Consider the following 57,671-nt stretch of genomic DNA (forward strand, 5'->3'; position numbering starts at 1 on the left):
CCTTAGCTCAGCTGGATAGAGCGTTTGACTACGAATCAAAAGGCCGGGAGTTCGAATCTCTCAGGGCGCGCCATTATAACTTCATACTTTGCCGGCGTGGCGGAATGGCAGACGCGCTCGACTCAAAATCGAGTGGGAAACCGTGGAGGTTCGAGTCCTCTCGCCGGTATATATAACGGGATGTAGCTCAGCTTGGTAGAGCACCTGGTTTGGGACCAGGGGGTCGCATGTTCAAATCGTGTCATCCCGATCTCGAAAAAGTACTATCTATAATTAGATAGTGCTTTTTTATGTTTATTTTATTACGTTACGATATTACATGTGGAATACGATCACGATATGTGCTTAACATAACTTTTTATAATGCGTTCAGCTCTTGGTCCACGGTCCCTTGCTTCATGAAGATGCGGGTTCTTCTTCAGACGACAAGTTTTGCATAAAGCCTCGTTCTTTAGGTCACAATAGGTTTAAAAAGTGATAGAAGGGGTTCATGTGAACACGTTTAACATCAGAAAACAATTTAAGAGACGCTGGCGACGATGGAAACGAACGTTATGGATGACGGCGGCTCTGCTTGCAGTTACGATTTTGGCTTATAGCGGATTGTCTATCTCATCGGCGATTGAGCGTTTGCTGACGACTAATTTTAGTGAGGCAACCAGTGTGATGGGACCTGTTACGCAGGAAACAAGATCGGAACAGGAGATTCAGGCTTTAGTAGAGCAGCTTAATTCTGATCCGGATCATTTAACAAGTGTGGTGTTGAAAACACAGTACATCTGCGGAGTGGAGACAGAGCAGTTAGGTAAGATGGCTAGACCGCAGTTGAAGATGCTGTTGGCTCAACATCCGGAATGGGATGCTACCGTTGGAACATCAGATGAGTTGTACTTGAAGCAACGTGTAGATGACCTTTCACCCTTTTGTAAACAACAGGCTTATATTAGTATAGATGCTGTAGGGAACCTTAATTTATATGAGGGGAAGCCAGCAGAAGAGAAGGTCATTCGTACATTCTTTCAGTTGGATGTTGGGACGCTTGAGAGTTCTTTACCTGAAGGGGTGCTGGAGCAATTGCAACAGGGTATACGGATTCAAGACAAGGATGAGTATGATAGTGTAATCTCTACGTTCAGTGACTATGCCGTGGATGAAGACCATCATTTAATCCGCAATGGCGGGTAATCTAATCGTCCCCGCCTGAAATAGTAAGATGCTGAAGTACTCAAAAACTGGTAGACAACAGCAATAATTATGTGGTTTACGAAACCAGGCGATAGAATCCAAAATGCGTAGGTCTGGTGAAGGACATCGAAGAGATGTCCTTTTTGTCGTTTGAACCGAAATGCATGAAAATACGAATAAACATGAAAAGAAGCACGAATAAAGACGAGTAATGGGTTAGACAAAGTTTTTCCTGCCGCAGGGTCTATCTTTTGTTATAATGAAATGAAACGATACATATGTTCGCTTTTGTGAGGAGAGATGGTTTTGCGTTTTTTAGGAATTGACCCGGGGATAGCAATTGTTGGTTTTGGATTTGTGGATAAAATCGGCAGTAAGGTGGTACCCGTACAATATGGATGTATTCAGACGGAAGCTCATACCCCTGAAGAGGAACGTTTGCTTCACGTATATGAGGGTATGGTGCAATTAATTGATAAATACAAACCGGACGCAGTAGCGCTGGAGAAACTTTTTTTCAATCGGAACGTTACAACAGCGATGTCTGTCAGTCAGGCCAGAGGAGTCATGGTACTTGCTGCTGCACAGAAGGGTCTACCAATTGCAGAGTATACGCCAATGCAGATCAAGCAGGCTGTTGTTGGGTACGGTAAGGCAGAGAAGAAGCAAGTACAGGAGATGGTCAAAATGTTCTTGCGTCTTCAAGTTGTTCCTAAACCGGATGACGTAGCGGATGCATTGGCTGTAGCTGTGTGCCACGCGCACTCTTATACATTAAATTCCAAGTTGAATGAGGTATTGCGAAAATGATTGATTTTCTAAGAGGACAGTTCATTCATGTAGAGAATGATTATATTGTATTGGATGTTCATGGCGTGGGATATCGCGTATTTTGTCCGAATCCATTTGCATTTGCGAAGCAAGAAGGCGAAATTACGGTGTACACTCACCATCATGTGCGTGAAGATGCGATGTTGCTGTTTGGATTTGTGACACGGGATGAGCAGCGTTTGTTCCGCAAACTGATTGAAGTATCCGGTATTGGTCCCAAAGTGGCGCTGGGCATACTCGCTGGAGGTACACCAGAACATGTGGTTACGGCGATTTACCAAGAGAATTTAACGTTCTTGACCAAATTGCCGGGCATCGGCAAGAAGACTGCACAACGCATGATTCTGGATCTCAAGGATAAACTGGATAGTTTTGGCGCGGCAGCGTATGCAACAGGTTTGTTCGCTCCTCCATCGGAAGAGTCGGGAAGTGGTTCAGCCTGGGATGAGGCACGTGAAGGTCTTAAGGCACTTGGATATACTGACAGTGAGCTCGATAAAGTATGGCTCAAATTGAAAAAGGATGTTACTACAGCGGATTCTGTTGATGTGTTGATGAAAAAGGCGCTGCAAATGCTGTTTACGGGATAATACAATCTGCATAATATAATATAGCTGTAGCCTGCAAAAAAGGTAGGGATGAACATGGATGATCGGATCATATCCGCGAACCTGATGATGGAGGACCAAAATGTTGAGTTGAGTCTTCGTCCCCGGTATCTGAATGAATATATCGGGCAGAATCAGGTGAAGGAAAATTTAAAGATATATATTGAAGCTGCCAAATTCCGTAATGAGGCTTTGGATCACGTTTTGTTATACGGCCCACCTGGATTGGGTAAAACAACACTTGCCAATATTATTGCCAACGAATTGGGCGTTAATTTAAGAACTACGTCAGGCCCGGCCATTGAACGCCCGGGTGATCTTGCAGCATTGTTAACCAATCTGCAGGAAGGTGATGTGCTGTTTATCGATGAGATTCATCGTTTGCATCGTACGGTTGAAGAAGTCATGTACCCCGCCATGGAAGATTCGGCATTGGATATTATGATTGGTAAAGGTCCAAGTGCTCGTTCCGTTAGGCTGGATCTGCCACCATTCACTCTGATTGGTGCTACAACGCGCGCTGGCTTGCTGTCTGCGCCGCTTCGAGACCGGTTTGGTGTTATCAGTCGCTTGGAATTCTATACAGTTGATGAGCTAGCTTATATCGTCTCACGCTCTACCGAAATTTTGGGTGTGGAGATTGTGGGAGATGCTGCGGAAGAGATTGCACTGCGCTCCCGGGGGACACCGAGAATTGCAAACCGTTTGCTAAAACGAGTACGCGACTTTGCACAGGTGCGTGGGGACGGGATTATTACCCAGACACTGGCGGAAGAAGCACTGCAACGTCTCCAGATTGATCCACGTGGCTTGGATGAGATTGATCATAAGATGCTTAAATCGATGATCAACAGCTTCCGGGGAGGCCCGGTAGGGTTGGATACCATTGCTGCTACAATCGGTGAAGAAAGTCAGACGATCGAAGATGTCTATGAACCGTATCTACTTCAAATTGGTATGATTCAGCGTACACCTAGGGGGAGGATCGTAACAGATCTTGCCTATCATCATTTGGGTCTGCCTATTCCACCAAGGGACGGGAAATAATCGAGCCTGGTGAAAGTCCAAGATTTGACGTTTACCAATTGAAGGTTCACCATAAACATTGAAATATTACGTGTGTTAATCCGATATAAAGTGAAGGAAATGCATGGAGAGGAGTCTGAATGTGGGAAAAGCAATACGAACGAAGAAGTGGAGTCGTCGATTGAAGGTACTGGCGGCAGCTCTTTTGACAGTGGGTTGTCTGCAAGTGCCTGCATATGCAGCAGGAAATGATGGACAGACGATCCGGGTAGCCATGTTTGCGAATCTGGGCAGTACGTATAAATCAACTACACCACTTATCACGCTTGAATCGACAGGACAATGGAGTATCCAATCGGAGAGTGGCGCTAATGTAAGCCTCCCGGCAGGGCAAGTCCGTTTCAGTGCAGATGGATTCAGAGTGAAAGTGTTGGAAACAGCGGATTTCAAGGCAGCATCTGCAGCAGCAAAGTTGTTGCAGGCAACCGCGGATAAGCCATTGCTGTTTACAGCGTCTGTAAATGGAAATGCAATCTATCAGCTCTACACAGGCAACTATGCAACGGAGGCACTGGCTGGACAGGCTGTTACACGGGTACAAAAGGTAGCAGCAGGTCAATTGGCTGGTCAAAAGCCAGCGGTAACGGGAAGTAAACGACTGTCTGCTGGAACGTATGGTTCGATTCAGGAAGCAGAGGCAGCACAAGCCAGTCTTTTAGCAACAGGAGTTAGTGCTTATCCAGTCCTTCAATTGAATGGGGGAAGTCAAGCCTATGCGGTATGGTTGGGGGAAGCTTCAACGGATGCAGAATTGTCCACATTGAAGAAAAGTGTGGAAGCCAAAGCTCCAGGGGTAAGCCTTACACCTGTCAACAATAGCGCAGGACTCATCATTCGCCAAGATGCCGGATTAAGTACAGATGCACTCAAAACAGCTCCGCACTACACGATTGCAGGTACTGAAGCCAAAGCATTGGTTCAAGGAAACAGCAATGGTATCAAAGTAGTGGAGCGTTCCCAACGAACGTATCGTGGAGATATGGAAATCAGCATCGTGAGCGGTGATCTGGCGTTGGTCAATGTCGTTCCACTGGAACAATACCTGTACTCTGTCGTAGGGGCAGAGGTGTATTCTTCCTGGCCTGCTGAGGCTCTAAAAGTTCAAGCCGTAGCTGCTCGATCCTATGCGCTTCAACAAGGGGATCGTTTCAAAATTGCCAATGTCGTGGATACCACACTCAGCCAAGCCTATAACGGGATTGGTTCGGAGAACGATAAAGTAACCAGTGCAGTGGATGCAACGGCTGGAGAAGTGGTTAAGAGCGGTGGTAAAATCATCGAAGCTGTATTTTCCTCCAATGCGGGCGGTCAGACGGCTCATCCTTCTGAGGTATGGAACGGCGGAGCAGGTGTGTTCACCAATGTAATTAGCACGGGGGATACATCAGCCCAGGCAGGATTACATACGTGGTACCATGTGCTGCTCAGTTCAGGCGTTAGCGGGTACATTCGTGAGGATAACATCAAAGAATTAACGACCAAGACCAATGCGGGCCTGGCAAAAGTGACCGTAACGGCTCAGAATACCAATGTACGTCCCATTCCGTTAATTCAATCCAATGTGGAACCTGTAGCCAAAATGAATCCAGGCACCGAAGCTGTTGTACTGGCAAAAGTGGCTCAATCGAATGATTATGCCTGGGTGAGAGGACCTTTCACGTCTGCCCAGTTGGTTAAATCCCTTCAGGGTAAAACGACAGCGACTGTTCCTGCTTCAATCTCAACCTTGGAAGTAACCAAGCGTGGACCTTCTGGAAGAGCACTTGAAGTCACTGCCAACGGCCAAGCCATGACCGTGAAATATGCTGATACATACCGCTCTGCGCTCGGGGGGTTACCAAGCACTCTATTTGATATTGCAGGGACCGGAAGTTATACTGTATTAGGCGCTGACGGCAAAACAGCTAGTAAAACCGGCTCAAATGGTGCCTCTGTTTTGTCTTCTTCTGGCACAGGAACGTCATCCGGTAGTGCACTTGTAGTTATGAGTGGTGATGGTCAAGCGAGGGCAGTAACGCAGGGTCAGACATACATGTTCATCGGTCAGGGCAATGGTCACGGATTGGGCTTGTCCCAATGGGGAGCCAAAGGCATGGCAGATGAAGGGTATGATTACCAGGCAATATTGAAACACTATTATCAAAATGCGACTATTGTTAAGGAATGAAACTAAAATGAATGTGAACTTATATGATTTTGAATTGCCAGAGCAATTGATTGCACAGACGCCGTTGCTTGATCGCACGGCATCCCGGTTGCTCACTTTGAACAAAGATAGTGGTGAGATTAATCATCAAACGTTTCCTGATATTATCGATTTTCTGGAGTCAGGCGACACATTGATTCTGAATGACACCCGTGTTCTTCCAGCCCGTCTGTTTGGTACAAAGGAAGATACCGGAGCAAAAGCAGAAGTATTATTGCTTAAAAATGTCGAAGGCGACAAGTGGGAAGCACTGGTTAAGCCGGGGAAAAAGCTGAAAGCTGGTTCGGTGATCGTATTTGGAGATGAACTGAAGGCAATCATTGAAGAAGAGGGCGAGATGGGGGCACGCACACTTACGTTTACGTATGATGGAATCTTCCAGGAGATTCTGGACCGTCTGGGTGAGATGCCGTTGCCACCATATATCAAAGAGACATTGGATGACCGCGAACGATATCAGACCGTGTATGCCAAGCATGAAGGATCGGCGGCTGCACCTACAGCGGGATTACATTTTACAGATGAATTGTTGGATCAGATTCGTGCCAAGGGTGTTAATGTCGCTTTCATTACGCTTCACGTAGGACTGGGTACGTTCAGACCGATGTCGGTAGACGTCGTAGAAGATCATGTCATGCATGAGGAGTATTACTCCTTGTCACAAGAAACGGCAGAACTGATTAACCAGACCAAAGAGAATGGACATCGTGTGTTTGCGGTTGGCACAACGAGCTGCAGGACTTTGGAAACGGTAGGCAGCAAATTCGAGAATGGATTACTGCAAGCGAGCAGCGGATGGACCAGCATTTTTATCTATCCAGGATATTCCTTCAAAGTGATCGATGGGATGCTTACGAATTTTCATCTCCCGAAATCCACGTTGGTTATGTTGGTTAGTGCACTTGCAGGCAGGGAACATATTATGCAGGCATATGAGGAAGCCATCCAAGAGCAATACCGGTTCTTCAGCTTCGGCGATGCCATGTTGATATATTAGTATAACGATTAACTTTTAGAGGATGATTAAAACCAATGGCAGCAATTACGTATGAACATATTAAAACTTGTAAACAATCCGGTGCACGTCTGGGGCGTGTGCATACACCTCACGGTATCATTGAGACACCGACCTTTATGCCTGTAGGTACACAGGCAACTGTAAAAACAATGAGCCCAGAAGAATTGAAAGAAATGGATGCTCAGATCATTTTGAGTAATACCTATCATCTGTTTCTACGACCAGGACATGAAATCATTCGTGAAGCTGGCGGATTGCACAAGTTCATGAACTGGGATCGTCCCATTCTGACGGACAGCGGCGGATTCCAGGTGTTTTCTCTCAGCGAGATGCGCAAGATTACAGAAGAGGGCGTTAACTTCCGCTCCCACTTGAACGGAGATAAGAAGTTCCTTTCTCCAGAAGTGGCCATGGAAATTCAAAATGCACTTGGCTCCGATATTATGATGGCATTTGATGAATGTCCACCGTATCCGGCTGAATATGAATATGTCAAAAAATCACTCGAAAGAACGAGCCGCTGGGCAGAACGTTGCCTCGAAAGCCACGCTCGTCCGCATGACCAAGGTCTGTTTGCCATTGTACAGGGAGGCATGCATGAAGATCTTCGCCGTCAGAGCGCGGCAGATTTGACTTCCATGGATTTCCCGGGGTATGCTATTGGTGGACTGAGTGTTGGAGAACCGAAACATTTGATGTATGGTGTATTGGATTATACGTTACCTTTGTTGCCGTCCAATAAACCACGTTATTTGATGGGGGTAGGTTCGCCCGATGCGTTGATTGAGGGATCTATTCGTGGAGTGGACATGTTCGATTGTGTTCTGCCTACCCGGATTGCCCGTAACGGAACAACGATGACCAGCCAAGGACGTCTGGTAGTTCGCAATGCCAAGTTTGCAACTGATTTTGGGCCACTTGACCCAGAGTGTGATTGCTACACTTGTCGCAACTATTCCAGAGCTTACCTGCGTCATCTGATCAAAGCAGATGAAACATTTGGCCTGCGTTTGACAACGATCCATAATCTTCATTTCTTGCAGAATTTGATGCGTAACGTGCGTAAAGCCATTATGGAAGATCGTTTGCTTGATTTCCGGGATGAATTTTTCGATCAATATGGTCTTCATGACAATGACAAAGGTTTCTGATTGAGTTGTTGAGGGAACCGGCGTAACAAGCAATATCTGTATGTATAGTCGATAAGGGGGAGTTTGAATGTTTCAGGGAATGACTCTAGCAGGAACACCAGCAGGTGGTGGAATTGTATCTTTGATTGTACCTTTGGTACTCATGGTTGCAATCTTCTACTTCTTGATGATTCGTCCACAGAACAAAAAGCAAAAGCAACGGAACTCCATGCTGAGCCAATTGAAAAAGGGCGATAAAATTGTAACGATTGGTGGCCTTCACGGTACGATCGCTGAGATCACGGATGATGTGGTTGTGTTGCGCGTAAACGATGTAACTAAATTGACGTTTGATCGCAATGCAATCAGCACGGCTGTATCTCGTGACACGGCTGTTGAATAGTTACTGTAACATAAAATAACGAGGGAGCGTTTGTGGCGTATTCCCTAGCAGAGAACCGGATCTCCCTGGAGACTCGGTTCTCTTTTTTGTTTTATGAGGGAAGGTCAATGTTCTTCACCAGTCAGTTAGGAACGATGGGTATTAACACCGAACATGCCACCGAGAGCTGAAATGAAGAAAGCGCTAAGCAGTTGTAAACTATCTTTCCAATTAAACGAAGCATCCAGCGCAAGAAATCCAATCAACAACACGAGGAGTCCATATACAATTCCGGTAATCCCTCCGTAGTACCACCCTTTTTCTCCAGAGCGTTTGCCTGCGACAAAACCACCAACCAATAGCGACAACCCATGAACAACATAGGTATACAACGAGAGGTCCTGTTCCCGCATTCCGCTCATCCAGAGAAAAAGGGAGAGAATCAATGCTCCGATAAACATCCATACAAAAGCCTGACAGAGGCCTGACAGAATCGGATTGGACACTCGAAACGAAACCAAGCGGCGGATCAATTGCATGAAGCAACCCCCTTGTACAAGTTTGAAGTTAATACAGTGTATGGTCAAGCCTTCAGACTTATGAACTGATTTCCATTAAATGAACGGTTTATTTCTGCATGAGCCTGTAAGGTTCAGGTCAAAATAGGGATTGCACTACCAGCTAACTGTTAAAAACTCAGTTTCGAAGGAGGCCCCCTGTTGTGAACTTCCCAGATGTCGGATCACATATCTTTCGAACCATTCTCATGTACTTTCTGGTGTACTGTGCAATGAGAGTTATGGGTAAACGTGAGATTGGTAAGCTATCCATGTTTGATCTTGTCGTATCGATTATGCTTGCTGAAATGGCTTCTTTTGTCATTGAAGATGTTGATAAACCCCTATCCCATGGGATTGCCCCTATGCTTACTTTGATTATTGTACAGGTCGGGATGGCCTTTGTTGGTCTCAAAAGTAGGCGTCTTCGCCTGATGATCGATGGCAAACCTACTGTTTTGATCTCCAAAGGCGTTCTTCACCGAGATGAGATGCGGAAGCAACGATATAACCTGGATGATCTATTACAGCAACTCCGTGAACAGAATGTAGACAGTATCGGTGATGTTGATTTCGCTATTTTGGAGACGACGGGTAAGTTGACCGTTTTTCCCAAGGATGAGAACGCTTCTAACGAAAGCAATTCATCAGGCTCTAATTCGGAAGGGGTTTCTTCCAGTAAGTCCAAAGCAGAGAAAAATCAGATTGATGGATTCCCAAATATTAAATACGAAGGCCTGCCACTGCCCCTCATTATGGACGGAAAAGTACAGGATCAGAATCTGGAGATCATCCAGAAAACGAGATTTTGGCTGAAAAATCAAATTCAACAAAACGGAATTCTAGATTTCAAAGATGTATTTATATGCTCCATTGATCACAATGGTAAGATATATGTAAGCCCAAAAGATGATAAAAAATGAAATTCATTTGCCTGACCGACGCTTGAACCATGAACCTATCAGAGGAGCCCGGGACAGATCATGGAAGTCAATCATTTTGGTCCAGCCCATGACGATGAAATACACAATAAGCCCAGCAAAAGGAGCGAGAAGCATCCGGAGCCAGAATGGCAGTATCATCGCAGTCTCTTCGTACACGAGTAAGGTGGCTGCTCCCATAATAAACATTCCTGCACCCGTCTTGACCCAATCCATAAATTTGAAGCGGAACTGTAGCAAACTACGTACGCTTTGGGCATGTAACAGGGTAACTACAGTAGAATTCACACAGATGGCGATCACTGCACCGAAGATACCATATTCAGGCCGGGAAGCGAGCGTTAAAATTAACGTAATTTTGATAACAGCACCGATAAATGTATTCAGCAGTGCTTTACCAGGACGGTCAAGAGCTTGTAATGCAGCTTGAAGAGGAGCTTGAATATAAATGAACAAAGCAAAAGGAGCCATTAGTTTCAGCATGCTTCCAATCGATGCATCATTATACAGAACAAGACACATCGGTTCGGCAAGCACATACATAAACACAGAAAACGGAGCACCTGTTACGAGTGCCAAACGTAAGGCCTGATGCATCCTTTTGTGAATTAGTGCGCGATCTCCCTGCGCAGAAGCTTCGGACAGGGAAGGTACAAGTGATGTCGCAAGCGATGAAGTCAATGCCCCTGGTAGCAGCAGTAAAGGAATAATCATACCTTGTAGTGCACCATATTGTGCTGTAGCGATTCCTTTGGATATGCCTGCCAGAGCCAGACTCTGGGCAGTAACAATGGTTTCGGCCAGGTATGATAGAGAACCAACCAATCGGCCTGCTGTAACAGGAATGGAGATTGCAAGCAAACGCCGGATTAATCCAGGCTGTGGAGTACCATTTTCCACCAGAACTGAAGATGTTGGGTTTAAAGGTTTGGCTGAAGGTTTGGTTGTGAGATTGGACATGTTCTGTTGCATGACGAGAGGTAACTCTTTTTTCTGTCTGTTATACTTCCACAAGAGTACAAGCATACCGCCAAATTCTCCAACGAGCGCTCCCAGCATGGCACCAGCAGCAGCTTGGGCAATACCGTGGGGGAGGAGAAGCCAGGCAAACCAGATGACACAAACGATGCGAATGATCGTTTCAACAATGGATGAAATGGCAGTAGGCATCATGTTTTGCTTGCCCTGGAAGTACCCTCTGTAGACGGCGGATACGGCGATGATGGCAATCATGGGACTCATACTAACGAACGTATGATACACCCGCTCATCTGTGAGCACGTACTTGGTAACCCAGGGTGCGAATAGGATGCACAAAAACATGAATACTACACCCAACGTCAACGTAAAGCTTAAACTTACTTGCAGGATTCGCTGGGGGGAATAACGATTGGCGCCAGTGTCAGCTTCGGCTACGAGCTTGGCTACGGCCAGCGGAATACCACCCGTAATTAATGTCACCAGTACGATAAAAAAGGGATAGCTCAATTGGTAGATGCCAACACCTTCTGCACCGATGACTCGTGGCAGCGCAATGCGCGGGATGAACCCTAGTATTCGATTAATTATGCCTGCCGCGAGCAGGATCATGGCCCCCTGGATAAATGTCTGTTTCTTCAAGACTACCCCTCTTTCCCGGTTGAAAGTACAGGTTATCATCGTAAACGGGACAAAGCCGTTGTTCTTCATCCTATGCCAGTCCTTCATCTTCTCATGACAACTTGGACACGATTAACAAAAAGAACCATAACCAGCAAGAAGGAATATGATCAGGCGAAGTCGAATGATGTAATATTGATGCCGCATAAAGGCTTGGATGTACGAAGGGAGGCTCCCCGTTGGAAGAAATGAATGATGTGGAGTTGGAACAGTCAATAGAGATGCTCTGCCGTAGCAAGGCGGAAGAATTAAGGCTTGTCGGTTACGAATATGTCACCAGCAAAGATGTCTGGAATTGCGTCAGTCATAAATATGAAAAACAGGGCATTCCACCGCTTCACCAGCTGGTGAACGACATTTTGTCACTGAAAGCAACAAGCTTTATGAACTTTATGACCGTGTCTGCATACCGGGGGTCCTCTTTCTAGACGAAAGGGATCTTTTTTGTTGAAAATTGACTGCTTTTTACGGCATCGCTATAATGGGAATATTGAGAACGAAAGGGGATCTAGGAACGGCATGAAAAGAATTATCAGTTTCATTCTGGTCGTGCTTGTCACCACAGGGGTTATGGTGGGAACAAGCCCGGAACTGCTCAAAAATATACGCTTGGGCCTTGATTTAAAAGGAGGCTACGAGATCTTATATGAAGCAGAGCCGCTCGATGAGGGACAACAAGTCACCAAAGCATCACTGGTGCAGACGGCCAAGAGTCTTGAAAGCCGCGCCAATGCGCTCGGAACAAGCGAACCGGAGGTAACTACCGAAGGAAGCAACCGGATTCGTTTGAAGTTGGCAGGGGTTACGGATGAGGCTGAAGTTAGAGCCAAAATGAAAGAACCAGCCGTTTTGACCTTCCGTAGTAAAGCTGAGAACGACAAGGAAGGTGAATACACCAAAATTGAACTTCGCGGAAATGAATTTGTTGAGAATGCGGCGAAGGTTGTGTTCACTCAATTGAATGAGCCTATGATTGACATTCAAGTGAAAGACAAAGCCAAATTTTCCGAGATTACCAAACGTTTGATTGGACAACCTCTCGCTATTTATTTGGACGATGAGTTGCTCTCTGCTCCAACTGTTAGACAACAGTTGACAGATGGCTCCGCTCAGATTTCGGGTGCTTACACACGTGACGAAGCAAACCAGCTTCGTGACACCATTAACCTAGGTGCACTGCCACTGAAACTTACAGAGAAGTATTCACAAAGTGTTGGTGCAACACTCGGTAAGCTTTCTCTGGATCAGACCATTAAAGCGGGATTGATTGGTTCCGTTATTATTCTGGTGTTCATGATTGGGCTTTATCGCATTCCAGGTATTATTGCAAGTTTTGCCTTGATTACACATACGTGGCTGGTACTAGCAATCTTCTATTTAGGAGAATTCGTGCTGACGCTTCCAGGTATTGCGGCGTTTATCCTGGGTATAGGTATGGCGGTCGATGCCAATATCATCACGTACGAACGGATAAAAGAAGAAATGCGCAGTGGTAAGTCGATCTTGTCTTCCGTTAAAGCGGGAAGCAAGCATTCCTTCCGGACAATCATCGACTCCAACATCACAACCATTATTGCTGCTGCTGTTATGTTCTTCTTGGGTACAGGTGCGGTTAAAGGGTTTGCACTCGTGCTGATTTTTGACATTGTCACCAGTATTATCACGAATATTTTCTTCTCCCGCTTCCTGTTGACCCTGCTTGTACGGGGTAACGTGTTGAAGAAGCCTAAGTACTTCGGAGTGAAGGAGAGTGAAATTCGTGCGCTTTAATTGGAATTTTGATTATATTAAAGGCAGTAAGATTGCCTATATCTTCTCGATTATTCTGACGATTACGGGGATCATCAGCATTCTGGCTCTGGGTTTGAATTACGCGGTTGATTTCCGTGCCGGATCGAATGTGGATATTACCGTATCCAAAGCAATTACAACGGAGCAGATTAATCCGATCGTGAATGACTTAGGTGTTAATGAAGGTGATGTCCAGATTACGACTGGAGCGGACCGTGTTAACGTCCGTTTTTCGAATGAACTGGATGAAAATCAAGAGAGCAAATTTAAGCAAGAGTTCACCAAACTGGATCCATCAGCTTCCTATGAAGTAAATACGGTTGATCCTGAGATGGCCAAAGAGTTGGAACGCAACGCAATCTACGCGGTACTCATTGCGAGTATCGGTATCATGATCTATGTTGCAATCCGATTCGAGTGGCGCTTTGGTTTGGCTGCGGTTATCGCACTCTTCCATGACGCATTTGTCGTAATCAGTGTGTTCTCCATCTTCCGTTTGGAAGTGGACCTGACCTTTATTACTGCAGTACTGACCATTGTCGGGTTCTCGATCAACGATACCATCGTTATCTTTGACCGGATTCGTGAGAATCTGCGTTTTGCCAAAAAGACAACCAAAGCCGACTTGCGTGAGGTAGTCAATCGCAGTTTGGCTCAAACGATGACACGTTCCCTGAATACAACATTCACCGTGTTTGCAGCTTCCATCTGTTTGTTCATATTTGGTGGAGAATCCATTCGCATGTTCTCGCTTGCGATGGTTATCGGAACCTTGTTCGGCGCATATTCTTCAATCTATATCGCTGCTCCACTATGGCTGATGCTCAAAGGTAAACAAGTGGAAAAGCCAAAAACAGTAGCTAAAGAATCTAACTAAACATTTTATTGTGAAGCCGCGTCTGCCAGGCGCGGTTTTGCAACTTTATGTACAGAATTAAGGGGGAATATTCATGACCAGAGAACATATCCCATCTGCTCAGGCTGCCACATGGAGTGGTATTGCCGGCAATATGGGACTAGCGGTAATCAAAGCGGGAGTCGGTTATATGGCAAATAGCAAATCATTGCTCGCTGACGGCTTGTATTCTGCTTCTGAAGCTGGTTCTTCCCTGGCTGGTCTCTTTCCCTCAAAGTCTGTACGCGATAAGAGCAAGGCTCGCAGGGAACGGTTTAAAGAACATTCACGTGTTGCTAGACCCGGAATCTCAGTTTTGTTATCCGTGCTGATCCTCATGGGTGGATTACAGCTTGCCATCTCTGCATTGGGCAGCCTCTCCGGAAGTGAGCCGGAAGCACCCGGCAAGTCTGTACTTTTGGTGGCTGTTGCAGCGCTGGCGGTAAAAGAAGCGATTTTTCAATTTCAGTACAGATATTTCCGTAAACGAAACCAGTCTCAGGCGCTGGCCTATGCCCAGCAACATCGTCGTGCGCTCTATTGCTCTCTCACTGTGTTAATCGGCATTATAGGTTCAATGACAGGTGAAGAGACGGGTCTGAGCATGCTGCTCTACCTGGATCCCACAGCTGCGTTGATTGCTTCCTGCTTTGTGCTTCATAAGGGTTATCGAATGATTGTGGACACAGTGTACGGTTCACTTGTTCAGGAGCTGGAGCAGGAAGAAGCGGCCGATTTCAAAGAGACTGTACAGCGGGTATATGGCATCATTACCATTGAGCATTTGGTTGCACGTGAACAGGAACATGACGTTATGATTGAGCTGGTCATCAGTGTGAATCCGAGGATATCAATACTGGAAGCACAGGAGATTGCGAATCGGGCCAAGACACTGTTGCTAACCCGATTCAGTCATGTGAAAGAAGTACAGATTCAAGCGATACCTTATGATCCAGGATATCCTTATAAATCCAATCATGAACTGCCCGATCACGAAGCGACATTAATTCAATAGTGAAGCGCGGGTCCAGTAGATCAGGAAAGGAGCGTTATCATTGCTTTATTCGCAATACCGGTGGAATACACCGAATATCGATTTGGAGGCGGCTGCGGGACTCTCGCAGGCGCTTTCCGTTTCGCCCCTTGTTGGACGTTTGCTTGTGAGTCGAGGAGTGCACAATGAGAAGGAGGCCGAGCGTTTTTTGCATCCTGATCTCAATCAGATGCATGATCCTTATCTGCTACTCGGCATGAGTGAAGCTGTGCCTCGAATCAAGCTGGCTTTGGAGCGAGAAGAACACATTCTGATTTACGGGGATTATGACGCGGATGGCGTCTCCAGTACATCGCTGATGATCCATTTGATGCGTCATCTTGGTGCTTCGTACGATATATATATCCCTCATCGCTCCAATGAAGGATATGGGTTACACAACCATGCATTGGATTGGGCCCATCAACAAGGCGTTTCATTGATTATTACCGTGGATACCGGGATCAGTGCAGTTGAACAGATTGCCTATGCGGCAACACTGGGCATCGAAGTCATTGTGACAGATCATCACGAGCCACCTGAAATTTTGCCAGAAGCCTTTACTCTTATTAATCCAAAGCTTCCGGGATGTCCGTATCCTTTTAAAGGTTTGGCAGGAGCGGGAGTAGCCCTGAAACTCGCTCAGGCATTAATTGGGGAAGTACCCGGTGAATGGATGGAAATTGCCGCTATTGGCACGGTTGCCGACCTGATGCCTTTGGAAGGGGAGAACCGGGTTATTGTCAGTTATGGAATTGAATCCATGCGTGGTTCACGTCTTCCCGGTGTAAGTGCATTGATTGAAATCAGTGGTGTGGATCAGAGTCAGGTGACTTCGATAAATATTGCCTTTGCCATGGCACCGCGTATTAATGCCAGTGGACGTTTGGATCATGCTGGAAGAGCAGTGTCACTTCTCACTACCGAGAATCTGGATGAAGCTCATACGCTTGCCGGCCAGCTAGATCTATTGAATCGGGAGCGTCAACAAGTCGTAGAAGGCATATTACAAGAAGCAACGGCACAGTTGGAACAAAAGATAGAGCTTCGCTCGGGATCGGTTCCGGATGTAATCGTATTGGCTGGTGAAGGTTGGAATGTTGGAGTAGTTGGTATTGTGGCTTCCAAATTGCTGGACCGCTATTATCGCCCTACACTTATCCTCGGGATTGATCCAGAGAGTGGTGTCTGCAAAGGCTCTGCGCGCTCTATTGAGGGCTTGGATATCTATGAGGCGCTCACAGTCAATAAACACACCATGGACCATTACGGGGGCCATCCGGCTGCAGCAGGTATGACGCTGCATCGCAATCAACTGGAAGAACTTGAGGCTGGTCTGAATGAGTTTGCTGCAACCGTATTGACGGAAGCAGACTTTATACCTCAGCGTCTTGCAGATGATGAATGCAGAATCAGTGATGTTCCGTTGAAAGTGATCCAGGAGATCGACAGATTGCAGCCTTTCGGGATGAGCAATCCTTCGCCACGGTTTGTACTGAGAAGTGTGACTGTGAAGGAAACCAGAACGATGGGACGAGAGAAACGCCATCTGAAACTGGTTCTGGAGCAAGATGGACAGCAACTGGAAACAGTGGCTTTTGGCAAGGGAGCGTTAGCGGAGTTCCTTCTCCCGGGTTCCGTTATTGATGTGATGGGTGAGTTGTCCATTAATGAATGGAATGGGATGAGAAAACCTCAATTGATGCTTCAGGACATTCATGTTCCTCAGGTACAAGTGTTTGATATGCGTGGTCATGCCGAGCCATTGAATGCGATGAAGCATTTCTTGAGCTCCATTGAGGTGCATCTACGATATAAATCAGGTTCTGTTGGTGCTATAGTTCGGAAAGAAACAGATGTTTCCGAGGGAAATTCATTGTATGAACCTTGCCTTTGGGTATATGATAGAAAGGTCGGGTTATTTCCGTGTAATGCTGCTGCACAGCATTATGGACAGGAACAAGTCCGGACGTTATTTGTGTTTGATACGCCGGAAACCCCGGAACAACTTGATGCCATGCTGGCTTTGTTCAGTGGAGCTGAGAATATCATCCTTCTGCACGGATCAGGCAACCGCCGAGATCGCCTTCAGATGCCTTCCAGAGATCTCTTTAAGCGTATTTATATGCAGGTGTTGAAATGGAAAGCTGAACCCGTGGAGGAACAAGAGATTACTCCTATGCTCAGTCGTCAGTGTGGTTGTTCACCACGCATGATTACGATGATGTTGGATGTATTCGAAGAGTTATCCTTCATTACTCGTGATAACGGCAAAATTGCGTTTGTGGATAACCCGCCTAAACGCGAACTAACCGCTTCACGTCACTATCAGGCGCTCGAAAACATGGCCGAGATTGAACAGGTGATGCTGGATGCAGCCACACCGCAACTGACACAATGGATGATATCCCGGATGAAGGGCGTATCTTAGATGGAAGTTTGTGTATTTATTTTAGGAGGAGATTATTTTGGATTTTAAAGATTATATTCGTGTCATTCCTGACTTTCCACAACCGGGAATCAGCTTTAAGGACATTACGACATTGTTGAAGGATGGAGAAATGTACCGCAATGCGATCAATGAATTGAAAGTGATGGTTTCTGATCTCAAAATTGACGTCATTGCTGGACCTGAAGCACGTGGTTTCGTTGTGGGCGCCCCTCTGGCATACGCTCTTGGTGTCGGTTTTGCTCCGATCCGCAAAAGTGGAAAACTGCCTGGAGAGACGATTGAAGTCGGTTATGACCTCGAATATGGCAAGGATACACTTGCTATGCACACAGATGCGATTGAAAAAGGTCAAAATGTCCTGATCGCAGATGATCTGCTCGCAACGGGTGGAACAATTGCAACTTCCATCAACCTGATTGAACAATTAGGTGGGAACGTTGTTGGCGCTGCATTTCTGATCGAGCTGTCTGATCTGAATGGTCGTGCCAAATTGCCTGAGAAAATCGATGTGTTCACATTGATGAATTACTAAGTTGAAGTCTCCACATGTACCGCTGTGATGAAACATGAATTGTTTTTCCGTTTCCCGGGAAATAATATACAGCATCAATGATTATAAAAAAGCCTGTTCTATCCAACCGTTAAGGTTGGATAGAACAGGCTTTTTTGGTTCATATACGGTTGAAATTAATCAGGCGTTTTTTCAGTGATAGGCTGTTTTTGCGAATCGTCATTCAACCAACCCATTACTTCAAACAGTTTAAATAACAAGCTCATCAGGATTCCGACGATGGTTGCCAGTGCCATCCCTTTCAGATGAACGCCGTAGAAGACAACTTCTGTACCACTCAATCCGATGACTAGTACAAGTGTAGTAAGAAGTAGATTGGTCGGCTTGGCAAAGTCGACTTTCTGTTCAACCAGAATCCGCAGACCGGATGCTGCAATAACTCCGAACAGAAGCAGGGATACCCCACCCATAACAGGCACAGGAATGTTGGCGACAAGCGCCGAGAACGTTCCTGAGAAGGAGAGCACGATTGCGATAACCGCTGCTCCACCAATGACATATGTGGAGTATACGCGGGTCAGTGCCATAACACCGATGTTCTCACCGTAGGTTGTATTGGGAGTAGATCCTACAAACCCGGAAAGAATGGTGGAGACCCCGTTACCAAGCAGGGAACGATGAAGGCCTGGGTCCTTCGAAAGATCTTTGCCTACAATGCTGCTGGTTACAAGCAAGTGTCCAATATGTTCTACGATAACGACAAGCGCTACAGGTAAAATGGTGAAAATAACAGACCAGTCAAATGTAGGTGTGGTTACAGTTGGCAGTGAGATGAAATCAGCTTGTCCAATAGCTTGTTTGTCTACAAGACCCATAAAATTACCCAATACATAGCCGGATACTATTCCGATTAAAATATGAATGATTTTGGGGAATCCACGGAACGTTACGGCCCCAATGACAGTGATACCAAGCGTGGCCATGGATAAAATAATGGGTTTGGCCTGAGGAACCCAGTTAGGGTTAGCTACAGGATCAGAATTAATCAATCCGGCCATACCAGCTGCAACAGGTACAAGCTCAAGACCGATCAGTGCAACGATGGCACCCATAACCGCTGGTGGGAATACCACGTTGATCCATCCGGTACCCGCAAATTTAATAATGAGGGCCACGAGACAGAAAACAAGTCCTGTTATGATAAAAGCTCCAAGTGCCATGGAGTAGCCATTCTCTGGATGTTGTTTTAGTACCATTGTGACAGGTGCAATAAAGGCAAAGCTTGATCCGAGATATGCTGGAATTTTACCTTTACACATGAGTATGTACAACAGTGTGCCAATTCCGTTCATCAGCAGAATCATACTTGGATCGACACCGAATAGATTCGGTACAAGCACCGTACTGCCAAACATGGCGAACAAATGCTGAAGGCTAAGCAGTGAACCTGAGCCAAGTGGCATCTTTTGATTAACCTGAATTTCGCGTTGCAATGAATTTCATCTCCTTTTCCGAAACACAAACTTTCAATAGATTACAGAGTTTCTCTCAATTAAGCAATAACATTTTTGACGTAGCAGAGCGCTGGAATTTATATTTTCATGAATTTTCCTTCTATTTCGGCAAATAAGGGCAATAATACATAAGAAAATAAGAAATACATTCAATCCCTTGTGAGTCATAGGGAAACGGGTTGGAAGTAATACAGCTCACCAATATAAAAATTGGATAAGCGCTCTTATTCGTCAGCAGTTGACGGGAAACGGGCGAAGCGTCATAATTATAGGAAATTACTTTTACGGGGAACCTGTGTTGCAGCAATGTCACGGGTTCCATTTGGTATAGAAAGGACACGGAACAGATCAGAATGGGCATAGAGCAATTACTCGAGAAGGCCGGGGCATATATCAAAGAACCCGATCTGGTGCGCATACGAGAAGCTTACGAATTTGCTGATCAGGCCCACCATGGACAGACGCGAAAATCGGGAGAACCGTATATTCTGCATCCGCTTGCGGTTGCCGACATTGTTGTGAACATGCAGATGGATACCATCTCCATAATAGCAGCGCTTCTTCATGATGTAGTAGAGGATACTACGGTCTCACTTGAAGAGATCCGCAATCATTTCGGCAATACGTGTGCCATGCTTGTTGACGGCTTGACGAAGCTGGAACGTATTAAGTTCCGCTCCAAGGAAGAACAGCAGAACGAGAACTACCGCAAAATGTTCATCGCCATGGCGCAGGACATCCGTGTCATCGTGATTAAATTGGCTGACCGTCTGCATAATATGCGGACACTTAAGTTTCAGTCGGAAGAAAGCCAGCGCCGGATTTCATATGAGACGCTGGAAATTTTCTGTCCGATTGCGAACCGTTTGGGTATCTCTGCGATTAAATGGGAAATGGAGGACATCGCCCTCCGTTATTTGAATCCGCAGCAATACTACCGTATTGCAAACCTGATGCACAAAAAGCGTGCCGAGCGTGAGCAATATATTGATACCGTTATGGATGGAATTACGAACAAGCTTGATGAGATGGGCATTCAGGCAGATCTTTCGGGCCGCCCGAAGCATATCTACAGCGTCTTCAAGAAAATGACGACCAAAAACAAACAGTTTAACGAAATTTACGATCTGCTTGCCATTCGTATTATTGTGGATAATATCAAGGATTGTTATGCTACCCTGGGAATTATACACACGTTATGGAAACCGATGCCTGGACGTTTCAAAGACTATATTGCGATGCCGAAGGCGAATATGTATCAATCGCTGCATACAACCGTAGTCGGTCCCAATGGCGAACCAACAGAGGTACAGATTCGGACATGGGATATGCACCGGACTGCTGAATTTGGTATCGCGGCTCACTGGGCATATAAGGAAGGCGCAGCGGCAGGTCCACAATTCGAAGACAAGATTACGTTCTTCCGCGAAATTCTTGAACTCCAAAATGAAGCACAGGACGCGTCAGAATTCGTAGAATCGCTCAAAATGGATTTCTTCTCGGATCTGGTATTTGTATTTACGCCAAAAGGAGAAGTCATTGAATTGCCAATTGGCTCTGTTCCTCTGGATTTTGCTTACCGAATCCATACGGAGGTTGGTAATCGGACCATCGGTGCCAAAGTGAACGGTCGAATTGTTCCACTTGACTATCATCTGAAGACAGGCGATATCATTGAAATTTTGACGTCCAAACATTCTTACGGACCGAGTCAGGACTGGCTGAAAATTGCGAAATCTTCACATGCGAGAGCGAAGATCAAACAATGGTTCAAGAAGGAGCGCCGTGAAGAAAACGTTGAAAAAGGTCGGGAGAGCTGTGAGCGTGAACTGAAACGCATGGGGCTTGATCCTTCTGCGTGGATGACGGATGACAAGTTGATGGAAGCTGCCAAAAAATATGCGTTCAACGATATTGAGGACATGCTAGCGGCTGTTGGCTTCGGTGGGATTACTGCTGCACAGATCGTAACCAAAGCAACTGAAAAACTGCGTAAAGAACAGGAAGAGTCCAGTTTGCTGGAACTAAATTCCGAAATGCGCGAGCTGAAACCTGCACCTGAACGGAGAAATCGACCAACCAACGGTATTCGGGTCAAGGGCATTGATAACCTGCTTGTTCGATTTGCACGATGCTGTAATCCTGTGCCTGGGGATGACATTATCGGATATGTTACACGTGGACGCGGCGTTTCCGTACACCGTAGTGACTGTCCGAATATCCCGACAAGTGCAGACGGAGAAGAAGCAGCACGTGTTATTGAGGTGGAGTGGGAAGAAAATATTGAAGCGAGTTACAGTGTGGATATTGAGATTACAGGTCATGACCGGAATGGCTTGCTTAACGAGGTACTTCAGGCTGTATCCGAAAGTAAAACCAATATATCTGCCGTTACAGGACGGACAGATAAAAATAAATTAGCATTGGTGCACGTCACAATTCTGATTCGTAATACGGATCATTTGCAATCCGTTGTAGAACGGATCAAACGGGTTAAAGATGTTTATTCTGTGCATCGGATTATGCAGTGAGGAGCCTGTAAGATGAAGGTGCTTGTACAACGCTGTAAAGAGGCTCAGGTGACGGTGGGAGAAGAACTGACGGGTAAGATCGAATCAGGATTAATGTTGCTCGTGGGTATTACCCATGAGGACACTGAGAAAGATGCCCAATATCTGGCCGACAAAATTAGCGGCTTACGGATATTTGAGGATGATCAGGAGAAGATGAACCTCAGCCTGCTTGATGTAGGCGGTGCTGTATTATCCGTTTCCCAGTTCACCCTGTACGGAGATTGTCGCAAAGGAAAGCGTCCTAGCTTTGCAGCTGCGGCCCGACCTGAAGCGGCAGAACGTTTATATGAAACGTTTAATCAACTTTTGCGAGATAAAGGGATCCGAGTTGAAACCGGTCGTTTCGGAGCGATGATGGATGTGACATTTACCAATTGGGGACCCGTGACTTTGATGCTTGAAAGCCCGGTTCGTCAGGAACCACGTGCATAATTTCTTAGGGTTCAGGCCATAATGAAGGATAATTCGTTGATGACTATTCCATGATCAAAGGAGTATCCACCCAATTATGCGCCAATCTGCGAAAGAAACACGTGCCCGTACAGAACCTTTGTTACTCCCTGGCAACCTGTATGAATCATTGCATCTTGCCCGTGCGGCTGCGGAGTGTGTTGCGACGATCTGGGCACTTCAGGACTCGGACAAAGGGAAACAGAGCCATCTTCCGCGTTCTTGAATGTGTACACCTGTGTATATAAACATCAAAAATTTGGATTATACAGATTCTGAAAAAGTCCTGATTCCTTGCCGAATCAGGACTTTTTGTCATGAGTTGATCTTACTAAGATATTCGTTTGACGACTTCGCCACAAAATGAAATTGCACCGAATTGTTATAAATTGCTCTGGTGAGGGTAATAACAAAACGAGGCACAATGAAGTGCCATTGTACTGCGAGACCCGATTCATAAAGAAAGTTCGAACACGGAAAGGAGAACATACGTTATGAGTAAAGTTGCTTTTTTATTGGCGAATGACTTTGAAGATTCGGAGATGCAGGTTCCGTATGACGAAGTGAAAAAAGCTGGACATGAAGTGGAAATTATCGGATTAAAAGCCGGTGAGAGCCTTAAAGGTAAGGGAGGAAAGGCCTCCTATACCACGGATAAGGCGATTGCTGATGCATCCGCTTCTGATTATGATGCAGTCGTCATTCCCGGTGGATCATCCCCTGAGAATTTGCGAAGTGATTCGCACATCTTGAAGTTTGTCACCGAGATCAACAGTGCGAAGAAACCAATTGCAGCGATCTGCCATGGTCCTCAGATTTTGGCTAGTGCCGATCTGTTGAAAGGCCGTACAATTACATCCTATCCACCCCTTAAGGATGACATGGTAAACGCAGGAGCAGAGTTCAAGGATCATGAGGCTGTTGTGGATGGAAACTATATTACATCCCGAACGCCAGAAGATGAGCCCGCGTTTGTACGTGAATTGCTAAAAGTTATATAACTTCAGCCACTACAACTGACATACATTGATGTATCTAAAACTACGTTACATCGTGGGGGTACGAAACTTCACGTTGCATTTTATTCCGAAAAAGGAGGGTTTGACATGACAAAACATATTCAGGCGTATTTTCGAACCGAAGACGAGGCAGAGGGAGCAAGAACTTCACTTCAGACATTCCGCACAGAGCATTTGGAAGTAGGTCAACTCGATAGTGCGGTAGGCAGAGACACGCGTGTAATGGTACCGCTGGTGCCATATAATACTGCGGGTGGCGTAGGCACTAACGGGGCAATGGGTGTAGGTGCAGCCCCAGGCGTTCCAGCCAGTGAAAATGTGATCCCTGTGGTAGCTAATGTGGATCGTGACGCAGAACGGGATTCTCGTGACAGAGTGAATGAGGATGGAGACCTGCTGAATGCAGCGGATGTGTCTTCGGCCGATTATGATGATCTGCATTATGTTCTGTCTGCCAAAGTAAGGGATGAGGATTATGACGAAATCGTTCATAAACTGCGTTCCAACCATGCCTATGTGGAAGAGATGAATTAACGTATAGATACCTTTTGGCCCTTGCACTGCTTGACTACAGAGTCAAGTCATGTGCGAGGGCTTTTAATTATAAATATATTAAAATCAAAAATATAAAGCGCTATCATTTTTGTAATATTACTGTAATATTAGTTACATAAGCCTTTAACATAGTGGGCTTATAATAACAGACATGACCCCCTTTTTTTATATATCCTTTGAGCCTGCACACCGTGTGCAGGCTATTTTTTTTGAGCTGAAAATATATATGTTTTGGGCAAAGCTTACCCCTTATATAAATTTTTGCTAGAATAGAGGAATGGGTTTAAATTTTTCTGAAGCGAATTGTTCTCATCGTTGGGCTACAATGAACGGTAAATCAAGTTTCCTGCAATCTGGCTTAGGTGAAGCCACTCCTAAGACAGAGAGCATGAGGAATTCATTGCTGGAGTAATCGGTCATATTCCAGATGAACATATACTCGCTGAAATGGCCCCGCCCTTATACAAGAGCGGGGCAGCCGTTTCTACTTGATCGCTGGAAATTGAAAGTATATAGAATGCCTTGCTTGAGATGACAACTACAATGTTAAAGCTACGTGTTCTCATGTGAATGGCTAGAGACAGATTTAAGGGGGAATAAGTTTTGAGTAAGGTTGGAAGAAATGAGCTATGCCCATGCGGAAGTGGGAAAAAATATAAGAAATGTTGTCTGAATAAGGAGTCTTCTGCGGTAGAATCCATACTGGGACTGATATCAACGGAGCAACCAGTCCGGGAAGCCTCAATGGAGACTGAGAGCAAGGTGACCTTGACCAAGCTGAAAAAGATGGTGGAGAATGAACTGAAATGGGAGCATTCGGCTCACGAACAGTTGGCCTTGCAGCTTATTGAGGATATGAGGAACCAATACGAGCCAGAGCTAATTCTGGAAGCTCTGATGTTATGGAACGGATACTCCCGTCAGACTCGTCCTACTGTGAAGAAGACAGGTTCTTTCTGTGCTGCCATTGAGTATCTGCTGTCCGAGGAATATGGCTTGAATGCCTCAAAGGCTGAGCTGGCTGATAAATATGAGGTAACGACAGGCACGATCTCCCGGAAGGTTAAGGAGATGTTCAATTACATCGAAGAATTCGGTATGGGCGGTGAAACGGACGAGTTATCAATATTGAACAGTCCAGGGGCATCGAAGGATAAAGCACAGGCTTTGCTGGATAAGGCGAGGGAAGCCAGTTCTTCCAAACGCAGAATACAGCTGGCGGAAACGGCGCTGGAGATGTATCCTGACAGTTCTGATGCGTATCTCATTCTGGCTGAGGAGTCGGACAATGAGCATGATGCACGCGCTCACCTCGAGGCCGGAATAGCTGCTGGCAAACGCGAACTGGGCGAACTGTTTTTTGAGAAGAACAAAGGGGATTTCTGGGGGCTTCATGAGACTCGTCCCTATATCCGGATATGCAAAAGCTACGCTGAATCCTGCTGGTTTGCCGGAGATGCGAAAGAAGCAGCACATATTCTGGAGCATATTCTAGAGCTTGATACGGAAGACAATACCGGAGCACGTTACCTGCTCGCTGCTGTATATTTGTACAGCAACCAATTGGATCAGGCACAGCAATTGCTGGAGAAGTATGAAAAAGGCGAAGCCGCAACTGCCTTTGCCTATGACAAGATCATTCTGGAGTATAAGAAAAACGGAATTACCTCCGAACTCAAAATGCTGTACCGTGTGGCCCGGGGTGTGAACAAACATGTGCCTGATTACCTGTTGGGTTTGAAACGTCTGCCGCATAACCTCCCTGACTTTGTTGGAATGGGCGATTCGAACGAAGCGATTGCATATGTCATTATGCATTCTCGTTTATGGGCGAGCGTGCCGGATCTGCTGAAGTGGATGCTGAAAGAATAGAGTTACACCGCGATAGAAGTTGGAATTCATTTCATGAATCCGGCTTCTATTCGCCATGAATCAGTGTATCCTCATTCCGTAAGGCAAGTGAGTAAAATGTTTTAGTGCTATCTTTTCGTGTTAACCCTTGACTTTAGCACTGCGGTTCATTACAATCAGAAAATAATACGTTGACTATAGTCAATAGAAGTCGATTTTTGAACTATATTACTGATTTGATGACGGGACCAAGTACTCCGTGCCCACATGACCAGAGAGGAATCCCAAGGCTGTAAGGATTCTCTTGATGAGCGGACGAATGACTTCCCCGAGAACAGACGGCGAACATAGCAGACATGATCTGTTGACCAGTAGCCGGCCTGCGCAGGACGTGCGTTACACGTAGAGCGGAATATCTGCTTGATCAGGGTGCCCCAGGCAATCCTGAATCACCAGAGATCACCTGAACGGCTAAAGTGTCAGGTTTCCGGAATGTGGGTGGTACCACGGGTGAATGTATATTACACAATCTCTCGTCCCTTTGTTTGCTGTATACACAGCAACAGGGCGAGGGATTTTTTTGTTATACAGAGAAAATCAATGCTGGAGGGATCAAGATGGCTTTTCAAAAACCGACTGGAACGCAGGACTTACTGCCTGGAGTTGTTGAAAAATGGCAGTACGTAGAAGAAAAAGCACGCGATCTGTGTCGACGGTTCAATTACCGTGAGATTCGTACACCGATCTTCGAACAGACTTCTTTATTTGTACGCGGTGTGGGAGAGACTACCGATATCGTTGAGAAAGAAATGTATACTTTTGATGACAAAGGCAATCGCAGCATGACACTTCGTCCAGAGGGAACAGCGGGTGTTGTCCGTGCGTACGTAGAGAATAAAATCTACGGCGAACCGGATGTGAGCAAGCTCTATTACATCGGTCCGATGTTCCGGTATGAGCGTCCGCAAGCAGGCCGTCAGCGTCAGTTCCACCAGTTTGGTGTAGAAGCTATCGGTGCGCTGGATCCGGCGATTGATGCCGAAGTAATCGCACTGGGCTACCAGTTGTGTGTAGAGCTTGGCTTGAAGGATGTTAAAGTGGAGATCAACTCCGTTGGTAACTCGACCAGCCGTGCAGAATACCGCGAGACGTTACTTGGGTTCCTGAGACCGATGAAAGACAGCCTGTGCAAGGACTGCCAGTCTCGCATGGAGCGTAATCCACTGCGTGTACTCGACTGCAAAGTCGATCAGGACAAATTCGTAGGGGCACCGTCCATACTGGATAGCCTGGATGAAGAGTCTTTGAATCACTTCGCCAAGCTGCAGGCCTACCTGGATGATTTCGGAGTAGATTATGCTGTGAACAATCGTCTGGTACGCGGCTTGGATTATTACACGCTGACTGCATTTGAATTAAAAGCCCAAGGGATTGGAGCGATTGATACGGTTGGCGGCGGTGGCCGATACAATGGTCTTGTTGGAGATATCGGTGGACCTGATCAGCCGGGAATTGGCTTTGGTATTGGTCTGGAGCGCATTCAACTGATTCTGGAGCACCAAAATATTGAGGTTACTACGCTGGCTCCACTCGATGTGTACTTTGTTGCTCTGGGAGAGGCTGCTGATCGTGAAGTGAATCGTCTGTTGTTCAAACTTCGTCAGTCTGGACTGTCTGGTGAACGTGATTATCTGGGCCGCAAGATGAAAGCACAGATGAAATCAGCTGACCGTTTCAAATCCCGCTATACCGCCATCCTTGGTGATGACGAGCTAGAGCGTGGTGAGATCGCCCTCAAGTCGATGGATACGGGTGAGCAACAAACCGTGAAGCTTGATGATCTGGTAGCGGCAATTCGCGAAGGTAAATAAGCTCGAAGTGTACATTAAGTACTACATTCACGTAAAATAATTGATCCGGCAAAATTACTGAGGTTCACCGACGATTCCAACGAATTGGAAGTTGGCGAGCCAGAGGTAACATGCCTTTTCGAATACATGGTCTACACGTAACCGGGCTGTTGAAGAGCAGGTACTAACTGCCCATACAGAACGGAAATTCACATAATGAGGAGTTTGGTTATGAAAAGAAGTCATCATTGCGGCGCATTAACACCCGCACACATCGGTGAAACAGTAACATTGAACGGTTGGGTTCAAACCCGTCGTGACTTGGGGGGCGTACTCTTCATCGATCTGCGTGACCGCAGCGGGATTGTACAAGTTGTCTTTAACCCGGCTTATTCCGGTGAAGCTCTGCAAATTGCAGATCGCGTACGTAGCGAGTATGTTATCGCTGTAACGGGTAAAGTTGTTAAACGTGATGCAGAAACAGTGAACAAAAACCTGCCTACTGGCGAAATTGAAGTCCAAATCACCGAAATCGAAGTGTTGAACGCAGCCAAAACTCCTCCATTCTTCATTGAAGATGGTGTAGAAGTGGATGAATCCCTTCGTCTGAAATATCGTTATCTGGACCTGCGTCGTCCAGAAATGTTCGAAACATTGAAACTGCGTTCCAAAGCATCCAAAGTGTTCCGTGACTACCTGGATGGCGAAGAGTTCGTTGAAGTGGAAACGCCAATCCTGACGAAGAGCTCCCCGGAAGGTGCGCGTGATTATCTCGTACCGAGCCGTGTGCATGAAGGTGAATTCTTCGCTTTGCCACAATCCCCACAAATCTACAAACAGTTGCTGATGGTGGGTGGCGTTGAGCGTTATTACCAAATCGCTCGTTGTTTCCGGGATGAGGATCTGCGTGCAGACCGTCAACCTGAATTCACGCAAGTCGACATCGAGACTTCCTTCCTGCAACAGGATGACCTGTTGCCAATGATGGAAGAGCTGATGGCCAAATTGCTGCGTGAAACGAAAGGCGTAGAGCTGGAATTACCTTTCCAACGGATTACGTATGCAGATGCAATGGGTAAATACGGTTCAGACAAACCGGATCTGCGCTTCGGTATGGAACTGGTTGAAATGAACGATATTGTAGCGAACAGTGGTGTGAAAGTATTTGCTTCCGTCATCGAAAAGGGTGGAGAAGTGAAAGTGCTGAACGCTAAAGGCTGTGGCACATGGAGCCGTAAAGAGATCGATGATCTCGGACCATTTGCTGCACGTTACGGTGCGAAAGGTCTGGCTTGGATTCAAGTGAAAGACGGGGAGTTCAAAGGGCCAATCGTGAAGTTCTTCACGCCTGAAGAAATCGAAGCTGTCAAAGAACGTACAGGTGCCGAAGATGGCGACTTGTTGCTCTTCTCTGCAGATACGAAAAAAGTGGTTGCTGACGTATTGGGTGCATTGCGTCTGAAAATCGGCCGTCAACTTGGACTGATCGATGACAGCAAATTCAAATTCGCTTGGGTTGTGGACTTCCCACTCCTCGGATATGATGAAGATGCCAAACGTTATGTAGCAGAACACCATCCGTTTACACGTCCAAAAGACGAAGATGTACATCTGTTCGACACTGATCCGGGTGCCATCCGTGCTCAAGCCTATGACCTTGTTCTCAATGGTTATGAAATAGGCGGCGGTTCGATGCGTATCTACAAACGTGATGTTCAGGAGAAAATGTTTGCTGCCCTTGGCCTTTCCCCAGAAGTATCGAATGAGAAATTCGGTTATCTGATGGAAGCATTCGAATACGGAACTCCACCACATGGCGGAATTGCTTTTGGTCTTGACCGTATCGTGATGTTGCTGGCGGGCCGCACCAATCTGCGTGAAACGATTGCCTTCCCGAAAACGGCAAGTGCAACGGATCTGCTCATGAATGCACCTTCTGGAGTAGATGACTCTCAATTAGAACAACTTCACATCCGTGTAGCCCGTAAACCGGTAGCGGAAAAGAAATAAAGGAGGCATCGATTCTCAATGCTCCATCAATTTTCAAGAACAGAACTTGCGATCGGACCTGAAGGTCTGGACGCATTGAAGAATAGTACAGTCGCTGTGCTGGGTATCGGCGGCGTAGGTGGAATTGCAGTAGAAGCTCTTGCCCGGAGCGGCGTTGGGCGCATCATCCTGATTGATAAAGACGTGGTGGATATCACCAACATCAACCGCCAGATCCATGCTCTGACCACGACAGTGGGGCAGAAAAAAGCGGATCTGATGGTGGAACGTGTGAAACTGATCAATCCGGAATGTGATGCAATTGCATTGAATATGTTTTACACGGAAGAAACGTATGAGGAATTGTTCAAATATGAACTGGATTATGTGCTGGATGCATCCGACACGATTATCTACAAAATCCATCTCATTAAAGAGTGTCTGAAACGTAAAATTCCGATGATTTCCAGCATGGGCGCAGCGAATAAAATGGATCCAACGAAATTCCAGGTTGCGGATATTTCGAAAACGACCATGGACCCGATTGCCCGTGTTGTGCGTACCACACTTCGTAAAGACGGCATCAAAAAAGGTGTGAAAGTGGTCTTCTCGACTGAAAAGCCGATGAAACCGCGCGAGGACGTCACACAAAAAATCGTTCCCGAGAATGCTCCGGAAATTCGCAAGGCCAAACAGCCACCAGCGAGTAACTCATTCGTGCCTCCGGTAGCCGGACTGATTATGGTCAGTGTTGCGATTAAGGATTTGTTGGAAATTGCAGAGAACAAGCAGCAGTAACTTGCTGCCAACGGAAGAAGCGTGGGTGCCCATAAGGCATCTGCGCTTTTTTTGTATGATCATACTTCGCAAGATGGAGTGGATGGGATGTCAATCGTCTATGATGGACGCAATGCATACCGGAGAAATGTCAGAGTTACGTCATGTACTTCAAACTCAAAACCGTGTATGATATTCTCTGCTGCGCGAAATGATGATACATACATAAAGAATTTGCGGCTATATAAGCTGAATAAGGTTTACACAAGAACGAAGAGGACAGAAGAAACCTGAAGAAGCAGAGCGTTCGCCTTTATCACTGGATTCGTACATTTAAAAAATTTAAACAAAAAATCTGGGGATAACAGCGATTGGAAGGTTGTTCTGTCCACGTAGTGGTGGAGTGTAAATACTCAGTTATTCAGCTTAAATAGAGAGAGGGGAATAGAACGAAATGAAACACGGATGGATGACCAGACGTCTTGGCATGGAGCCAGGAGACCAGTGGAAGAAGGAAGTTGTGGCGGGAGCCATTTCCTATTTTGCCGTGGTCTATATCGTTATGGTCAATGCTACAATTCTTTCCGATGCCGGGATGCCCTTGCAGGCAGCTATGGTTGGAACCCTGCTGACATCCATTGCAGGCTGTTTGCTCATGGCATTTGGCGGAAAGTCACCAATTATCGTTGTACCCGGAATGGGGATCAATGCATTTTTCACGTATACACTCGTACATTCCATGAAATTAAGCTGGCAAGAAGCACTGGCCGTGGTAACCGTTACGGGTATATTGTTTGCTATTGTTGCGTTTACGTCATTATACAAAATGATCAGCGAAGCAATTCCGAAAAATCTGCAGCATGGCATTACGGTGGGGATTGGTTTGTTCCTCACATTTATTGGTTTGCAAAAAAGCGGAATTGTTATTGCACATCAGACTACGTTTGTCGCGATAGGGCACTTTAATGATCCAAATGTCATTACGGCCTGCGTTACGCTGGTACTGGCCTTAATTTTATTTATCCGTAATGTACAGGGTGGACTTCTAATTAGTATTTTGGTTGGCACAGGCCTTGCCTACGTACTTGGGGCAGTGAACCCGGGTGAATCCGTATCAGCAATGGATGCGTTGCGTCAATACGGCGGTTTGTTTGGCGAATTGTCTCTAATGAAGCTTGCTGATGTCGCGTTCTGGATTGCGGTATTTTTGCTACTGCTGATTGTGGTGTTCGAAAATATCGGATTAATTACGGCTCAGACACAGATGATTGGTCGTCCTGAGCGTTTCAAAGGCAGTTTGCGTGCGCTGTCCATTAGTACCGTGTTGGCAGGCGTATTTGGCAGTAGTCCTCCAGTTGCTGCCGCAGAGACTACAGCCGGGATTGCCGCAGGTGGACGCACGGGATTAACCCCGCTCGTTACAGCCGTGTTATTCGGGGCTACTTTTTTCTTCATCCCGCTACTCGGTTACATTCCAGACAGTGCGATTGCACCTATTTTGATCATTATTGGTGGCCTGATGGTGCAAGGTGTGAAAGATATGGATTTTGGTGACTTTACAGAGGCGTTTCCGGCATTTCTGATCATGGTCATGATTCCATTTACATATAGCATCGTGGATGGTATGGCGTTTGGATTTATTGCCTATCCATTAGCGAAGCTGGCAGCAGGTCAAGGTAAACAGGTGCCTGTGGTCATGTACGGCATTTCCATCCTCTTTTTAGCCAATTTCGTGTTACATGGTATCTTGTAAAGCTGTGTTATACAACAAAAGGCAACGTCATGTAAGTTCATACGTATGATCTCTGGTGAGCAGATGGGAACGGGAGGGACGGGAATGGAAGAACAGCAGCAAGCAGGACAGAAGGAACCAAAGGTAGGAAAAAAAGGATTCAAGGATTTCGTCAAGCTTATCGCTTCCACGAATCCGCCGAAACTAATCCTGATTCTGGCCCTCATCTTGACCTTGATTCAGACGACGGCCGGACTGATTGTGCCACTGATGACCAAAGGTCTGATTGATGGACTTACCACCTCGGCGCTGAACAAATCTGTTATTTTGTTATTGCTCGGTGCATTTGTGATTCAAGCGATTGCCTCAGGCATCAGCATTTATATGTTAAATTACGCGGGACAACGCGTGGTCGCAACACTTCGCACCAAGCTGTGGAATAAGGTACTGTCACTACGAATGCCGTATTTTGATCGTAATCGTACAGGCGATACAATGAGCCGGATTACGAATGATACAAGTCAGATCATGACATTGATCGCAGATTATCTGGTTTCCTTTGTGTCGAACATCGTTGCCGTTGTAGGTGGTGTGGCATTACTGTTCTATCTGGATTGGGTGATGTCGCTCATTATCCTGAGTCTGGTACCACTTACGCTGTTGATCCTGTTACCGGTGGGTAGGAAGATGTATAAAATATCGAAAAAACAGCAGGATGAGATGGCAGGTCTTACGTCCGTACTTAGTCAGGTTATTGGCGAGATCCGATTGGTGAAAGCCTATGGAACGGAGAAACAAGAATCAGAAGCAGGGGATTCCCGGATTCGTAAAATGTTTGCTTTTGGCTTACAGGAAGCACGTATTCTTGCTCTGATCGGTCCCTTGTTTACATTTGTCATGACGGCCGTGTTGGTCGTTATTCTGGGTGTGGGAGGAATGCGTGTAGCATCGGGCATACTGTCACCGGGTGAACTGGTCGCCTTCATATTGCTGTTGTTCCAGGTCATCATGCCAATGGGGCAATTCACAACACTATACTCCCGTTTGCAAAAAGTCGTAGGAGCAACAGAGCGCATACAAGCTATTCTTGCTGATGAGGAAGAGCCACATGACAGCATCAAGGTAGCTCCAACAGGAAATGAGACGATTGCATTCCATGATGTACACTTCTCCTATGTCAAAGGTGAGGAAGTGTTGCACGGAATCAATCTGACGGTACCTACACGCAAAGTGACGGCGATTGTTGGCCCAAGCGGTAGCGGAAAATCAACGCTGTTCTCCTTGATGGAGCAGTTCTATATGCCCGATTCAGGCCATATTTCGTATGGGGGACAAGCGATAACAGAATATTCCTTGTCCTCCTGGCGCAGCAAGATCGGGTATGTATCTCAGGAAAGTCCCCTCATGGCGGGTTCAATCCGAGATAATATAACTTACGGTTTAAATCGGGAAGTGACGATGGATGAGATCAAGCGAGCTGCTGAGATGGCCTATTCTGCCGATTTCATCGACAAGCTGCCACAGGGCTATGACACGGAAGTGGGCGAGAGAGGAATCAAGTTGTCCGGGGGACAACGTCAGCGGATTGCCATTGCACGGGCGCTGCTACGAAGTCCTGACATTCTCATGTTGGATGAAGCAACGTCCAGTCTGGACAGTACCTCGGAGTATGAAGTACAACAGGCTCTGTCCAACCTGATGGAAGGCAGAACCACGATTGTGATCGCGCACCGGTTGTCCACAGTGGTGGACTCCGATCAAATTGTCGTCTTGGAGCACGGACATGTTACGGGAACGGGAACGCATACAGAGTTGATTAGTACCCATCCGGTATACCGTGAACTGGCGCAAAAACAGTTTGTATCCCAGGATGAAGAAGGTATGGAATCGAAGTAGCGGTAAAATGCGAAGTGAAGAGTAACTCCTAGTTATATTGAAGAAGGATTTCCGTAATTACCTATTAAGGTAATTCAACGGAAGTCCTTTTTTTTTTTTTAAATTCCTCATATTGACAGTAAGACCAACATACTCTATATTATAAATACCGACCGTTGGTATGTATAAGGAGGGAACTATGGCTAGAAATAAATACCCTGAGCAGACACTGGATCAGATATTGGCAGTTTCAACTCAAATGTTTACCGAAAAGGGATATGAAAAGACCAGTATTCAAGACATTATAGATGAATTAGGTATGTCCAAAGGTGCAATATATCATCATTTCAAGTCCAAGGAAGATATCCTTAGTGCAGTGATGGAGAAGGAGCTTGGTCGGGCAGAAGACATGTTTATGGAACTCATCCAGAACACGCATGCTCCGAATGCCAGACAGAAGCTCATCAGTATTTTGGAAAATATTATCGTTGATCCTGGCATTCAGTCTAACTCCATTGATCAGGTTCTAAGCACTCAGATCAAGAATCCACAGTTTGTACTTGGTGGAATCAGGAAGGGTGTTCTAAAAGACGCACGAATTATTGCCAATATCATGGAACAAGGCAAGAGTGATGGATCGATCTCTGTCGAATATCCGCTGGAGTGTGCTGAAATCTTCATGCTGCTCGTTAATATCTGGATTAACCCTCTCCTTTTTGGACGGGATCAGGCAGAGACATTGGAAAGACTCAAGTTTCTACAGCACATGATGAAGCTTTTGGGAGCGGATATCGTAAGTGAACAGCTTATTCAACGTATTACCAATCGGCATGCCAGCACGGGAGGCTATGCGGAAGCGTAATAAACATAGACCTGATTGTTTGAAATGGAGATGAAAAAAATGTTGAAAAGTAGTGAGCTTGCCATATGCAAGAGCATAGACATTGATCAATCCATTGAAGATATACAGCTAAATTGGTTGTCAGGAGATATCAGAGTTCTGCCGAGTGTGGATGAACAGATTCATGTCATACAATATGCGGATACATGGTTTTCCAAACATAAGCTAATGCAAGTTAACATAAGAGAGGATACCTTAAGCATTATGGACGGGAGAAAAAGGGGAGGGCTCATCGGGCTAAACATAGGTCGAACAGTATTGAAAATTCATCTACCAGTTCGGGTTTTTAATCGTATTTTGCTAAACTCCACAGGAGGACATCTCCGGTTGAATCGGCTTCAGGCCACGCGCTGTCAATGCAAGATCACCTCAGGCCGTGTAGATCTATCAGGGAGGATGGAGGAGCTTGAACTGAACGCAGTGGCATCCGTAGTGAGCGTACAACAACTTCGTGCAGATAAACTCAATCTTCAATCCAGTTCAACCAAGATCGACATTTCGGGGGAGTTTCGTCACTTGAACATGAGCACAACTGGCAGAAGATTAAATATGGAATGTCTCAATATGCCTGAGAGTTTGCATTCCGTATCCACGGGGGGACAGGCAGTGGTCTCCATTCCAGATAATGAAGGTTTCCAAATTGTACTTAAAGAAAGATCAGGAGCATTTAAAGGTGAATTTGATTTGACTCCCCTTCATCGGGACAGCAACAATCTAATATACAAAAGTGGAAAAAGTGATTTCCAAGTGGATATTCGAGGAGGAACTTTTCATCTGAAATCCAGGAAATGAGGCACTGATCGGTACTGAATCAAAGGAGGCAGATATCATGGCTGGTTGGATCGTAGGAATTAGCTTTTCCTCCATCGTACTGCTAATCGGGATTTACGGCGTGAAAAGCAGGCGCAGACAGGACAGAAACAAGTGGCCTTGGTGGTTTGTTTTATTCGGTTGTTGTGCGCTTATCAGTGTCATCATTAATTATCAATTCAGATGAGCTTCATGCCTTACAAAAGTAAGCCTACAAAACGGATGTGGCTTTCAATAGCCCTATATGATATAGTAAGTATCCTTTTGTATTGCCAGATCTGGGCGATGCAGAGCAAAACATATTCTTAGGAGGTAACTGAAACATGTCAGACAGCTTTCAAAGTGCCTATCAAGAAGAAGAGTACAGGTTAGAGCGAACGATGGAGGAAGTGGACAGTCAGTTGGAACGACTGCAAAATATTCCGGTGTATACCGGCCACGACTTCACAGAACAAGTGCTGGAAGCTGGACGCGAAGAGCGCCGCACCGCCTTGTCCAAGAGCGCGCAGCAACCCTATTTCGGACGCTTGGATTTCGAAGAACAGGGCAGTGGTGCACGGAAACCGCTGTATATTGGCAAAATCGGCGTAGACCGCGAAGAGATGGGAGAGCATCCGCTCGTCATCGACTGGCGTGCTCCTGTCGCCAGCCTGTTTTACTCATTTACGGGAGGCGAAGCCTCCGCTACGTATGAAGCCCCGGAAGGGCTTATTGAAGGCCTGGTGTACCTGAAACGAAACGTTGTCATTCGGCAACGGATATTGGAACGTGTAGCGGATACATATAACCGTGACAGCGACCAGCCAGCGGTATCGGATGAATTCCTCGTTTATCGTCTGGGAGAGAACAAGGATAACAAACTCCGTGATATCGTATCCACGATTCAGGCGGAGCAGGATCTGATCATTCGTGCGGCGAGAAACACCGCATTGATCATCCAGGGTGTAGCCGGATCCGGTAAAACAACAGTTGCCCTGCATCGGCTGGCCTTTTTGCTGTATCAGTACAAGGAGCAGGTATCTGCGGAGAAAATGGTTATTTTTGCACCCAACCACATGTTTCTGGATTACATCTCGGATGTGCTCCCGGAACTCGGAGTAGGGGACATCCAGCAGCGGACATTCCCGGATTGGGCGATGAACCTGCTGGGGCTGGAGATGCCTTTGGCGAATACGTCGGATACGCTCAACACCTGGTTCGAAACACCAGATGCGCGGCCTGAATTGAATGATGACGTACCTGGACGTTACAAAGGATCGATTCGTTTCATGGAGCTTATTCGAGAGTGGCTGTCAGGGATGGAAGCGGATTCTGTACCGGATATGGACTTCAGTCCATGGGATGGTAAGGTGCTCAGCAAGACGGAGATCGAGAACTGGTTCGGTGAGGAATACAAACATTATCCGCTGGCCAAACGCAAAGAAAGGGTCATGGCGCGCGTTCACCGCTGGATTGAGATGGAACTTAAGAAACCGATGCCAGAGGCTATCCGCAAAGAACGCAAGAAAAAAGCAGCCACCCGTGAGAAAGCCTATGCCAAAAAATGGCCTCAATATGAGCCGCTTACGTTATATAAACAGCTATTTAAAGCTGCAAAGGGCGGTTCTGTGCCAGCCTCGCTCAGCGGGCTTATTCCAAAACCAGTCATGAAACAAACGGCAGCAGACCTGAAGGAGGATATCGTCCGCGAAGAGGATTTGCCTGCATTGGTATACATTCATACATTGGTCCATGATATTGAGGGTTCGGAGCGGTTCGATCATGTCGTGATTGATGAAGCGCAGGACTTTTCGCCTTTTCATGTGGCGTTATTGGACCAGTTCGTCAAAGGGCATTCCTTTACCATACTGGGTGACTTGTCCCAAGGCATTCATGAGTACCGTGGTGTTCATGCATGGGAAGAGATGAGTTCTCTGTTTCCTGAGGAACAGAATGCATACTTTGCATTGACCCGAAGTTATCGTTCAACAATGGAAATTATCGACTATGCCAATACGATTCTGGAAAGTGGCGTCAAGAGCGGAATTACGGCGATTCCTGTTTTCCGTAGTGGTGATCCGGTGCGGACATTAGCTTATGGAGGCGAAGGGCGGACGGCGAGTCTTGAAGAGGCTTTGAAGGTGTTAACCGTCAAAGACTACCGAACGGTCTCCATCCTGACCCGTACACTGCATGAAGCAGAGGAACTTCATCGTGAATTACAGGCCGCAGGCTGGGATCTAAACCTGATCGATGGTGGCAAAAAGCAGTACACGGGTGGACACTCCGTTTTACCAGTTTATCTGTCCAAAGGGTTGGAGTTTGATGCTGCTATTGTGGCAGATGTAGACCATAAGCATTATCTGCCAAATGCGGGTGATGCAAAGCTGTTGTATGTTGGCTGTACAAGGGCCTTGCACGAATTGTGGTTGTTCCACGAGGGTGATTTGCCAGAATATGCGGCTGCAACACATAATTCAGAAGGCGAGCCTGTAACCATTCAGGGTTGGCCTGAGCTTGGGTGAATAAAGTTTTTCAACGTATAAAAGGCATGACGTTCATGGGGAATTGTCCCATAAGCGCATGCTTTTTTTTACTTTTGTGCAAGAATCGCTTAAGTTTTTCAGGAAGAAAGACAGGGGGAGTTAGTTAGGTTACTCTATTTCTCATTCTGGATGAGCGACGGTTTACCAGGAATATGCCAACACCAATGAGTAAACCACCTGCCAATGCAAACCACTGGACATGCTCTCCCAGCAAAATCCAACTCGACAATACACCAAAGAACGGTGCCAGGAACAGATAGGAACTGGTTTGGGCTGGATCGCTATGCTGCAATAAATAAAACCAGAGTGAGAACTGGATGATGGAGCAAACAAGCGTTAACCAGAACAGCACCATAACCGAAGTCGTATTCACCATAAAGTGAGGGTGTTCAGTCCATACGCTCAGCAGCAGAAGCGCTGCACCTCCCGCGAGCAACTGATAGGCTGTTAAGACAAAAGTATCATAGCCATCGCCCCAGCGTTTGATGAGCAATGTGGACACGGCAAAGGAGATCGCACCACCAAATCCAATCCAGGTTCCAGGACTAAAGCTCATTTGCCATCCGAAGGTTAACATAATCCCCATGAAACCAAGCATAACACCGATCCACTGACTGAAGCGGTAGCTAAGTCTATATAAGAGAGCACTGAGGATAATGACCAGTAACGGATTGGTAAATGTAATAATGGCGGATTCCCCGGATGTAATCCAGTTCATGCTGTAGTAGGCGCAGCCCATCACTCCTGCGGATTGGAACAGACCAATGAGGATTATTTTCAACCAAGAACTCCACTCGGTAGGCAAAGGATGTTTACGAAGGAACAAGGCCATCAAAGCACCTGCTACGATATAACGTATGCCCATGAGCAGGAAAGGTGGAGCATATAACATGCCGATTTTGCCAACTGGAAAAGAAGTACCCATGATTAGCGTTGTTAAAATGATTAAGATTGTATACTTCAAGGGGGTTATGGTGCGGGTATCTGTGATCAAAGCAACTTTATTTTTCCAGTATGTCATGCTGAACACTCCTTATCATCACCCAGTCAGAGGACTGGGTTGGGGTCTACATGAATTGTAGTCCGGTTTGCAGATGAAGTATAATGATTGGTAATGAAGTGGATATCATTTTGAATGATGTCAGAGTGGGGGGAACATGGAGAGTGGGGATCTTAGAATATTTCAGTGTGTTGCACAGGAAGGAAATCTGACCAAAGCTGCGTCTAAGTTGGGATACGTTCAATCCAACGTAACGGCACGCATCAGGCATCTGGAGGCAGAAGTGGGTACAACGTTGTTTATTCGTCATAACCGAGGCATGACGTTATCTCCAGCCGGAGAGATGCTGCTGACCTATGCGGATAAAATTATTGGTTTGCTGAATGATGCTTCCAAGGCGCTTCGGGCGACGAGTACACCATCGGGGCCGTTGCGAATAGGTTCTATACAGACTGCCGCAGCGGTTCGTTTACCTAAGCTTTTTGCAAAATATTATAAACAGTATCCGGACGTGTCCTTGTCACTGGCTACGGGCAATTCGCAGATGCTTATTGATCAAGTCATTGGGTATGAATTGGAAGGAGCCTTCATTGGTTGTTCCTGTGATCATCCCGATATCGACTCCGTGGATGTATTTGATGAAGAATTGTTTGTGGTCTCGTCGGGTGTGGGCCCAGAAGAAGAACTCACGCGTAAACCGATCCTTGTTTACAGCATGGGATGCTCCTACCGACAGATTTTAGAGGAGTGGTTGCTCTCAAGTGGGGTAAATCGTCCAGTGATTATGGAGTTTGGAACGCTGGAGGCGATTATTAGTGGAGTAACGTCTGGGATGGGGATTTCCCTGTTACCCGAAATTGTGATTCGGCAGCAAATCGCAAGTGGAAATCTTCGCAAACATTCGCTCCCTTCTGGCATAAGCCGAATGATGACTCGTTTTATTACACGCAAGGATGCGTTTGTCAGCAGTGCGCTTGGCGCATTTATGGCTATGTTACCGCGGGAGTATGATATGATAGAGAGTGGTAATACATCAGAAGTGTAAATGTACACAAGTTAAGTCAATCCGTTAAGGAAGTGATGAGCAATGGATTTATTTTCGTTTCAGCAGGACTCAAAACCACAAGCCAGATTGCTCGCGGACCGTATGCGGCCAGAGCATCTGGATGAATATATTGGACAGGAACATATTATTGGACCCGGGAAATTGCTCCGTCGCGCCATTGAGGCTGACCAGATTTCGTCCATCTTGTTATACGGTCCCCCAGGATGTGGCAAGACAACCCTGGCACATATTATTTCTCAACAAACGCAAGGACAGTTCGTTCGCTTGAATGCAGTGGAAGCTTCCGTCAAGGATGTGCGTGAAGTTATTGAACAGGCCCAAACGAATAAACAGCTGTATGGAACCAAAACCATTCTGTTCCTCGATGAGGTACACCGGTTTAACAGTTCACGTCAGGATGCGCTTTTGCCAGCGGTAGAGAAGGGAACGATTATTTTTATCGGCGCGACAACAGAGAACCCCTTTCATTACGTCAATGGGGCCTTGATGAGCCGTTCCACTCTGTTCCAGCTGGAATCGCTGAACAAGGATCACTCCCTTATTGCAATGCGCAGAGCATTAAGTGATGCGGGCAAAGGTCTGGGGTTCATGGAACTACAGGCGGACGATGAGGCGCTTGAGCATATTGCAACGATGGCCAACGGGGATATTCGGCGTGCGCTTAACGCACTTGAGCTGGCTGCGTTGACGACGCCACCAGAGAGTGATGGATCGATTCATATTACGCTTGGTGTAGCAGAAGAGTCTATTCGGCGCCCCATTGTTAAGGCGGATGAATCGACCCAGTATGATGTGCTTTCTGCATTTCACAAGAGTATTCGGGGTTCCAGTGATGCGGCATTGTTCTGGTTTCTATACGCGGTGGAGAAACTTGGTATGGACCCAATGACCTTCATTCGGCGTCTGATTGCAGCAAGCAGTGAAGACATTGGACTTGCGAACCCGCAAGCCATGACCCAGGCCATTGGAGCACTTGATGCATATCGGAATAACGGCTGGCCCGAAGCTAAGCTTAACATTGCACAGGCGATTCTGTTCGCGGTCGAAAGTCCAAAATCCAATGCGGTGTACACCGCCATTTCCAAAGCCATGAACGCCATCGATGAAGTAAAGTCGGCAGAAGTTCCGCTTCATTTGCGAGATACGCATTATTCGGGTGCCGTGAAGCTTGGACATGAGGGCTATCAATATCCGCACAATTATCCGGGGCATTATGTGAGACAAGAATATTTGCCAAAGCAGCTCTCACGTAGAGTATTCTATGAGGCAACGGAGCAAGGCAACGAATCGAAGATCAGGCTGAACCAGCAGCGACGCAGGGAATTGTAAGAACAGACAGATCATTCGGGAGATGCACACAACATGAAAGAGCTTTTGTATATAGGGGCGGGTGGATTTCTAGGTACGTTAACCCGCTATGCCATACAGTTAGCTATACCAACTGTCCATGGGGGGTTCCCTTGGGCAGTGCTGCTAATCAATGCGATGGGCAGTCTTTTTTTGGGATGGTTCTTTACCATAGCTGTGCCAGGCAAAATAACACCACAACTTCGACTTGCGATTGGCACCGGCTTTACTGGCGCATTTACGACATTCTCCACGTTTACACTGGATATGGTTCGTTTATCCGAAGGGGGAGAATGGCTCCAAGCCTCGATGTATATGATCGTAAGTCTACTGGCAGGGTTGTTGCTCTGTGCGCTCGGAATCCGTCTTGGACAGCGTATGTTGGGAGCACGAAGACAAGAGGGTGATGCCTCATGATTCTATGGATTGGTTTGGCAGGTGTGCTGGGTGCAGTGCTTCGTTACAGTTTGGGAAAATGGGTCTCTGGCTTGGTGGGAACGGCTTTCCCGTGGGGAACATGGATCATTAACATCAGTGGTTCACTGTTGCTTGGGTTGTTATACGGGTGGCATCAATCTGCAATGATCTCAGATGCAATCTGGGTGATCTGGGGAACAGGGTTCTGCGGTGCGTACACCACATTCTCCACGTTTGGCTATGAAACGTTAGGACTTGTGGGGCGACAACGATACGCAAGTGCCGCGCTCTATGTTGTCAGTTCGGTTGTCGTTGGGGTGTTGGCCTCCTTGGCAGGAGTCGGGTTGACTGCATAACGAACTATTTTTATTTTTTTTGCAAAGAAAAGCAGGAAAAAAGCCATCCTTCATGGTATACATGAAAGACGGCTTTTTTAATAGGGATACACGGTATTGTGTATAATCCGCAGTTTAATGGACAAAGCTCTATTATTGCATGGCGGGCACAGGTACTTTTTGCACCTTATCGATCGTACCCCCACCCAGGCAGACCTCTCCGTCGTAGAAAACAACGGCTTGTCCTGGCGTAATGGCTTTTTGCTGCTGATCAAATTGTACATCCACGCTTCCATCTTCCTGCCAGGTCAGTGTCACACCTTGATCCGGTTGACGATAGCGGAACTTGGCCGTACAACGGTATGGCACATTAGGCATATGTTCTGCACCGGCAATCCAGTTCACACCCGTTGCGGTGAGACCTGTGGAGTACAGGCTTGCATGGGCATCGCCCTGAACAACAAGCAGTTGATTTTTCTCCAAGTTCTTGTCTGCAACGAACCAGGGTTCACCATTGCCGGAACCACCAATGCCAAGACCTTGGCGTTGTCCAAGTGTGTAGTACATCAGACCGTCATGGCGGCCTTTGACTTCACCTGTCGCGATGTCAACCATATCTCCACCTTTGGCAGGCAGATAGTTACTCAGGAACTCTTTGAAATTACGCTCACCGATAAAGCAGACTCCTGTGCTGTCTTTTTTCTTGGCTGTATACAAGCCAGCGGCTTCTGCGATTTTGCGCACTTCCGGTTTGGGCAGGTGACCAATCGGGAACATGGCTTTGGACAGCTGATTCTGATTGAGTGCGTTAAGGAAATACGTCTGATCCTTATTGTTGTCCACACCACGTAGCAGCTTGAATGTGCCATCTTCTTCAATCAGACGAGCGTAGTGTCCTGTAGCTACATAATCTGCGCCGAGATCAAGAGCTTTGTTCAGGAATTCACCAAACTTGATCTCACGATTACACATGACATCCGGATTTGGCGTGCGACCCGACTTATATTCATCAAGGAAATAGGTAAATACTTTATCAAAATATTCTTTCTCGAAGTTGACAGTGTAGTAAGGAATGCCGATCTGTTCACATACGCGGCGTACATCCTCTGAATCTTCTTCAGCGGTACAGTGGCCGAACTCGTCGGTGTCATCCCAGTTTTTCATGAAAATGCCGATGACATCGTAACCTTGCTCTTTCAGCAGCAGCGCGGTAACGGAAGAATCGACACCCCCGGACATGCCAACGACGACCCGTGTATTTTCAATTGTTTTGGACATCGTTATCACCATTTCTATATATAAATGTGTTTCGTTTCTTATTCTAGCATAACCGGACTCAAGATACGATACACCCGGCCAATTTTGGATAGTGTCCACCACAGACGCACATTTTGGAATATCGTCAATCTTTCTTTTCCATAACGCATGCAGATATGTTAACATTAGCTGAGGGTTATGATCGGAATACGGAGAATTAGAAAGTTAAAAATGAGTTCTATGAATCTCTGCTGTGGACAGATCGTGAAACAAACGGTCATGGACTGCAGGATAAAATATAAAGTTTCCAATCGTTACTGAAAATTGAAAGAGGTGACTCCTTTGAAAATATCGACAAAAGGCCGTTACGGCCTCACAATCATGATGGAGCTTGCTGCCAGAACAGGCGAAGGCCCTACATCACTTAAAAGCATTGCCGAGCGCAATCAGCTCTCGGAGCATTACCTGGAGCAACTGATCGCTCCACTACGTAATGCAGGACTTGTGAAAAGCATCAGAGGAGCTTACGGCGGTTATATCCTTGCGGGTGATCCTGCAACCGTAACTGCAGGCGATGTAATCCGTGTACTGGAAGGGCCAATCTCACCCGTAGACTTCACGGAGGAAGATGATCCGGCGAAGCGTGATCTATGGCTGCGTATTCGTGATGGCATTGCCGAAGTACTGGATTCCACAACACTGAAAGATCTGATTACATTCCAGGATCAGGACAAAAAAGATAGCTACATGTTCTATATTTAAAGACTAATTCGCATCACAGAAGACAAACTAAAGCCCCCAACTTGGGGGCTTTAGACATGCCAATAGAGTTAGTTCAGAAAGTCTGATCTTCTCGGCATTGAAAACCAGACTTTTTTGAACACGCACCAATGGGGACTTTGTTCTTCAATTTCTACAGATCGCTCCAGGGAAGTAAGGACTATGTAATCAGCCGAGGATTTACAAGTTGGTCAAGTGTGAACTTAACTGGATATCTTGTGAATCAGCGACTTTTTAAAGTTTCTATATCAGCTTCCATGCGTAACTGACGGCGATTCAAAATATCAATGCTGTGCTGATGGGTATTCAATTCGGTAGTTAATTTGCGTTCAGAGGCGGGGTGCGAAGCATCAAGGCGTTTCGTAACGGTCAATGTTTCCAGAACAGCTTGTTGAAGAAGTGGAATGTTCTTAGTTTGTTCCTCTATGGTGTCCAATCTGCCATCTATGGTGTCCAATCTACCATCCATGGTATCTAATCTGTTTTCCATGGTATTTAGTCTGTCTTCCATCTTTTCAAGACGTACGTCGATGCTGTCGAACCGTTTGTCCATTTGTTGAAGTTGATTCAGAATCTGCCCGAGAATGGGATCACTCATGTCTCTCTCTCCTTTTTTAAATGGATATAGAACATTATACACGAAGATGCGACAATAGAGCATCCATTTCAATTTCCAATTTTGACAGTACGCTATGAGATAGAACGCTATGAGATAGAAATTTAACAATAACGGGGTGAAGATAAATGAAACGAATTTATTTGGATCACGCCGCATCGACACCTATGCATCCACAAGTCGCAGAAGCGATGATGAACGTCATGACAGGACAATATGGCAATGCATCAAGTATCCATGCCTTTGGGCGTGAAGCCAAACGGACTGTCAGCGGAGCAAGGGATGTCATTGCGGCGTCTTTGGGCTGTTTCCCGGACGAATTGGTATTTACCGGGGGTGGAACGGAGAGCGACAACCTGGCCATTTTCGGAGCAGTCTCAGCAAGGCAGGACAAAGGGAAGCACGTCATTACGACGGCAATTGAGCACCATGCAGTTTTGCATACGTGTCAGGAATTGGAGCGGCAAGGTTATGAAGTAACTTATCTGTCTGTGGATCGTCATGGGCGAATAGATCTGGATGAGTTGCGAGAGGCCATTCGGCCGGATACGGTGCTGATTACCATGATGTATGCCAACAATGAAGTAGGCACTATTCAGCCGATACGCGAGGTCGGTGAGCTTGCCCGTCAGCATAATATCCTTTTCCATACCGATGCAGTTCAGGCTCTGGGCAGCCAGAATATTTCCTGTAAGGAACTTCCTGTGGATATGATCAGCTTCTCTGCGCATAAAATCAACGGACCTCAGGGCGTGGGTGCACTTTATGTACGGCGAGGAATTGTGCTGGAAGCAAGAGCTCACGGTGGATTGCAAGAACGTCAGCGGCGCGCTGGTACGGAGAATATCGCAGGTATTACCGGATTTGCAGAGGCTCTCAAGATTGCATCCGCACAATCGGATGCGCATCGTGAGCATGATTTGGAATTGCGTAAACTTTTGTTGGAACAGCTTGAAATTCATGTGGGGATGGAGCACTTTCATGTGAATGGACACCCGGAGCATACGCTGCCAAACATCCTGAATATCAGCTTTCCGGAAGTGTCCACAGAGACGATGTTAATGAATCTGGATATGGAAGGGATTGCGGTAGCAAGCGGTTCGGCCTGCACTTCCGGTTCACTTGAAGTCTCTCATGTGCTCAAAGCGATGAACTTGCCTGAAACATTTTTACACTCTGCGATTCGATTTAGCTGGGGATTGGGTAATACTACGAAAGAAATCATGATAACCGCCGAAAAAATTGGAACCATTCTTGGACGACTGCGTAATAGACCCTAAGGGGAACTTTACTCATGGAACAGAAGGAGGGAAGGAGTTCCATTTCATCGGTTGGATAGAAGCGGTTTTGATGATCGGTGTCTGATTGCCACTCATCAACTTTGGGCATACCTAGCAATAGCACCGCGCCTATTTAATGATAAGAAGATGAGGGGGACCCAGCGATGAAGCTTCAGGAAATGATCGGACTTGCCGTTTTTGATGTTGAGGACGGGAAGCAGGTCGGTAAAATCCAGGATTTCATTGTGAATGATGATTGGGAGATCGAAGGCATTGAGCTTGAGAACAAAGGTCTGTTTACCAATCATGTCAAAATCGTGCAGTGGCAAGATATCGTTGCCTACGGCGAAGATGCCGTCATGATCCGTAATCAACAGGCTGTCCGCAAGACGGGAGCCGACGACATAAAATACACGTACCTCCTCGGTCGTTCTAAATTGAAGGAGATGTCCGTGCTCACCGAAGAAGGTTTGCTGCTTGGGCGTGTCTCCGATGTTTATTTTGACCAAGAGTTGGGAAATACAATAATAGGGATTGAAATTACGGACGGTTTTGTGTCCGATCTGATTGAGGGCCGCAAATGGCTGCCATGTACAAGCGATATGTCCATCGGGGAAAGTGCCATTATGGTGCCGTCGCTGAGTGAACAACGCTTGGAAAATGCCATTCATTCTGTTAATGGATAGGTGAATGAATTATGAAATGTCCAAACTGTAGTTCCAAAGATATCGGGAAAATTGGTTCCCATCAGTTTTATTGCTGGGGATGCTTTATCGAATTAACGGTGAACGGTGAGAAAATGTCTGTATATCAGGTGGAAGAAGACGGTACGCTGAGCTCCCTGGATGATCTGTTTTTCGGGGACGAGTTGCCACAAGACTTCCCTCATCTCCACGCTTCTTCTTAATAAGCAGGATAACTTCCTCTATATGCGGTTTCATGACAATGTCTGTCGTGGGAAACTGTCGTTTATTGTTGGCAGATGTATATAGATGCGGTTACATAGTGGTTCGGCTGGTATAAATTATATGCTACCCCGTACTGCAAAATGCGCTTCCTTCTCTAATGAAGGAGGCGTTTTTTAATCTTTAGAAAAATGTTAGGATTGCTCCTTCCACTTCTGCACTGTGTTAATAAATATTACCTTTCCTACATATACTGACTCTCAGAGCCAGTCCAAAAGGAGAGATGCAAGTGGAGCAATTAACCAAAAACAAGCTGTTCCGTTACGCGATCTGGCTGCTGCTCGGATTAATTATTTTATATTTTATCTGGCTGCTGCGGCCTTTACTGCTTCACATATACGCATTCCTGAAAACAGTACTGGCACCCTTTATCGTAGCCCTTATCATATCCTATGTACTTAATCCGATTGTCAGCATGCTGGGAGGAAGAAAGGTGCCGCGCACGATTGCGGTGCTGCTCATATATGCCTTTTTCCTGACCTGTATCGGTGTCATTCTGATGAATGTGATCCCGGTATTGATTGAACAACTGGAAGAACTCAACGAGCATATGCCGGAGCTGTCCATGCGTGCCCAGAGCCTGATGAACAATATGGATTACAAATTAATGCCGCCAAGTGTGCGAACAGGCATGAACAGTTGGTTCTTTCAGATGGAGGATCGACTAACTCAGGGGATTACCGTGCTAATGGACAATATCGGGGCGACCATTAATGTGTTATTCAATGTGTTTATCGTACCATTTTTGATCTTTTACATGTTAAAAGACTTTGAGGTATTTGAGCGCACCATTGTGGCGTATCTTCCGCGTTCACGTCGTAAAGCGATTGTCTCGGTGATGAAAGAGATTGATACCGCACTGGGGAACTACATTCGAGGCCAGTTTATAGTCTGTGTCATTGTTGGCATCTTTGCCTATATTGGTTATGTCATCATTGATATGCCGTATGCCCTGCTGCTTGCAAGCATTGTAGCTGTGTTTAACATCGTGCCCTATCTTGGTCCGTTCCTCGGAGCTGCGCCTGCTGTGGTCATGGCATCAACCGTATCATTTAAAATGGTGCTGTTCGTTGTCATTGTGAACACACTGTGCCAGGTATTGGAGAGTAACGTTATTTCTCCTCAAGTGGTAGGACGTACGTTGCATCTGCACCCCCTGTCCATTATATTTGCACTGCTTGTCGGAGGCGAACTGGCAGGCATTGTAGGTTTAATTCTGGCAGTACCCGTTTTTGCCGTACTGAAGGTGATTGTGCAGCACTTTTTCGCCTATTACATCAAACGACGGACCGACTAATGAGTAACGTTATAACATCTACTAACCCGCGTTGACACCCGCTTGTGCTACCGATATAATGAGGGGGTATATTTAGAACATGAAATCGATGATGAAATAAAGTACGCCGAGGGTTCCTTTCCTCAGAGAATAGACTTCTTCGGATCAGGGTGAGCCTGAACTGATGGCTGGAAGAGTCTTGAAAGATGAAGCGGCAGAAAGCTAATTTCGGAGTGCAGGACAACCCTGCCGGGAGCGACCGTTATTTCGCATGAACGAGGAGATTGTTTGTTTGTCCGGGCAGCAAGGGATGAACAGCAATAACCAGGGTGGTACCGCGATAACATCGTCCCTGATTATTCAGGGGCGTTTTTTGTGTTTCTTTTTACAAAAACAATGTTGACCAACCGGAGCGAATACGCAACGGACTATTATAATTAATGGGGGCATCCAGTATGAAAGCCAGTGAAATCCGGTCCAAATGGATAGAGTTTTTTGCAAGTAAAGGTCACAAAATCGAGCCGAGCGCATCGCTCGTGCCTCATAACGATCCTTCCCTTCTGTGGATCAATGCGGGTATGGCACCGCTTAAGCCTTATTTTGACGGACGTGAGAAGCCGGAGAACCCGCGTCTTGCGAACTCCCAAAAGTGTATTCGTACCAATGATATCGAGAATGTCGGCAAAACGCGTAGACACCATACATTCTTTGAAATGCTCGGCAACTTCTCCATTGGAGATTATTTCAAGGAAGAGACGGTTACTTGGGCGTGGGAATTCCTGACCAGCAAAGAGTGGATCGGTTTCGATCCGGAGCGCCTGTCCGTAACGGTATATCCGGAAGATGAGGAAGCATTCAAACTGTGGAACGAAAAAGTGGGGCTGCCTGCGGAGCGTATCATTAAATTGGATGAGAACTTCTGGGATATCGGCGAAGGCCCATGTGGACCCTGTACCGAAATCTTCTATGACCGCGGCGAAGCTTACGGAAACGATATGAGTGATCCGGAAATGTATCCAGGCGGGGAAAATGAACGTTATCTGGAAGTATGGAACCTGGTATTTTCCCAGTTCAACCATAACAAGGACGGTAGCTACACACCGCTTCCTAACAAAAATATTGATACAGGTGCAGGTCTGGAGCGTTTTGCTTCCATTCTGCAAAATGTGGATTCCAACTTCGACACAGACCTGTTCCAACCCATGATTCAAAGAACAGCCGCTCTTGCGGGTGTAAAATATAATGACAGCGTAGAGATCGATGTTGCCCTGAAAGTCATTGCCGATCATATCCGTACCGTTGCCTTTGCAGTAGGGGATGGCGTTCTGCCAAGTAATGAAGGACGTGGATATGTCATCCGTCGCTTGCTCCGTCGTGCAGTTCGTTATGGAAAAGTGCTTGGACTTGACCGTCCATTCCTGTATGAACTGACTACAACCGTAGGTGAAGTTATGGGCATGTACTACCCTGAAGTAGTGGACAAACAGGAATTCATCGCAAAAGTAATCAAAACCGAGGAAGAGCGTTTCCACGAAACACTCACGGATGGTCTGGCGATTCTGGCTGATATCAGCGGCACTGCCAAATCCGAAGGACGCACTGTTATTAGCGGACCTGAAGCTTTCAAACTGTATGATACGTACGGTTTCCCGTTTGACCTGACAGAAGATTATGCCGCAGAGCATGGTCTGACTGTGGACCGTGAAGGTTTCGATGCATCCATGCAGAAACAGCGTGAGCTTGGACGTGCAGGGCGTCAAGAGAATGAGAGCATGAAAGTCCAAGGTGGACCACTTGCTGACCTGGAGGTTAAAAGCGAGTTTGTTGGTTATACTGACCTGTTGACGGAAGCAAAAGTGGTAGCCATCGTAGCTGGTGAGGCCCTCGTTGAAACCGTAGGTGAAGGACAAACGTGTCAGGTTGTTCTGGACAAGACTCCGTTCTATGCGGAAAGTGGCGGTCAAGTGAGTGATCAGGGCTTGCTGCGCGGTGCTGGTGTAACAGCGAAAGTCCAAGGCCTGTTCAAAGCTCCACTTGGACAACATGTACATCTGGTGACTGTGGAGTCCGGTGAACTGCATGTAGGTGATGTCATCAACGCTGAAGTAGATTCAGCGAAACGTGGCGACATTATCAAAAACCATACGGCAACGCACTTGCTGCACAAGGCACTCAAAGATGTGCTCGGCACACACGTAAACCAGGCAGGGTCACTCGTAGAGCCACAGCGTCTGCGGTTTGACTTCTCTCACTTTGGCAGCATCACGCCGGAAGAGTTGACAGAGATTGAGCGTCAGGTGAACGAACAGATCTGGAATCGTCTGAACGTAAACATCGAGCTGAAAGCTATTGATGAAGCGAAAGAAATGGGTGCGATGGCCCTGTTTGGCGAAAAATATGGAGATATTGTACGTGTTGTTCAAGTCGGAGACTACAGTTTGGAACTTTGTGGCGGCTGTCACGTAAATAATACTTCAGAGATTGGAATCTTCAAACTGGTAAGCGAGAGCGGAATTGGCTCCGGCGTTCGTCGGATCGAAGCTGTTACTGGCCGTGGTGCATATCTGTATGTGGAAAGCCAGTTGGAACTGCTCAAGCAATCTGCAACACTGCTCAAAGCAAATGTGGCTGATGTACCTAAACGGATTGAAGGTCTGAACCTGCAACTGAAAGAAGCAGCCAGAGAGACTGAATCCCTGCAAAGCAAGTTAAGTGCCATGGAAGCGGGTCAATTGACCGATCAAGTGGTACAAGCAGGAAATACACAATTGCTGGCAGCACGCGTAGATGCTCCGAACATGGATGCACTGCGTACAGTGGCAGATGAGCTGAAAGTAAAATTGCCTAACGCGGTACTCGTATTGGGTGCTCCAGCCGACGGCAAAGTCAATTTTGTTGTAGCTGTACCTGCTGAACAAGTAAAACAAGGATTGCATGCAGGTAAAATCGTCAAAGAAGTCGCAGCAGTATGCGGCGGCGGTGGCGGTGGACGTCCGGATATGGCGCAAGCCGGAGGCAAGGATGCCACCAAGCTGGATGAAGCGCTGAAACTGGCGGTTTCACTCGTTAGCGGGCATAATGCATAAATCCATTAAGCGGCTTTCAATCGTCAAAAATGAAATCGAAAAGGTTTTGTTCGTTTATTTTTGTACCCGAGAGCATGTGGAATCGAATGATGCATTATGCTGCAGCCGGTAAAGGACAAGCAAAAAACACAATTGCCTTATCCTTTGTTTACTTGTGGCAGTCAGAATATGTTATTATATAAACAGAAATCAATTCGGCAGGACATGGTCCCCATGTTCATGCAGGAGCGAGGTGTCATCAATGGACTCCATGGATAAGACGGTTAAATTTAATGTGAAAGGTGACGAACAGGAAGCATCATCCAAAGAGATTCTTCTCACGGTATATGATGCATTGGTCGATAAGGAGTATAATCCGATCAACCAGATTGTTGGGTATCTGATTTCCGGAGACCCGGCATACATTCCTCGTCACAACAACGCACGTAGTCTGGTCCGTAAAAAGGAGCGCGATGAGCTGATTGAAGAGCTTGTACGTTCCTATCTGGCCAATCACCGGTAATGTACGCCGCTTCCGCTGTGTTGCAGCCTTGCAGGCAGCGGGAAATGAACCGACAGAAGACAGCCTGAAGCTTGATAAGGCGATGTTGAATCGACCTGAGCAGGCCCCAGGATGGGAGAGCATGGATGAAAATATTAGGTTTGGACTATGGGGACCGAAGAATCGGAGTTGCCGCGAGTGACGCCTTCGGTTGGACTGCCCAGGGATTGGAAGTACTTGAACGCCGCCGTGATGAAGGCGAGTTCGCTCGGATTGCCGAACTTGTGCGTGAGCATGAGATTAGTGAGATCGTAGTGGGACTTCCCAAAAACATGAACGGCACCGTAGGACCGCGCGGTGAGATATGCATTGCTTTTGCCGAACGCCTGCGGGATGAACTGAATTTACCTGTTCACCTTTGGGATGAACGGCTGACAACCATGGCAGCAGAACGTACGCTGATTGAAGCGGATGTCAGTCGGAAAAAACGCAAGCAAGTTGTGGACAAAATGGCCGCAAGCTTGATTTTGCAAAATTATTTGGATGCCAATAGTAGAAGGTGAGGGGGATCAACAATGGCTGAAGATCAACTGGGTATGGAAGAAGAAGCGGAAATCATTTACATTGCGGATGACGAGGGTAATGAAGAGGAATTCGAAGTCATCATGAAGTTTGAAGTAGACGGTTCGGAGGCCAAGTACATGATGGTTGCTCCGGTTGAACCTGAAGATGGCGAAACGGATGTATATGCATTCCGTTATGAAGAAGAGGGCGACGATATCAAACTTTTCGTCATCCAAGATGATGCCGAGTGGGATATCGTCGAGGAGACGTTTAATACATTTCTTGCTGAAGATGATGAAGAGGAAGCGAACTAAATGACGGAATATAGCCGCAAAGACCTGAAATGGACAGATTCGCTGCGTCTGGCATTCGGTGCTCATGTTGAGCTCGAGGAAGAGAACGGTAAATCACAACCGTATGACTTGTTGGCTGAGTTCGAAGTGAACGGTCAGCAGTACGCGGTGCTCCGCAGTTCGTTGCGACCTTATGACGAGGTTGAACTTCTGCGGGTATCACCTGGAAGTGAAGACCAGATCATGCCAGAGTTAGTTACGATCGACGATGATGATGAGTGGGAGAACATCTCGGAACTGTATGATGAATGTACACTCCCCATTGACGAAGATTAATCAGCTTCAAATTGAAGAAACCGGGAGGGCGGAGAAGTCCGCTCTTTTTGGTTGTGTAAAGGAGTTGTTTCTTTTTTGAAAGGGAAAGCAATAGTAGTCATACTGCTTATCATTGTAGTTCTTGCGGGAGGCGCAGGTGGTTACGTATGGAATATGATGCGTCCCGTGGAAGCTTCTACAGAACCGATCGTATTCGAGATTAAGAGCGGATCGGGGACTTCAAAAATCGCAGATCAGCTTCAAGAAGAAGGACTCATTCGAAGCGGTTTAGCCTTCAAAGGGTATTTAAAGTGGAAAAAACTAGGGTCCAATTTCATGGCGGGTACATATTCTATGAATCCTGGCGTGACATATGATGAGATTGTTAGCAAGCTGAGTAGTGGTGAAGTTGTACCAGAGGAAATGGTAAAGTTCACGATTCCGGAGGGTTATACCGTGCTGCAAATGGCGGGTAAGCTTTCTTATGAGCATGTTGTCGATCGGGATGAATTCATCAAGCTGGCCAATGATCCTTCTGCCTTCGATGTAGATATCGTCAATGATATTCCAGTGGATGAAGAACTTCGCTACGTATTGGAAGGATATCTGTTCCCCGAGACGTATGAACTGAAAAAAGGAAGTTCCACGCATGATGTGATGCAACGGATGCTGGAAGAGTTTCAAACCAAGATCAATTCTATTCCGGATTTGGAAGCCAAGCTGCAGGAAAAGAACCTTTCTCTGCATGAGTTGCTAACAATAGCGTCACTTGTAGAGAAAGAAGTTGTGGTGGATGAGGAACGTGCTCTGGTTGCAGGTGTAATCTACAATCGGATCAATCAGGATATGAAGCTGGAGATTGATGCTACCGTGCAATATCTGCTCGACAAGCCGAAGGAGCGCTTGTTTTACAAGGATCTGAAGGTGCAAAGTCCATATAACACGTATCTGAATAAAGGTCTGCCACCAGGTCCAATTGCCAGTCCAAGTCTTCCATCCATTGAAGCGGCGCTAAATCCGGAAGCTTCGGAGTATCTATTCTACGTGACGAAAAAGGATGGCTCGTCTGGGCATCTATTTGCCAAAACGTATAAGGAACATCAGCAAAATATAGCCAAAAGTAAGGCTGCGCAATAAGCGGAGGGGATTATATGAGTAAGAAACATGAACTGCTCGTTACAGCAGCGAATGTGAAAGAGGCAGAAGTGCTGCTCCAGGCTGGAGCAGATGCTCTGGTCATTGGAGACGATCGATTCGGCATGCGTCTTCCAGGCAGCTTCAGTATGGAGGAGACAGCAGAGGTGGTTGCCATTGCGGCCAAACATCAGGCGCGCGTGTATGTATCCATGACGAATCTGATGTCCAACGAGCTGCTGAAAGAATTGCCTGAATATGTTCAAGCGCTTGGCAGAATCGGTATTGACGGTGTGGAATTTAATGATCCATCCGTGCTGGCTACCATGAAGGAATACGCTCCACATGTGAAGTTGCACTGGAATGCGGAGATGACTTCAACCAACTATGCGACAGCCAACTATTGGGGAACCAAAGGAGCGAGTCGCGTTGTGCTTGCCCGTGAGTTGAATATGGACGAGTTGACGGAGATGGTTCCTTTTCTCAAGGTGGAAGCTCAGGTTCAGGTACATGGCATGACAAATATATATCACTCCAAGCGTAGTCTGGTGCAAAGTTATATGGCTCATCAAGGGCGACCGGTTGAGGGACATCTGGGCAAAGAACGTGGATTGTTCCTGATCGAGGCTGAACGCCGGGATGAGAAGTTCCCGATCTATGAGGATATCAACGGCACACATATTATGAGCTCTGAGGATATATGTATCCTTGAAGATCTCCATCTGTTGATGGAGGCGGGGGTGCACAGCTTCAAAATTGAAGGCATGTTAAAATCACTTACCTACAATGAAGCGGTTGTACGTGCATACCGGAAAGCGATTGACAGTTATGTAGCTGATGCCGATGCATATGCGTTCTCTGAAGAGTGGCTCGCTGAGGTACGGGAATTACAGGATCCTGAACGTGAATTGTCGTTTGGATTTTTCTATAAAGAACAAGTGTATTAATAGACGAGGTGAACAGAATGGAAACAGTGGCGGTACAGCGGAAGTTCTCGGGTAAACGTAACCGTCTGGACAAACCGGAGCTGCTAGCTCCGGCGGGTAATCTGGAAAAACTGAAATTTGCAATTCATTACGGTGCAGATGCCGTATATATCGGCGGACAGGCCTATGGACTGCGTTCCAACGCGGATAACTTCAGCTTTGAAGAGATGCGTGAAGGTGTGGAGTTTGCCAAAAAGTATGGAGCCAAAGTGTTCGTAGCGACGAACATCTACGCACATAATGAGGATGTTGAGGGGATCGAAACCTACCTGCAAAACCTCTATAATGCGGGAATCTCTGCGATCATCGTAGCTGATCCGGCTATTATTGAAGTTGCCCTTCGTGCTGTGCCAGGTCTGGAGGTACATCTGAGTACTCAACAATCCACACTCAACTGGCAAGCCGTGAAGTTCTGGAAAGATGAAGGACTTCCACGCGTTGTTCTCGGACGTGAGACCAGCTTCGAAGAGATTGAAGAGATCAAAGCGAATGTGGATATCGAAATTGAAGCTTTCATTCACGGGGCGATGTGCTCATCGTATTCCGGACGTTGTGTACTCTCCAATCACTTTACGGATCGGGACTCCAACCGGGGGGGCTGTTGCCAGTCTTGCCGCTGGAAGTATGACCTGTTCGAGGATGCGAGAGAAGATACGGTATGGGTTAGCGAAGAGGACATGCAGTTGAAGGCACCTGCGCCTTTCAAACTGGGTGAGAACCAGCTTCCCCTGTTCCAGGAACAGGATAATTCATTCTCCATGGGATCAAAAGATCTGTGCATGATTGGCCATATTCCCGAGTTGATTGATGTGGGCGTGGACAGTTTCAAGATCGAAGGACGTATGAAATCGATTCACTACGTGGCCACCGTGGTTAACGTATACCGTCAAGCCATTGATGCTTATATGGCAGACCCGAAAAACTATGTTCTGAAACCTGAATGGGTTGAAGAAATGAACAAAGCGGCGAATCGCCCGCTGAATACCGGATTTTTCTATGACACACCAGACCATGAAGATCATATCTATGAACCGGAAGAAAAAGCCGTACCTTTTGACTTCGCTGGATTGGTCATGGGGTATGATGCCGAAACGGGAATGGCAACCATTCAACAGCGCAATCACTTCAAACCAGGACAGGAAATCGAATTTTTCGGTCCGGGAGGGCACTTTTTCAAACAGGTGGTTGGTGAAATACAGGACGAAGAGGGCAATGTTCTAGATGCTGCTCGTCACCCTTTGCAACTGGTCAAAATGAAGGTGGATCAGCCGGTTTCCTATTTCGATATGATGAGAAAAAAGAAGTAGGTTCAAATACCTACATTGTGCCAATATTGTATTATGATTTAACAAAATAGTGTTATGAAATTAACATGTAGGACCTCCGTTTATCGGCATATGGGGGTCTTTTTTTTATAGAAAAATAGGAATAAAGTTGTAAAATATTTCTGGGAAATGAAAGGGGAACGAAGAAAGCTGTCGAATACTACATATTTATAGGGGAGAGAAAGAAAATCCAACAAGTAAATAACTGGCAGGTGAATGGGATTGGTTCAAAAGAAGCAGAAAGACAGTGGGGAGCAAGTGACAAAAACTGAGCAGGTTAACCCTGAGCAGGTTCAGAAAGTGAAGAAAGAAAAAGCAGTCAAAAGCAAAACGACAGGTAATGGCAAGAGTAGGTTCAAGATTGACCGTAGCAAGCTCAAGTTGGGTTGGATCAAGACCGATTGGGTGAAGAAACAATTCAAAAACAGGGATTGGAAAAACT

General features: G+C 46.4%; 54 protein-coding genes and 2 tRNA genes (1 of these 56 running past the window's edge). 50 read left to right on the plus strand and 6 right to left on the minus strand.

All coding sequences use genetic code 11. The features are described from left to right. Nucleotides 1-90 precede the first annotated feature (90 nt). From ACTHPG_RS14055 to yajC, 10 genes are all read left to right on the plus strand, one after another. Nucleotides 91-169 (plus strand) — tRNA-Leu (locus ACTHPG_RS14055). Between the two features lie 7 nt (nt 170-176). Beyond that, nucleotides 177-250 (plus strand) — tRNA-Pro (locus ACTHPG_RS14060). 242 nt (nt 251-492) lie between these two features. After that, the gene (locus ACTHPG_RS14065; RefSeq protein ID WP_440390247.1) at nt 493-1,185 is read left to right on the plus strand and encodes a BofC C-terminal domain-containing protein; all 693 of its coding nucleotides are present in this window, start codon (nt 493-495) and stop codon (nt 1,183-1,185) included. Nucleotides 1,186-1,491: 306 nt separating this feature from the next. Beyond that, nucleotides 1,492-1,995 carry a crossover junction endodeoxyribonuclease RuvC gene (gene ruvC / locus ACTHPG_RS14070; protein WP_017686765.1) on the plus strand — a complete coding sequence of 168 codons (504 nt, stop codon included), beginning with the start codon at nt 1,492-1,494 and terminating at the stop codon, nt 1,993-1,995. Further along, the gene (gene ruvA / locus ACTHPG_RS14075) at nt 1,992-2,606 is read left to right on the plus strand and encodes a Holliday junction branch migration protein RuvA (RefSeq protein WP_036616866.1); all 615 of its coding nucleotides are present in this window, start codon (nt 1,992-1,994) and stop codon (nt 2,604-2,606) included. The genes ruvC and ruvA overlap by 4 nt, the downstream gene beginning before the upstream one ends. 54 nt (nt 2,607-2,660) lie before the next feature. Further along, nucleotides 2,661-3,671 (plus strand): Holliday junction branch migration DNA helicase RuvB, encoded by a 1,011-nt coding sequence (ruvB, locus tag ACTHPG_RS14080; RefSeq protein WP_421891918.1) that lies wholly within the window; start codon nt 2,661-2,663, stop codon nt 3,669-3,671. A gap of 103 nt (nt 3,672-3,774) precedes the next feature. Then, on the plus strand, nt 3,775-5,877 hold the full coding sequence (locus ACTHPG_RS14085; protein WP_440390248.1) for a SpoIID/LytB domain-containing protein: 2,103 nt from the start codon (nt 3,775-3,777) through the stop codon (nt 5,875-5,877). Nucleotides 5,878-5,884: 7 nt separating this feature from the next. Then, nucleotides 5,885-6,913, plus strand: a complete 1,029-nt coding sequence (queA, locus tag ACTHPG_RS14090) for a tRNA preQ1(34) S-adenosylmethionine ribosyltransferase-isomerase QueA (protein ID WP_440390249.1) — start codon at nt 5,885-5,887, stop codon at nt 6,911-6,913. 35 nt (nt 6,914-6,948) lie between these two features. Further along, nucleotides 6,949-8,085: a tRNA guanosine(34) transglycosylase Tgt gene (tgt, locus tag ACTHPG_RS14095; protein ID WP_036616872.1), complete on the plus strand. Its 1,137-nt coding sequence runs from the start codon at nt 6,949-6,951 to the stop codon at nt 8,083-8,085. 67 nt (nt 8,086-8,152) lie between these two features. Continuing rightward, entirely contained in the window at nt 8,153-8,467 is a 315-nt protein-coding gene (gene yajC / locus ACTHPG_RS14100; protein WP_440390250.1) for a preprotein translocase subunit YajC, read from the plus strand. A gap of 125 nt (nt 8,468-8,592) precedes the next feature. Here yajC and ACTHPG_RS14105 read toward each other — a convergent pair whose 3' ends face one another. Further along, on the minus strand, nt 8,593-8,985 hold the full coding sequence (locus tag ACTHPG_RS14105) for a TIGR04086 family membrane protein (RefSeq protein WP_017686772.1): 393 nt from the start codon (nt 8,983-8,985) through the stop codon (nt 8,593-8,595). 227 nt (nt 8,986-9,212) lie between these two features. On the opposite strand from ACTHPG_RS14105, the gene ACTHPG_RS14110 reads away from it, so the two are divergent. Continuing rightward, nucleotides 9,213-9,926 carry a YetF domain-containing protein gene (locus ACTHPG_RS14110; RefSeq protein WP_440390812.1) on the plus strand — a complete coding sequence of 238 codons (714 nt, stop codon included), beginning with the start codon at nt 9,213-9,215 and terminating at the stop codon, nt 9,924-9,926. A gap of 3 nt (nt 9,927-9,929) precedes the next feature. Here ACTHPG_RS14110 and spoVB read toward each other — a convergent pair whose 3' ends face one another. Next, entirely contained in the window at nt 9,930-11,564 is a 1,635-nt protein-coding gene (gene spoVB / locus ACTHPG_RS14115; RefSeq protein ID WP_440390251.1) for a stage V sporulation protein B, read from the minus strand. A gap of 227 nt (nt 11,565-11,791) precedes the next feature. On the opposite strand from spoVB, the gene ACTHPG_RS14120 reads away from it, so the two are divergent. The 6 genes from ACTHPG_RS14120 to ACTHPG_RS14145 all read left to right on the plus strand — a co-directional run bounded on the left by ACTHPG_RS14120 (nt 11,792) and on the right by ACTHPG_RS14145 (nt 18,306). Further along, a complete protein-coding gene (locus tag ACTHPG_RS14120) occupies nt 11,792-12,031 on the plus strand; it encodes a post-transcriptional regulator (protein ID WP_036617497.1) in 240 nt (79 codons plus the stop codon). Between the two features lie 91 nt (nt 12,032-12,122). Continuing rightward, on the plus strand, nt 12,123-13,373 hold the full coding sequence (gene secD / locus ACTHPG_RS14125) for a protein translocase subunit SecD (RefSeq protein WP_440390252.1): 1,251 nt from the start codon (nt 12,123-12,125) through the stop codon (nt 13,371-13,373). After that, the gene (secF, locus tag ACTHPG_RS14130; protein ID WP_440390253.1) at nt 13,363-14,271 is read left to right on the plus strand and encodes a protein translocase subunit SecF; all 909 of its coding nucleotides are present in this window, start codon (nt 13,363-13,365) and stop codon (nt 14,269-14,271) included. Before secD ends, secF begins: the two co-directional genes overlap by 11 nt. A gap of 73 nt (nt 14,272-14,344) precedes the next feature. Continuing rightward, nucleotides 14,345-15,304: a cation diffusion facilitator family transporter gene (locus ACTHPG_RS14135; RefSeq protein ID WP_440390254.1), complete on the plus strand. Its 960-nt coding sequence runs from the start codon at nt 14,345-14,347 to the stop codon at nt 15,302-15,304. Nucleotides 15,305-15,344: 40 nt separating this feature from the next. Further along, nucleotides 15,345-17,753 carry a single-stranded-DNA-specific exonuclease RecJ gene (recJ, locus tag ACTHPG_RS14140; RefSeq protein ID WP_440390255.1) on the plus strand — a complete coding sequence of 803 codons (2,409 nt, stop codon included), beginning with the start codon at nt 15,345-15,347 and terminating at the stop codon, nt 17,751-17,753. Between the two features lie 37 nt (nt 17,754-17,790). Then, nucleotides 17,791-18,306, plus strand: a complete 516-nt coding sequence (locus ACTHPG_RS14145; protein WP_091020472.1) for an adenine phosphoribosyltransferase — start codon at nt 17,791-17,793, stop codon at nt 18,304-18,306. A gap of 155 nt (nt 18,307-18,461) precedes the next feature. Here ACTHPG_RS14145 and uraA read toward each other — a convergent pair whose 3' ends face one another. Further along, nucleotides 18,462-19,778 (minus strand): uracil permease, encoded by a 1,317-nt coding sequence (uraA, locus tag ACTHPG_RS14150; protein WP_440390256.1) that lies wholly within the window; start codon nt 19,776-19,778, stop codon nt 18,462-18,464. 374 nt (nt 19,779-20,152) lie between these two features. Between uraA and ACTHPG_RS14155 the strand changes: the two genes are divergently transcribed. From ACTHPG_RS14155 to ACTHPG_RS14225, 15 genes are all read left to right on the plus strand, one after another. Further along, nucleotides 20,153-22,330, plus strand: coding sequence for a RelA/SpoT family protein (locus ACTHPG_RS14155; protein WP_440390257.1), 2,178 nt, complete (start codon nt 20,153-20,155; stop codon nt 22,328-22,330). Between the two features lie 12 nt (nt 22,331-22,342). Further along, a complete protein-coding gene (gene dtd / locus ACTHPG_RS14160) occupies nt 22,343-22,804 on the plus strand; it encodes a D-aminoacyl-tRNA deacylase (RefSeq protein ID WP_440390258.1) in 462 nt (153 codons plus the stop codon). Nucleotides 22,805-22,880: 76 nt separating this feature from the next. Next, nucleotides 22,881-23,048 (plus strand): hypothetical protein, encoded by a 168-nt coding sequence (locus ACTHPG_RS14165; RefSeq protein ID WP_433746435.1) that lies wholly within the window; start codon nt 22,881-22,883, stop codon nt 23,046-23,048. Between the two features lie 268 nt (nt 23,049-23,316). After that, nucleotides 23,317-23,823, plus strand: coding sequence for a type 1 glutamine amidotransferase domain-containing protein (locus ACTHPG_RS14170; protein WP_440390259.1), 507 nt, complete (start codon nt 23,317-23,319; stop codon nt 23,821-23,823). Between the two features lie 105 nt (nt 23,824-23,928). Beyond that, on the plus strand, nt 23,929-24,375 hold the full coding sequence (locus ACTHPG_RS14175; RefSeq protein ID WP_440390260.1) for a hypothetical protein: 447 nt from the start codon (nt 23,929-23,931) through the stop codon (nt 24,373-24,375). Between the two features lie 624 nt (nt 24,376-24,999). Then, nucleotides 25,000-26,268: an SEC-C metal-binding domain-containing protein gene (locus tag ACTHPG_RS14180; protein ID WP_440390261.1), complete on the plus strand. Its 1,269-nt coding sequence runs from the start codon at nt 25,000-25,002 to the stop codon at nt 26,266-26,268. A gap of 596 nt (nt 26,269-26,864) precedes the next feature. Continuing rightward, nucleotides 26,865-28,118 (plus strand): histidine--tRNA ligase, encoded by a 1,254-nt coding sequence (gene hisS, locus ACTHPG_RS14185; RefSeq protein ID WP_017686789.1) that lies wholly within the window; start codon nt 26,865-26,867, stop codon nt 28,116-28,118. Between the two features lie 210 nt (nt 28,119-28,328). Continuing rightward, entirely contained in the window at nt 28,329-30,107 is a 1,779-nt protein-coding gene (aspS, locus tag ACTHPG_RS14190; protein ID WP_440390262.1) for an aspartate--tRNA ligase, read from the plus strand. Between the two features lie 18 nt (nt 30,108-30,125). Next, a complete protein-coding gene (locus ACTHPG_RS14195) occupies nt 30,126-30,884 on the plus strand; it encodes a tRNA threonylcarbamoyladenosine dehydratase (RefSeq protein WP_091020457.1) in 759 nt (252 codons plus the stop codon). Nucleotides 30,885-31,317: 433 nt separating this feature from the next. After that, nucleotides 31,318-32,616: an NCS2 family permease gene (locus ACTHPG_RS14200; RefSeq protein ID WP_211082504.1), complete on the plus strand. Its 1,299-nt coding sequence runs from the start codon at nt 31,318-31,320 to the stop codon at nt 32,614-32,616. Nucleotides 32,617-32,700: 84 nt separating this feature from the next. Continuing rightward, nucleotides 32,701-34,491, plus strand: coding sequence for an ABC transporter ATP-binding protein (locus tag ACTHPG_RS14205; protein WP_440390263.1), 1,791 nt, complete (start codon nt 32,701-32,703; stop codon nt 34,489-34,491). A 178-nt stretch (nt 34,492-34,669) separates the two neighbouring features. Next, nucleotides 34,670-35,332: a TetR/AcrR family transcriptional regulator gene (locus tag ACTHPG_RS14210; protein ID WP_440390264.1), complete on the plus strand. Its 663-nt coding sequence runs from the start codon at nt 34,670-34,672 to the stop codon at nt 35,330-35,332. 39 nt (nt 35,333-35,371) lie between these two features. Beyond that, nucleotides 35,372-36,163: a DUF4097 family beta strand repeat-containing protein gene (locus ACTHPG_RS14215; RefSeq protein ID WP_440390265.1), complete on the plus strand. Its 792-nt coding sequence runs from the start codon at nt 35,372-35,374 to the stop codon at nt 36,161-36,163. Nucleotides 36,164-36,200: 37 nt separating this feature from the next. Continuing rightward, on the plus strand, nt 36,201-36,368 hold the full coding sequence (locus ACTHPG_RS14220) for a hypothetical protein (RefSeq protein ID WP_440390266.1): 168 nt from the start codon (nt 36,201-36,203) through the stop codon (nt 36,366-36,368). Between the two features lie 136 nt (nt 36,369-36,504). After that, the gene (locus ACTHPG_RS14225; RefSeq protein ID WP_440390267.1) at nt 36,505-38,685 is read left to right on the plus strand and encodes a HelD family protein; all 2,181 of its coding nucleotides are present in this window, start codon (nt 36,505-36,507) and stop codon (nt 38,683-38,685) included. 124 nt (nt 38,686-38,809) lie between these two features. Here the strand turns inward: ACTHPG_RS14225 and ACTHPG_RS14230 are convergent, their stop codons facing one another. After that, entirely contained in the window at nt 38,810-39,727 is a 918-nt protein-coding gene (locus ACTHPG_RS14230) for a DMT family transporter (RefSeq protein WP_440390268.1), read from the minus strand. A gap of 136 nt (nt 39,728-39,863) precedes the next feature. Between ACTHPG_RS14230 and ACTHPG_RS14235 the strand changes: the two genes are divergently transcribed. The 4 genes from ACTHPG_RS14235 to crcB are packed head-to-tail and all read left to right on the plus strand — an operon-like array spanning nt 39,864 to nt 42,892. Next, a complete protein-coding gene (locus ACTHPG_RS14235) occupies nt 39,864-40,751 on the plus strand; it encodes a LysR family transcriptional regulator (protein WP_440390269.1) in 888 nt (295 codons plus the stop codon). A gap of 42 nt (nt 40,752-40,793) precedes the next feature. Further along, the gene (locus ACTHPG_RS14240; RefSeq protein ID WP_440390270.1) at nt 40,794-42,101 is read left to right on the plus strand and encodes a replication-associated recombination protein A; all 1,308 of its coding nucleotides are present in this window, start codon (nt 40,794-40,796) and stop codon (nt 42,099-42,101) included. A 33-nt stretch (nt 42,102-42,134) separates the two neighbouring features. After that, entirely contained in the window at nt 42,135-42,536 is a 402-nt protein-coding gene (locus ACTHPG_RS14245) for a fluoride efflux transporter FluC (protein ID WP_440390271.1), read from the plus strand. Next, entirely contained in the window at nt 42,533-42,892 is a 360-nt protein-coding gene (gene crcB / locus ACTHPG_RS14250) for a fluoride efflux transporter CrcB (RefSeq protein WP_440390272.1), read from the plus strand. Before ACTHPG_RS14245 ends, crcB begins: the two co-directional genes overlap by 4 nt. A gap of 132 nt (nt 42,893-43,024) precedes the next feature. Here crcB and mnmA read toward each other — a convergent pair whose 3' ends face one another. Then, a complete protein-coding gene (gene mnmA / locus ACTHPG_RS14255) occupies nt 43,025-44,149 on the minus strand; it encodes a tRNA 2-thiouridine(34) synthase MnmA (RefSeq protein WP_440390273.1) in 1,125 nt (374 codons plus the stop codon). 321 nt (nt 44,150-44,470) lie between these two features. Between mnmA and cymR the strand changes: the two genes are divergently transcribed. Continuing rightward, nucleotides 44,471-44,890 (plus strand): cysteine metabolism transcriptional regulator CymR, encoded by a 420-nt coding sequence (gene cymR, locus ACTHPG_RS14260; RefSeq protein WP_076212458.1) that lies wholly within the window; start codon nt 44,471-44,473, stop codon nt 44,888-44,890. Nucleotides 44,891-45,131: 241 nt separating this feature from the next. On the opposite strand, the gene ACTHPG_RS14265 is transcribed toward cymR, so the two are convergent. Next, complete coding sequence (locus ACTHPG_RS14265; protein ID WP_440390274.1) at nt 45,132-45,506, minus strand: hypothetical protein; 375 nt, start codon at nt 45,504-45,506, stop codon at nt 45,132-45,134. Nucleotides 45,507-45,652: 146 nt separating this feature from the next. On the opposite strand from ACTHPG_RS14265, the gene ACTHPG_RS14270 reads away from it, so the two are divergent. The 13 genes from ACTHPG_RS14270 to ACTHPG_RS14330 all read left to right on the plus strand — a co-directional run. Further along, a complete protein-coding gene (locus tag ACTHPG_RS14270; protein ID WP_440390275.1) occupies nt 45,653-46,804 on the plus strand; it encodes a cysteine desulfurase family protein in 1,152 nt (383 codons plus the stop codon). Nucleotides 46,805-46,968: 164 nt separating this feature from the next. Further along, on the plus strand, nt 46,969-47,490 hold the full coding sequence (locus ACTHPG_RS14275) for a PRC-barrel domain-containing protein (RefSeq protein ID WP_017686814.1): 522 nt from the start codon (nt 46,969-46,971) through the stop codon (nt 47,488-47,490). A gap of 11 nt (nt 47,491-47,501) precedes the next feature. Next, nucleotides 47,502-47,711 (plus strand): hypothetical protein, encoded by a 210-nt coding sequence (locus ACTHPG_RS14280; RefSeq protein WP_017686815.1) that lies wholly within the window; start codon nt 47,502-47,504, stop codon nt 47,709-47,711. Nucleotides 47,712-47,998: 287 nt separating this feature from the next. Continuing rightward, nucleotides 47,999-49,066 carry an AI-2E family transporter gene (locus ACTHPG_RS14285; RefSeq protein ID WP_440390276.1) on the plus strand — a complete coding sequence of 356 codons (1,068 nt, stop codon included), beginning with the start codon at nt 47,999-48,001 and terminating at the stop codon, nt 49,064-49,066. A gap of 434 nt (nt 49,067-49,500) precedes the next feature. Then, on the plus strand, nt 49,501-52,131 hold the full coding sequence (gene alaS / locus ACTHPG_RS14290; RefSeq protein ID WP_440390277.1) for an alanine--tRNA ligase: 2,631 nt from the start codon (nt 49,501-49,503) through the stop codon (nt 52,129-52,131). A 241-nt stretch (nt 52,132-52,372) separates the two neighbouring features. Continuing rightward, nucleotides 52,373-52,633, plus strand: a complete 261-nt coding sequence (locus tag ACTHPG_RS14295; RefSeq protein ID WP_036616950.1) for an IreB family regulatory phosphoprotein — start codon at nt 52,373-52,375, stop codon at nt 52,631-52,633. A gap of 125 nt (nt 52,634-52,758) precedes the next feature. Continuing rightward, complete coding sequence (ruvX, locus tag ACTHPG_RS14300; protein ID WP_062835871.1) at nt 52,759-53,175, plus strand: Holliday junction resolvase RuvX; 417 nt, start codon at nt 52,759-52,761, stop codon at nt 53,173-53,175. Nucleotides 53,176-53,187: 12 nt separating this feature from the next. Beyond that, the gene (locus tag ACTHPG_RS14305) at nt 53,188-53,490 is read left to right on the plus strand and encodes a DUF1292 domain-containing protein (protein WP_278298550.1); all 303 of its coding nucleotides are present in this window, start codon (nt 53,188-53,190) and stop codon (nt 53,488-53,490) included. Next, a complete protein-coding gene (locus tag ACTHPG_RS14310; RefSeq protein ID WP_047844066.1) occupies nt 53,491-53,805 on the plus strand; it encodes a DUF1292 domain-containing protein in 315 nt (104 codons plus the stop codon). Nucleotides 53,806-53,880: 75 nt separating this feature from the next. After that, nucleotides 53,881-54,921, plus strand: coding sequence for an endolytic transglycosylase MltG (mltG, locus tag ACTHPG_RS14315; protein ID WP_440390278.1), 1,041 nt, complete (start codon nt 53,881-53,883; stop codon nt 54,919-54,921). Between the two features lie 14 nt (nt 54,922-54,935). Further along, entirely contained in the window at nt 54,936-55,865 is a 930-nt protein-coding gene (locus ACTHPG_RS14320) for a peptidase U32 family protein (protein WP_440390279.1), read from the plus strand. A 17-nt stretch (nt 55,866-55,882) separates the two neighbouring features. Continuing rightward, nucleotides 55,883-57,211, plus strand: a complete 1,329-nt coding sequence (locus ACTHPG_RS14325; RefSeq protein WP_440390280.1) for a peptidase U32 family protein — start codon at nt 55,883-55,885, stop codon at nt 57,209-57,211. Between the two features lie 234 nt (nt 57,212-57,445). Continuing rightward, nucleotides 57,446-57,671: the 5' end (the start) of a methyl-accepting chemotaxis protein gene (locus ACTHPG_RS14330; RefSeq protein WP_440390281.1), read on the plus strand. The gene runs 2,063 nt beyond the window's last position; only the first 226 of its 2,289 coding nucleotides appear in the window; its start codon is at nt 57,446-57,448; its stop codon lies beyond the right edge, outside the window.

Source organism: Paenibacillus sp. SAF-068 (assembly GCF_051967555.1).
Taxonomy (GTDB): domain Bacteria; phylum Bacillota; class Bacilli; order Paenibacillales; family Paenibacillaceae; genus Paenibacillus.

Bases quoted from the DNA above. Each gene is read 5' to 3' on its own strand.
- ACTHPG_RS14175 (WP_440390260.1), top strand. From the start codon at position 23,929: ATGACAAAACATATTCAGGCGTATTTTCGAACCGAAGACGAGGCAGAG.
- ACTHPG_RS14275 (WP_017686814.1), top strand. From the start codon at position 46,969: ATGAAGCTTCAGGAAATGATCGGACTTGCCGTTTTTGATGTTGAGGAC.
- tgt (WP_036616872.1), top strand. From the start codon at position 6,949: ATGGCAGCAATTACGTATGAACATATTAAAACTTGTAAACAATCCGGT.
- ACTHPG_RS14310 (WP_047844066.1), top strand. From the start codon at position 53,491: ATGACGGAATATAGCCGCAAAGACCTGAAATGGACAGATTCGCTGCGT.
- yajC (WP_440390250.1), top strand. From the start codon at position 8,153: ATGTTTCAGGGAATGACTCTAGCAGGAACACCAGCAGGTGGTGGAATT.
- ACTHPG_RS14215 (WP_440390265.1), top strand. From the start codon at position 35,372: ATGTTGAAAAGTAGTGAGCTTGCCATATGCAAGAGCATAGACATTGAT.
- queA (WP_440390249.1), top strand. From the start codon at position 5,885: ATGAATGTGAACTTATATGATTTTGAATTGCCAGAGCAATTGATTGCA.
- ACTHPG_RS14195 (WP_091020457.1), top strand. From the start codon at position 30,126: ATGCTCCATCAATTTTCAAGAACAGAACTTGCGATCGGACCTGAAGGT.
- ACTHPG_RS14155 (WP_440390257.1), top strand. From the start codon at position 20,153: ATGGGCATAGAGCAATTACTCGAGAAGGCCGGGGCATATATCAAAGAA.
- ACTHPG_RS14295 (WP_036616950.1), top strand. From the start codon at position 52,373: ATGGACTCCATGGATAAGACGGTTAAATTTAATGTGAAAGGTGACGAA.
- mnmA (WP_440390273.1), bottom strand. From the start codon at position 44,149: ATGTCCAAAACAATTGAAAATACACGGGTCGTCGTTGGCATGTCCGGG.
- ACTHPG_RS14270 (WP_440390275.1), top strand. From the start codon at position 45,653: ATGAAACGAATTTATTTGGATCACGCCGCATCGACACCTATGCATCCA.
- ACTHPG_RS14220 (WP_440390266.1), top strand. From the start codon at position 36,201: ATGGCTGGTTGGATCGTAGGAATTAGCTTTTCCTCCATCGTACTGCTA.
- ACTHPG_RS14245 (WP_440390271.1), top strand. From the start codon at position 42,135: ATGAAAGAGCTTTTGTATATAGGGGCGGGTGGATTTCTAGGTACGTTA.
- ACTHPG_RS14325 (WP_440390280.1), top strand. From the start codon at position 55,883: ATGGAAACAGTGGCGGTACAGCGGAAGTTCTCGGGTAAACGTAACCGT.
- ACTHPG_RS14225 (WP_440390267.1), top strand. From the start codon at position 36,505: ATGTCAGACAGCTTTCAAAGTGCCTATCAAGAAGAAGAGTACAGGTTA.
- crcB (WP_440390272.1), top strand. From the start codon at position 42,533: ATGATTCTATGGATTGGTTTGGCAGGTGTGCTGGGTGCAGTGCTTCGT.
- secD (WP_440390252.1), top strand. From the start codon at position 12,123: ATGAAAAGAATTATCAGTTTCATTCTGGTCGTGCTTGTCACCACAGGG.
- ACTHPG_RS14135 (WP_440390254.1), top strand. From the start codon at position 14,345: ATGACCAGAGAACATATCCCATCTGCTCAGGCTGCCACATGGAGTGGT.
- ACTHPG_RS14280 (WP_017686815.1), top strand. From the start codon at position 47,502: ATGAAATGTCCAAACTGTAGTTCCAAAGATATCGGGAAAATTGGTTCC.
- ACTHPG_RS14305 (WP_278298550.1), top strand. From the start codon at position 53,188: ATGGCTGAAGATCAACTGGGTATGGAAGAAGAAGCGGAAATCATTTAC.
- ruvA (WP_036616866.1), top strand. From the start codon at position 1,992: ATGATTGATTTTCTAAGAGGACAGTTCATTCATGTAGAGAATGATTAT.
- ruvX (WP_062835871.1), top strand. From the start codon at position 52,759: ATGAAAATATTAGGTTTGGACTATGGGGACCGAAGAATCGGAGTTGCC.
- ACTHPG_RS14165 (WP_433746435.1), top strand. From the start codon at position 22,881: ATGCGCCAATCTGCGAAAGAAACACGTGCCCGTACAGAACCTTTGTTA.
- dtd (WP_440390258.1), top strand. From the start codon at position 22,343: ATGAAGGTGCTTGTACAACGCTGTAAAGAGGCTCAGGTGACGGTGGGA.
- ACTHPG_RS14200 (WP_211082504.1), top strand. From the start codon at position 31,318: ATGAAACACGGATGGATGACCAGACGTCTTGGCATGGAGCCAGGAGAC.
- ACTHPG_RS14320 (WP_440390279.1), top strand. From the start codon at position 54,936: ATGAGTAAGAAACATGAACTGCTCGTTACAGCAGCGAATGTGAAAGAG.
- hisS (WP_017686789.1), top strand. From the start codon at position 26,865: ATGGCTTTTCAAAAACCGACTGGAACGCAGGACTTACTGCCTGGAGTT.
- ACTHPG_RS14120 (WP_036617497.1), top strand. From the start codon at position 11,792: ATGAATGATGTGGAGTTGGAACAGTCAATAGAGATGCTCTGCCGTAGC.
- ACTHPG_RS14240 (WP_440390270.1), top strand. From the start codon at position 40,794: ATGGATTTATTTTCGTTTCAGCAGGACTCAAAACCACAAGCCAGATTG.
- ACTHPG_RS14235 (WP_440390269.1), top strand. From the start codon at position 39,864: ATGGAGAGTGGGGATCTTAGAATATTTCAGTGTGTTGCACAGGAAGGA.
- ACTHPG_RS14205 (WP_440390263.1), top strand. From the start codon at position 32,701: ATGGAAGAACAGCAGCAAGCAGGACAGAAGGAACCAAAGGTAGGAAAA.
- alaS (WP_440390277.1), top strand. From the start codon at position 49,501: ATGAAAGCCAGTGAAATCCGGTCCAAATGGATAGAGTTTTTTGCAAGT.
- ACTHPG_RS14265 (WP_440390274.1), bottom strand. From the start codon at position 45,506: ATGAGTGATCCCATTCTCGGGCAGATTCTGAATCAACTTCAACAAATG.
- ACTHPG_RS14110 (WP_440390812.1), top strand. From the start codon at position 9,213: ATGTACTTTCTGGTGTACTGTGCAATGAGAGTTATGGGTAAACGTGAG.
- ruvB (WP_421891918.1), top strand. From the start codon at position 2,661: ATGGATGATCGGATCATATCCGCGAACCTGATGATGGAGGACCAAAAT.
- ACTHPG_RS14105 (WP_017686772.1), bottom strand. From the start codon at position 8,985: ATGCAATTGATCCGCCGCTTGGTTTCGTTTCGAGTGTCCAATCCGATT.
- ACTHPG_RS14230 (WP_440390268.1), bottom strand. From the start codon at position 39,727: ATGACATACTGGAAAAATAAAGTTGCTTTGATCACAGATACCCGCACC.
- aspS (WP_440390262.1), top strand. From the start codon at position 28,329: ATGAAAAGAAGTCATCATTGCGGCGCATTAACACCCGCACACATCGGT.
- ACTHPG_RS14085 (WP_440390248.1), top strand. From the start codon at position 3,775: ATGGAGAGGAGTCTGAATGTGGGAAAAGCAATACGAACGAAGAAGTGG.
- ACTHPG_RS14170 (WP_440390259.1), top strand. From the start codon at position 23,317: ATGAGTAAAGTTGCTTTTTTATTGGCGAATGACTTTGAAGATTCGGAG.
- ACTHPG_RS14210 (WP_440390264.1), top strand. From the start codon at position 34,670: ATGGCTAGAAATAAATACCCTGAGCAGACACTGGATCAGATATTGGCA.